45 protein-coding genes, 1 rRNA gene and 2 riboswitches are annotated in these 51941 nt (G+C 38.9%); of the genes, 3 read left to right on the top strand and 43 right to left on the bottom strand.

The features are described from left to right. Window positions 1-321 precede the first annotated feature (321 nt). Window positions 322-2016 (top strand): methyl-accepting chemotaxis protein, encoded by a 1695-nt coding sequence (locus tag AC07YC_RS21760; protein WP_494920417.1) that lies wholly within the window; start codon window positions 322-324, stop codon window positions 2014-2016. A gap of 61 nt (window positions 2017-2077) precedes the next feature. Here the strand turns inward: AC07YC_RS21760 and AC07YC_RS21755 are convergent, their stop codons facing one another. The 6 genes from AC07YC_RS21755 to AC07YC_RS21730 all read right to left on the bottom strand — a co-directional run bounded on the left by AC07YC_RS21755 (window position 2078) and on the right by AC07YC_RS21730 (window position 8111). Beyond that, complete coding sequence (locus tag AC07YC_RS21755) at window positions 2078-2758, bottom strand: hypothetical protein (protein WP_494920416.1); 681 nt, start codon at window positions 2756-2758, stop codon at window positions 2078-2080. A gap of 143 nt (window positions 2759-2901) precedes the next feature. Beyond that, window positions 2902-4392 carry a sodium:solute symporter family protein gene (locus AC07YC_RS21750; protein WP_494920415.1) on the bottom strand — a complete coding sequence of 497 codons (1491 nt, stop codon included), beginning with the start codon at window positions 4390-4392 and terminating at the stop codon, window positions 2902-2904. Between the two features lie 21 nt (window positions 4393-4413). After that, window positions 4414-5166: an SDR family NAD(P)-dependent oxidoreductase gene (locus tag AC07YC_RS21745; protein ID WP_336637034.1), complete on the bottom strand. Its 753-nt coding sequence runs from the start codon at window positions 5164-5166 to the stop codon at window positions 4414-4416. After that, window positions 5156-6907, bottom strand: coding sequence for a methyl-accepting chemotaxis protein (locus tag AC07YC_RS21740; RefSeq protein WP_494920414.1), 1752 nt, complete (start codon window positions 6905-6907; stop codon window positions 5156-5158). Before AC07YC_RS21740 ends, AC07YC_RS21745 begins: the two co-directional genes overlap by 11 nt. 106 nt (window positions 6908-7013) lie before the next feature. Next, window positions 7014-7099: riboswitch (cyclic di-GMP riboswitch) on the bottom strand. A 175-nt stretch (window positions 7100-7274) separates the two neighbouring features. Beyond that, window positions 7275-7469 (bottom strand): hypothetical protein, encoded by a 195-nt coding sequence (locus AC07YC_RS21735; RefSeq protein WP_036120651.1) that lies wholly within the window; start codon window positions 7467-7469, stop codon window positions 7275-7277. A gap of 147 nt (window positions 7470-7616) precedes the next feature. Beyond that, window positions 7617-8111, bottom strand: coding sequence for a YehS family protein (locus AC07YC_RS21730; protein ID WP_494920413.1), 495 nt, complete (start codon window positions 8109-8111; stop codon window positions 7617-7619). Between the two features lie 187 nt (window positions 8112-8298). Here AC07YC_RS21730 and AC07YC_RS21725 point away from each other — a divergent pair, with 187 nt between their 5' ends. Next, window positions 8299-8502: an alpha/beta-type small acid-soluble spore protein gene (locus tag AC07YC_RS21725; RefSeq protein ID WP_008173624.1), complete on the top strand. Its 204-nt coding sequence runs from the start codon at window positions 8299-8301 to the stop codon at window positions 8500-8502. Between the two features lie 74 nt (window positions 8503-8576). Here the strand turns inward: AC07YC_RS21725 and AC07YC_RS21720 are convergent, their stop codons facing one another. From AC07YC_RS21720 to AC07YC_RS21610, 23 genes are all read right to left on the bottom strand, one after another. Beyond that, on the bottom strand, window positions 8577-9773 hold the full coding sequence (locus AC07YC_RS21720) for an MFS transporter (RefSeq protein ID WP_494920412.1): 1197 nt from the start codon (window positions 9771-9773) through the stop codon (window positions 8577-8579). 313 nt (window positions 9774-10086) lie between these two features. Beyond that, window positions 10087-11448: a trypsin-like peptidase domain-containing protein gene (locus AC07YC_RS21715; RefSeq protein ID WP_494920411.1), complete on the bottom strand. Its 1362-nt coding sequence runs from the start codon at window positions 11446-11448 to the stop codon at window positions 10087-10089. 395 nt (window positions 11449-11843) lie between these two features. Continuing rightward, a complete protein-coding gene (gene glpK / locus AC07YC_RS21710) occupies window positions 11844-13340 on the bottom strand; it encodes a glycerol kinase GlpK (RefSeq protein WP_336637029.1) in 1497 nt (498 codons plus the stop codon). Between the two features lie 19 nt (window positions 13341-13359). Continuing rightward, window positions 13360-14163 carry an MIP/aquaporin family protein gene (locus AC07YC_RS21705; protein ID WP_494920410.1) on the bottom strand — a complete coding sequence of 268 codons (804 nt, stop codon included), beginning with the start codon at window positions 14161-14163 and terminating at the stop codon, window positions 13360-13362. Between the two features lie 162 nt (window positions 14164-14325). Further along, window positions 14326-14883, bottom strand: coding sequence for a glycerol-3-phosphate responsive antiterminator (locus AC07YC_RS21700; RefSeq protein WP_016992235.1), 558 nt, complete (start codon window positions 14881-14883; stop codon window positions 14326-14328). A 71-nt stretch (window positions 14884-14954) separates the two neighbouring features. Beyond that, a complete protein-coding gene (locus tag AC07YC_RS21695; RefSeq protein ID WP_494920409.1) occupies window positions 14955-16598 on the bottom strand; it encodes a glycerol-3-phosphate dehydrogenase/oxidase in 1644 nt (547 codons plus the stop codon). Between the two features lie 201 nt (window positions 16599-16799). After that, the gene (locus tag AC07YC_RS21690; RefSeq protein WP_494920419.1) at window positions 16800-17768 is read right to left on the bottom strand and encodes a tRNA dihydrouridine synthase; all 969 of its coding nucleotides are present in this window, start codon (window positions 17766-17768) and stop codon (window positions 16800-16802) included. Window positions 17769-17883: 115 nt separating this feature from the next. Beyond that, window positions 17884-19248, bottom strand: coding sequence for a 23S rRNA (uracil(1939)-C(5))-methyltransferase RlmD (gene rlmD / locus AC07YC_RS21685; protein ID WP_494920418.1), 1365 nt, complete (start codon window positions 19246-19248; stop codon window positions 17884-17886). A 109-nt stretch (window positions 19249-19357) separates the two neighbouring features. Further along, window positions 19358-19480 (bottom strand): cytochrome bd oxidase small subunit CydS family protein, encoded by a 123-nt coding sequence (gene cydS / locus AC07YC_RS21680; RefSeq protein WP_012292033.1) that lies wholly within the window; start codon window positions 19478-19480, stop codon window positions 19358-19360. A gap of 14 nt (window positions 19481-19494) precedes the next feature. After that, window positions 19495-20520 carry a cytochrome d ubiquinol oxidase subunit II gene (locus tag AC07YC_RS21675; RefSeq protein WP_494920408.1) on the bottom strand — a complete coding sequence of 342 codons (1026 nt, stop codon included), beginning with the start codon at window positions 20518-20520 and terminating at the stop codon, window positions 19495-19497. Next, on the bottom strand, window positions 20517-21863 hold the full coding sequence (locus AC07YC_RS21670) for a cytochrome ubiquinol oxidase subunit I (protein WP_494920407.1): 1347 nt from the start codon (window positions 21861-21863) through the stop codon (window positions 20517-20519). Before AC07YC_RS21670 ends, AC07YC_RS21675 begins: the two co-directional genes overlap by 4 nt. A gap of 447 nt (window positions 21864-22310) precedes the next feature. Then, complete coding sequence (locus AC07YC_RS21665) at window positions 22311-23225, bottom strand: diacylglycerol kinase (RefSeq protein WP_336637025.1); 915 nt, start codon at window positions 23223-23225, stop codon at window positions 22311-22313. A 63-nt stretch (window positions 23226-23288) separates the two neighbouring features. Then, on the bottom strand, window positions 23289-23852 hold the full coding sequence (locus AC07YC_RS21660) for a thioredoxin family protein (protein ID WP_494920406.1): 564 nt from the start codon (window positions 23850-23852) through the stop codon (window positions 23289-23291). Between the two features lie 160 nt (window positions 23853-24012). Next, window positions 24013-25440, bottom strand: a complete 1428-nt coding sequence (gene gatB / locus AC07YC_RS21655) for an Asp-tRNA(Asn)/Glu-tRNA(Gln) amidotransferase subunit GatB (protein ID WP_402796776.1) — start codon at window positions 25438-25440, stop codon at window positions 24013-24015. 1 nt (window position 25441) lies between these two features. After that, on the bottom strand, window positions 25442-26905 hold the full coding sequence (gatA, locus tag AC07YC_RS21650; protein WP_036120678.1) for an Asp-tRNA(Asn)/Glu-tRNA(Gln) amidotransferase subunit GatA: 1464 nt from the start codon (window positions 26903-26905) through the stop codon (window positions 25442-25444). A 24-nt stretch (window positions 26906-26929) separates the two neighbouring features. Continuing rightward, window positions 26930-27217 (bottom strand): Asp-tRNA(Asn)/Glu-tRNA(Gln) amidotransferase subunit GatC, encoded by a 288-nt coding sequence (gene gatC, locus AC07YC_RS21645; protein WP_008173651.1) that lies wholly within the window; start codon window positions 27215-27217, stop codon window positions 26930-26932. Window positions 27218-27451: 234 nt separating this feature from the next. After that, window positions 27452-28591: a CamS family sex pheromone protein gene (locus AC07YC_RS21640; protein ID WP_336637022.1), complete on the bottom strand. Its 1140-nt coding sequence runs from the start codon at window positions 28589-28591 to the stop codon at window positions 27452-27454. 106 nt (window positions 28592-28697) lie between these two features. After that, the gene (gene ligA / locus AC07YC_RS21635) at window positions 28698-30701 is read right to left on the bottom strand and encodes an NAD-dependent DNA ligase LigA (protein ID WP_494920405.1); all 2004 of its coding nucleotides are present in this window, start codon (window positions 30699-30701) and stop codon (window positions 28698-28700) included. A gap of 14 nt (window positions 30702-30715) precedes the next feature. Further along, window positions 30716-32965, bottom strand: a complete 2250-nt coding sequence (pcrA, locus tag AC07YC_RS21630; RefSeq protein WP_494920404.1) for a DNA helicase PcrA — start codon at window positions 32963-32965, stop codon at window positions 30716-30718. Between the two features lie 32 nt (window positions 32966-32997). Then, window positions 32998-33687 (bottom strand): heptaprenylglyceryl phosphate synthase, encoded by a 690-nt coding sequence (gene pcrB, locus AC07YC_RS21625; RefSeq protein WP_494920403.1) that lies wholly within the window; start codon window positions 33685-33687, stop codon window positions 32998-33000. A 113-nt stretch (window positions 33688-33800) separates the two neighbouring features. After that, on the bottom strand, window positions 33801-34118 hold the full coding sequence (locus AC07YC_RS21620) for a YerC/YecD family TrpR-related protein (protein WP_008173656.1): 318 nt from the start codon (window positions 34116-34118) through the stop codon (window positions 33801-33803). Between the two features lie 15 nt (window positions 34119-34133). Then, on the bottom strand, window positions 34134-35189 hold the full coding sequence (locus AC07YC_RS21615; RefSeq protein WP_036225569.1) for a DUF3048 domain-containing protein: 1056 nt from the start codon (window positions 35187-35189) through the stop codon (window positions 34134-34136). A gap of 58 nt (window positions 35190-35247) precedes the next feature. Next, complete coding sequence (locus AC07YC_RS21610; RefSeq protein WP_336637017.1) at window positions 35248-36969, bottom strand: adenine deaminase C-terminal domain-containing protein; 1722 nt, start codon at window positions 36967-36969, stop codon at window positions 35248-35250. A gap of 199 nt (window positions 36970-37168) precedes the next feature. Here AC07YC_RS21610 and AC07YC_RS21605 point away from each other — a divergent pair, with 199 nt between their 5' ends. Next, the gene (locus AC07YC_RS21605) at window positions 37169-37594 is read left to right on the top strand and encodes a YgaP-like transmembrane domain (protein WP_025115764.1); all 426 of its coding nucleotides are present in this window, start codon (window positions 37169-37171) and stop codon (window positions 37592-37594) included. A gap of 113 nt (window positions 37595-37707) precedes the next feature. On the opposite strand, the gene purD is transcribed toward AC07YC_RS21605, so the two are convergent. The 14 genes from purD to rrf form a co-directional block, all read right to left on the bottom strand. After that, entirely contained in the window at window positions 37708-38964 is a 1257-nt protein-coding gene (purD, locus tag AC07YC_RS21600) for a phosphoribosylamine--glycine ligase (protein WP_494920402.1), read from the bottom strand. A 73-nt stretch (window positions 38965-39037) separates the two neighbouring features. Continuing rightward, window positions 39038-40564, bottom strand: a complete 1527-nt coding sequence (purH, locus tag AC07YC_RS21595; protein ID WP_336637015.1) for a bifunctional phosphoribosylaminoimidazolecarboxamide formyltransferase/IMP cyclohydrolase — start codon at window positions 40562-40564, stop codon at window positions 39038-39040. 107 nt (window positions 40565-40671) lie between these two features. After that, a complete protein-coding gene (gene purN / locus AC07YC_RS21590; protein WP_494920401.1) occupies window positions 40672-41241 on the bottom strand; it encodes a phosphoribosylglycinamide formyltransferase in 570 nt (189 codons plus the stop codon). Continuing rightward, window positions 41241-42296, bottom strand: a complete 1056-nt coding sequence (gene purM, locus AC07YC_RS21585) for a phosphoribosylformylglycinamidine cyclo-ligase (RefSeq protein WP_494920400.1) — start codon at window positions 42294-42296, stop codon at window positions 41241-41243. Before purM ends, purN begins: the two co-directional genes overlap by 1 nt. A 92-nt stretch (window positions 42297-42388) precedes the next feature. Then, entirely contained in the window at window positions 42389-43813 is a 1425-nt protein-coding gene (purF, locus tag AC07YC_RS21580; protein WP_336637012.1) for an amidophosphoribosyltransferase, read from the bottom strand. Further along, window positions 43789-46023 carry a phosphoribosylformylglycinamidine synthase subunit PurL gene (gene purL / locus AC07YC_RS21575; RefSeq protein ID WP_494920399.1) on the bottom strand — a complete coding sequence of 745 codons (2235 nt, stop codon included), beginning with the start codon at window positions 46021-46023 and terminating at the stop codon, window positions 43789-43791. Before purL ends, purF begins: the two co-directional genes overlap by 25 nt. After that, window positions 46010-46693 carry a phosphoribosylformylglycinamidine synthase subunit PurQ gene (purQ, locus tag AC07YC_RS21570; protein WP_336637010.1) on the bottom strand — a complete coding sequence of 228 codons (684 nt, stop codon included), beginning with the start codon at window positions 46691-46693 and terminating at the stop codon, window positions 46010-46012. Before purQ ends, purL begins: the two co-directional genes overlap by 14 nt. A 2-nt stretch (window positions 46694-46695) precedes the next feature. After that, a complete protein-coding gene (purS, locus tag AC07YC_RS21565; protein ID WP_008173668.1) occupies window positions 46696-46944 on the bottom strand; it encodes a phosphoribosylformylglycinamidine synthase subunit PurS in 249 nt (82 codons plus the stop codon). Between the two features lie 2 nt (window positions 46945-46946). Next, window positions 46947-47657 (bottom strand): phosphoribosylaminoimidazolesuccinocarboxamide synthase, encoded by a 711-nt coding sequence (purC, locus tag AC07YC_RS21560; RefSeq protein WP_336637009.1) that lies wholly within the window; start codon window positions 47655-47657, stop codon window positions 46947-46949. Between the two features lie 123 nt (window positions 47658-47780). Continuing rightward, entirely contained in the window at window positions 47781-49076 is a 1296-nt protein-coding gene (gene purB, locus AC07YC_RS21555) for an adenylosuccinate lyase (protein ID WP_008173672.1), read from the bottom strand. 13 nt (window positions 49077-49089) lie between these two features. Next, complete coding sequence (gene purK, locus AC07YC_RS21550) at window positions 49090-50214, bottom strand: 5-(carboxyamino)imidazole ribonucleotide synthase (RefSeq protein WP_494920398.1); 1125 nt, start codon at window positions 50212-50214, stop codon at window positions 49090-49092. Then, window positions 50211-50699: a 5-(carboxyamino)imidazole ribonucleotide mutase gene (purE, locus tag AC07YC_RS21545; protein WP_008173674.1), complete on the bottom strand. Its 489-nt coding sequence runs from the start codon at window positions 50697-50699 to the stop codon at window positions 50211-50213. Before purE ends, purK begins: the two co-directional genes overlap by 4 nt. A gap of 205 nt (window positions 50700-50904) precedes the next feature. Beyond that, a riboswitch (purine riboswitch) is annotated at window positions 50905-51003 on the bottom strand. Between the two features lie 93 nt (window positions 51004-51096). Continuing rightward, the gene (locus AC07YC_RS21540) at window positions 51097-51291 is read right to left on the bottom strand and encodes an NETI motif-containing protein (RefSeq protein ID WP_494920397.1); all 195 of its coding nucleotides are present in this window, start codon (window positions 51289-51291) and stop codon (window positions 51097-51099) included. A gap of 574 nt (window positions 51292-51865) precedes the next feature. Continuing rightward, window positions 51866-51941, bottom strand: a 5S ribosomal RNA gene (rrf, locus tag AC07YC_RS21535); the annotation flags it as partial.

Genomic DNA, 51941 nt, shown 5'->3' with positions numbered 1-51941 from the left:
AATCCCCTTTAAGTAGAATGTTAACTACAGTTTAGTGTAGTTTTTTTTACATTGTCTACTTAAAGGGGATAATATCACTTGAGGCATTTTGCTTCAGGTGTTTTTTCTTCGTAATTAGGAAATTTCACATAATTATTGTAATCAACTATCCATCAGCTATACATATTTTACTATTCATAAAAGAAAAATAATTATACTGTTGAACTAAAAAACTATTTTTAATTATTTTTACCAAATGGCTTATTAATCTATCTAAATAGTTATAAAATAAAAGTTGTTATTCAAAATACTCTATATGGAGTTAGGTAAAGGGATGGGGAAATGAAAGGCATTTATCAGTTTAAAACACTTAAAGCAAAAATTTTAAGTGCATTTATATTTTTGTTAGTTTTAGTCGTTAGCTTTACAGGTTACACTTATACTTCCAATACAGCTATGGAGAAACAAGCAAAGGCTTTAGTAAAGGAAGATTTAGTAGTTCTCAATGCAAGTAACAATTTAGCACTCTCTATGAGTGTCCGGTTGTCAGCAGCCTTAAACTATGTGTTAACCGGCGATGAAAAATATAAGGAAACGTTTAATGAGTATCGTCAAATAGCTGAAGATAATAATGCGCTGCTAGACAAATATGATACATCCGAGGAACGCACTAAAACTGTAGAACTTGCACGTGATTGGAGCCAAATTGTGAAGACAGAAGTATTCGATGTCTATCAAAAGGGCAATAAGGAACTAGCTTTAGAAAATTTAATGGATACACAAAATCTCGTGTCGAACGTACGCAATGGCTATGAACAACTAGCTAATGACCGTGAAGAAGCCATTACAGCTGTTGGTAATGATGTTGTAACAACGAGCTCTACTAATCGTACGATCGGCATTATTTTCAGCTCCATCTTAACGATTATTGGTATTCTAATCGCCATTGTTACTGCTAGTACGATTTCTAAGCCCATTAAGGTAGTAGCAAATCGTATGAAGGAATTAGCAGATGGTAATTTACAGCTTGACCCATTAACTGTAAAAACACGCGATGAAATTGGAACGTTAATGTCTTCAGCAAACGAGATGAATGTTCAATTAAAGCAAACCATTCAATCCATTTATACGGTTTCTGAAACTGTAGCAGCAAGTAGCGAGGAGCTAGCGCAATCTTCCAATGAAGTACAGGCGGGTACTGAACAAATTACAGTGACTATGCAGGAGCTAGCTTCTGGCACAGAAACGCAAGCCTCCACAACGGGTGATTTAGCTGAAACGATGACAGCGTTCAAACGTAGTATTCAAGAAACAACACAAGAAGGTACCGAGCTAAAAGAGCATTCTAGCCAGGTTCAGGCTTTAACGATTAGTGGCAAAAACTTAATGATTCAATCTACACAGCAAATGGCCGCTATTAATGAAATCATGTTAGATTCCGTGAAAAAGGTTGAAAATTTAAATGATCAGTCTGCTGAAATCTCCAAACTGGTTTCTGTGATAGATGATATTTCCAACCAAACCAATTTACTCGCTTTAAATGCAGCTATTGAAGCAGCACGAGCAGGTGAACATGGGAAGGGCTTTGCTGTTGTAGCAGATGAGGTCCGCAAGCTTGCCGAACAAGTGCAATTCTCAGTGACTGATATTTCAACAATCGTCAACCGTATTCAAGGTGAGACAGGTACTGTCACTACTGCCTTACAGACAGGCTATGAGGAAGTCAAAAGAGGAACAGCACAGCTTGATCAAACAAGTGAAACATTTGAACAAATATCGAGTGCTGTAGAGGATATGATTGATAATATTACTACTATCTCCGATAATTTAAATGAACTAGCCGATGGTTCAGAATCGATCAATGCTTCTATTGATGAAATGGCCTCTATTTCACAGGAATCGGCTGCTGGAGTTGAACAAACGACAGCGACTGTGGAGGAAACGGCTGCTACTATGGATGAAATTGCTCGAAGCGCTAATCAGCTCGCTGGATTAGCAGAGGAATTAAATGGCCAATTAAAACAGTTTAAAATTTAAAAGAACGATGTTAAAAGCTATCTCCATTTTTTCTAGATTTGAGATAGCTTTTATCTTTTCATTATTGCCAATGTCTAATTGGCACTCTTTCCAGCTCATGGCGCTTAATAATAACACTTATCTTTTGAAACCATTTCTCACATAATTCCATTGCTTCTTCATATTCTTCCTCATCTCTCGCTATAGGATGTTCCCCTTGATCCATAAATATATACTCTAAAATAGGCTCTGATAAATGATCGACTACAAACTTTAATGATAGTTGTGAAACAGTGTCATCCTCTTCATCTTCCTCTTCTTCTGCTAACTCTTCCTCTTCCCCTAGCAACGAGCCGCTCATTAAGTAATTTTTAGTTCGTAGGACGAACATTTCATCCTCCATCATAGCTACTTCATAGATTTTACTAAACGGAATTTCTATTATTTTAAGTGCTTCCTCTAATTCTTCCCTTTGAGCGAAGATGAACATATTTGTCTGTTCATTTAGCAATAATCCCTTTAAAGCGTCCTCTGATAATAGGCATTGAGTGTGAGGGATCGCCTTCATCTCCTCCTCACTAGCTTCCTTCATTTGCGCATACTTTTGTGATTCCACATAACGCTCTTTTATATACCGAATAATTCCTATACTCACTAAAGCTAAACCGATTAAAAAAAAGAGCTGCTTAATAATGGCTAGTTCAATCGCATTTGCTAGAAAAAGATAGATGATCCCTAATAAAATGAAGAAAATAATTTTCATTCATATCCCGCCTTTATAAAGATAATCGCTAGAGAAATAGTTTAATGTACTAGCAATCTATTCTTGAATCTATCTTTTCATACTTATTTCTCTAACATAAAAAACATGAGATCGATGAATGTACAAGGATCTCATGTTCTCTATTAGCGACCGACTAATTCCTCTTTACTGCTTACGTCGTCTAGCGTTTTATCTTTTTCTATTTTGTGCATCTCAAGAACATGCTGTGATGGTGGCACTAGTAGGCTTACGACGACAATAGTAATCCCCGTAATAACAACGCCCGAAAATACCGGTGCCTGCCATAATTCATTTAATAGGCCGAGGAATCCTTCTGATTGGATGGACAAACTAGGAACAAATGTCAATGAAGTCACAATGTAATAGATGAGGCCAACGGATATACTTGCCCATACAGCAGGTGTACTTACACGTTTCCAAAATGGTCCTAAAACGATTGGCCAGAATATCGTTACAAAAATAACATCCCATGCTAAATACGCTAAATCAATAACCTTTTGAAAGCTGATTGCTAACACTAGCCCTAGTAAAGCACTTGATAGAATGACAGCACGTGAAAATCTTAGCAGCTTTTTAGGATCAGGGTTACGATTAATAAAATCTAAATAAATGTTCTTTGTGACAATCCCTGAAGTCGCTACATAGCATGCAGCTACCGTGGACATCCCCATAGCTGCCATAGCCGTTAAAAAAATGGCTGCCAAAAGCGGTGGGAAATAACCTTGTGCAAAGGTAAGCATTAATGTTTCTGGGTTAGTACTATTAGGATAAATAGATTTGAAAGCCTCACCCAACATTCCTGGAATCCAGCTGATCGCAATAACTATAGTCCCCGCAATGATCATACTGCGCTGAGCTACTCTTGGACTTTTCGCCGCTGCTACCCTTTGACCAAGATCAACTGCTGGAATGTCCCCAAGTGCTAAGACAAGATAAAGCGTCCAAAACTCGGCTCCTGCTTTCTCAAACAATGTATGAATATTCCACCAATCAGGATTAAAGGTCACGTCTGGATAGTAAAATAAAATAAAGATAGTAATTCCTAGAATTCCTGCTACGGCAAGTGCACCCTGTACAATTTCTGTATAAGCGACTGCCCATAAACCGCCTATAACCGAATAGATAGCTGTTAACGATACAAATAGAAGGGCTGCAGGAATGAAGTCAATTTGTAAGAGCTGCTGAATAATATATGTACCACCGACTGTTAATGCTGCCGCATTAAATACACCAAAGGCAATAGCCATGACAACACCTGTATAGGCGCCTAGCTTTTTACTACCATAGCGCAGACCATAGTAATCTGCTAATGTCCAGCCCTTTAAACGACGTAGTGGCTTTGTCCAAATGAGTGCACCAAGAATCATACAAGTTCCTAAGCCACCCATTGTTGCTGAACCTTCAAAGCCACCACTCGTATAGCCTGAGCCAACTGCTGCAAAAAAGAATGGAGCAGCTAATAAAGCCGCGACTAAGCTTCCTGTGACAACAGATAGAGGCATGCTCCATCCAGCAACAATTAAATCCTCTGCTGTGTTGACACGCTTGTACCCTTTATAGCCAATATAATAAATAAATAGTAAGTATAAGCTAAAGATGATTATATTTAACATGCACGTACTCCTTAGTTTCCATTATCCGTTCATTACAACGCCGCCATTAGGTGTTAATATTTGACCTGTATAGAAATTAGCATGCTGAGAGGCTAAAAATAATACACTTTTGGCGATTTCTTCTGGCTGTGCTAAACGTTTTAATGGGTATTTTGCCGATTCTTCCTCCACATAGTTGTCCCCAAACTCTTTTAAAATGTCCGTAAACGTACCGCTTGGAGCTACTGCATTAACAAGTATAGATGGTGCTAATTCTCTAGCTAAAGCTTTTGTAAAGGCATTAATAGCACCTTTAGCGGCAGAATAATGCGTAAATTCTTCACAGCCTAAGCTCCCTATATCAGAAGAAATATTAATGATTTTCCCTGTATCACGTTCTTTCATTCTTTTAGCAGCTTCACGGCAATTATAGAAGCATCCATATAAATGAACCTTAATCATTTTGTCCCATTGTTCATCCGTCAAATCAGTAATGCTGGATGCCTGTGCAAACCCTGCATTATTCACAAGAATATCAATTTCTCCTAAATGCTTGTCCATGTATTGATACATGTCCTGCACTTCCTGAGATTTAGAAACATCTGCATGGAAGGTCAACGCTTTAACACCAAACTTTTCAGCCTCCATTCGAACTGTCTCTGCCTCGTGCTCATCCCCAATATAATTGATTAAAATATTAGCCCCATGTTGGGCAAAGCCTAATGCAATGGCTTTGCCGATCCCTTTACTAGAGCCAGTAATTAAAACATTTTTGCCTGTAAAATTAATGTTCATCTTGATCATTCTCCAATTTGAATTTTGTCACAAGTGCTTGAAGCTCTTCTGCTGTTTGCCCAAGAGCTGAGGAAGCATCTTTCACTTCCAGCATTGTCGTTAACTGCTCTTGTGTAGATTTGGAAACATTAGAAGAAAAATCAGCCGATAATTCTGCAGATTGTTTAATGTTATTAACAGATGCAGCCACTTCCTCCGAGGAGGCAGAGATTTGCTGAGAGGCTGCCGAAATTTCACGTATTTGATTTGCCACTTCTTCTGAGGAAGTAAGAATTTCCTTAAAGATTTCTCCCACCTCATTAGTAAATGTCATACCTACTTTTACATCTTCTTTTCCTTTTTCCATAACAGTAAGAGAGGCATTGGAATCTGACTGAATCGAACTAATTAAATTATATATTTCCGTTGCTGACTGTGAGGATTGCTCAGCCAGTCTTCTCACCTCATCAGCTACAACAGCGAAGCCCTTCCCATGTTCCCCTGCTCGTGCCGCTTCAATGGCTGCGTTCAATGCTAAAAGATTTGTCTGGTCCGCAATAGCCGTAATTAAGCTGACAATGTCACTAATTTTTTTAGTATTAACATGTAAGCCGTTAATCGTAGTGCCAATTTGCTCAACTGAATCATTGATTAATTCCATTTGTGCAATAACTTGATGCACAACCTGATTGCCTCGTTCAGATGCTTGTGATGCCGAAATAGAAGATTCTGCCGCTGTATTTGCTGAGTCAGCAATTTGTTGGATACCAGTTGCAGTCTCCTCCATAGCAGCTGCTGTTTCCTCCGTCATTGTCATAGAAGCTTCTGCATTTTGGGTAATTTGCCTTACATCATTGGCAATATTAGTAGAGCTGTTATAAGTCTCACCAGCATTGACCGTTAATTGAGTCGCTGCAGAAGAAACGTGATTCGAAGTATTTCGGATGTTTAAAATAATATGTTGTAAATTGGCAACCATTGTTTGAATAGATGCTGATAAATTGCCGATTTCATCTTTAGTAATATCTAAATCAACATTTATTAGCTCCCCATTTGCTACTTGGTTTGCTACATTTACCACTTTTTGAAGTGGCTTTAATAAACGATCTATAATTATGTAAACTAATACTAATAAAATTAAAATTCCGATAATTGCAATGACAATTTGCTTAATAACACTTGCTTTAATAATGGTATTGATATAGTCTGCAGAGTAGTCAATTCCTAATAGCGCTATCAATTGTCCATTATCATCGTGAATGGGGCTGAAAACTGTTCTCCAGGAACCAAAAGGATCCTCGAATATATCTGTTACTTCTGTACTATTATTTTGAATAGCTAATTTTGCTGTTTCTACATGCTCATTCGCTAAATCGGTAAAAATTTCTCCTGCTTCATAGACCTCATTCAAATTAGATGTATAGCCAATCGGATTGACCCCACCTTCATCCTGTACATCCCAAATATAACTCCAACTCATAATACCTTGTTGTTCTTGAATCATATCGAGTTGCTTTTGTACCTTCGTAAATTTGGCGTTCTTTTCTCCTTTTTCAGACAATAAATCCTTCACTTCATTACTATCTAAATTCATCGCTGTTAACAAACCAACGCTTTTTAACTCTTGTTCCAAATCAACAGTCATTCGATTGTTTAATTCTTTAATACTTTGAGTAGTGATGACGGCTATAAGCAATAACACAACAATGGAAACCGTCAATAAAAGTTTGTTTTTTAATGAGATGTTTTTCCATAACTTCATGACTTTTTTCCTCCTTATACGTTTTTTTGCAAATAAAAAGCCTATTCCGAAAGAAATAGGCATAAAAAGAACTAAAACTAGAATTTAATGGATACAACTAGCACTCTTTTGCAACCTAGCCATCTAAGTACTTATTCCCTTAGACCTGTAGCTTTGCATCTTTACTTTTTAGTAAATTTGCCTATCTTTTCCCTCCCAAAATTAACACAATGGGAAAAAGTAGTCAATGCTACCAATTTAAAATATACATATTTTATACTACTTCGTTACTAGTTCTTCTAATTTATTGGGCAAAATAAAAACAGCTATAACATGGTTTCATGTCACAGCTGCATATTTTCCACTTACCCCTAAGTGTTTGAATCATCTATACGTTTTGTGTAATCAGTAATACAGATGGTATAAAGGATAGAGCAAACATAGCCACATACCATAATGAAGTACGTCTTAATGAAAAACGAACTTTTTTTCGTTCTGCATAAAAAATATCTAGCATAACCGCAACAATAAAAGGCATTGTAACACATGCAATAGCTACTAATAAGATGTCAAAATAAATCATACAAGCACCCCTTTGTTTGTGAACATTTTTCATCTTTTTTGTGAACATTTTGTGATAATTTGATTGTACACAATTCCGTCACAAATTGTCAACTAATTTAAAAGAAAAAAATGGTACTTTATGATTGATTCTCGCTATATTAGTGTATTATTCTCTATATTTATATGTTAAGCCTCTTAAGAAATTACGAACAAATGAATCGCCACATTCTTTATAATTACGATGACTTGGGTTTCTTAAAATCGCACCTAATTCACCTTTTGTTACTTTAATCCCACCATCATATAATATTTCAAGCATGTCCTCCGTTGTTAAAGCTAAGGCAATTTTCACTTTCTTTAAAAGCATATTATTTGGGCTTTCTTTCCCAGAGACAGGTAATGGACCATCTGGCTGTCCTTCCTTTGGTTTTTGAGGACCTCGTTTAAAAGTAATGAAACCATTCAAAAAGGCTTCTACCATTTTATTATTACATTTGATGTATTCTTCTGGTGCTTCTTCCTCATCATTCACCTTAAGAAGCATGTTTACTATTTCTTCCTTCGTATAATCCATGCCACCTAGCTTAAATATTTCCACCATATCTACATTTTTTATATCTAACGCGTAGCGTAAACGAATGAGAATATCATTATTCGTCATTAATAAATTCCTCCTTTTAATCAACCTTCTTTAGCAAAGAGCCAGGCTTTATTATAACAGACAGTTTGCTCATTTTAGCTTGATTTCCACAAGTTGTTGCTGTTAGCAATTAGCGTGTGCGTTTCCTTCTTTTAAAATGTATGAAAAGTTTGTAGGCAACCATTCTATATGCAAGGAGGTGAGAATAATGGCTAATAATAATCGTAGCTCAAATAAACTTCTAGTACCTGGTGTACAAGAAGCCGTGAATCAAATGAAATATGAAATTGCACAAGAGTTTGGCGTTCAGCTTGGGCCAGAAGCATCTTCTCGCGCTAATGGTTCCGTTGGAGGAGAAATTACAAAACGCCTCGTGGAAATCGCTGAGAAACGTTCAAAAGGTTTATTATAATTAAAAACTAACAAGAAAAGAACGAATCCCTCTCTTTTGAAGAAGTGGAATTCGTTCTTTTGTAATGGATAGCATTAAGCTGTTTGCAAGTCCTCAGTCGAGCCCTTCAGTGTTAGCATGACCATAAAGGAAATGCCATATAACGCTGCTAAGTAAATCATAACGACTGTCATATCATAGCTTTGTAAAATATAGCCGACAAAGATTGGTGAAAATCCTCCTATTGCTCGACCAAAGTTAAAAATTGTATTTGTTGCTGTACTACGAATTTGCACTGGATAGAAGCTACTAATTAATGCACCGTAGCCAGCAAACATCCCATTAGAGAAGAATCCTACAATTGCCCCTCCCAATAAGATAGCTACAGCTCCTGTCGCAAAGGAGTATAGGAATACGGCACATGCAGAAGCCAATAAAAAGATACCAAATGCACGTTTCGCACCAAAACGATCCATAAATCTTCCGAAAGTGAGCATACCGATAATCATGCCGACTGCAGTACTAATTGTCCACAAGGCTGAGCTTGAAACAGATAAGCCTTGCGATTTTTGGAGCATGGATGGTAGCCAGATCATCAGGCCATTATAGCCTGCAATTTGAACAGTTGCCATAACTATTAAGGTTAAGGTCGTCATAGTGACACGAGGTGTTGCAAATAGCTGTGCCAATTTTCCTTTTTTCTCTTTGTTACGTTGATTATTTTGTGACGCCAGCCATTCTGGTGATTCATGAAGATTTTTTCGTACCATAAAGGCAAAGATTACTGGCAATACGCCAACAAAGAATAGTGCTCTCCATCCTAGTGTCGGTAAAATAACGGCGCTTAATAAAGCAGCTAAGATGACCCCATATTGTGCACCTACACTCACATATGAAGAGGCTCTTCCTTGTTTATTTTTTGGCCAAGCCTCGGCGACAAGCGCCATTCCGATACCGTACTCCCCACCAGCACCTAGTCCAGCGATAAATCTATATACATAAACTTGTTCAATACTTGTTGCTATTCCTGTTAAGGCAGTACCGATTGCAAACAATATGATGGTATATGTGAACACTTTTACCCGACCGTACTTATCTGCAAGCACACCAAAAATAATCCCACCTAAAAGCATACCAATATTCGTGATAGATGAAATTAATCCACCCGTTGCCAGATCAATGTTAAATTCTGCAATAATCATAGTCATCGCAAAAGAAATAAACATAATGTCCATTCCTTCTAGCGTTAACCCGGCCACTGAAGCGACCACGGTTTTTTTTCGATAATCCATTCTTTCTAACCTCCAGATTTTTGTTGTCTCTCTCTTTTAGCGTTCGAGTGAATGGATTATTGTTGTTTTGTCCATTCTCTTTTGAAGCCTCACGGGACTTCCTTTAAAAGAGGTGTATTTGAACAAAAATAAAAGCCCTTTAGTCAGAGAAGACAAAAGGGCATGCCAAAGCAAAGATATTATAAGCCTAAAAATATCATGTAGCCCTTTTCAGCCTCTCTGGACCGTATTAAAGGTAATTTATTTCGTTCATTTATACCGTTTTACATTCTATTAGATTACGCATAAAAAAGCAATGGTTGAATAGTGGAAACTAACTAGGTAACTCAATAAAGTTTTGAGCAAATTGATAGATGACATGTGCCGGTACAGCCAAATTAAGGTTCTGACCATCATTAAAGCCAGCTGTAATTAAACCGACCAACCTCCCTTGCATATCCAATAAAGCACCACCTGAACTTCCGTTTGAAATAGCAGCTGTAAATTGAACCATAGACATTTTTTGTATATCTCTAAATCCCGCAACAATTCCATCCGAGACAGAATTAAATAAACCGAGAGGACTGCCAATCGCTACAATTTTTTGTCCTCTGACTAAATGACCATCCATTTTAACAGGTAAAGGTTGGCCTGTTCTGTCCACTTTCAAAATAGCCAGATCATGTATATCATGATATTTCACAAATTGATGCGTAGTATATTCGTTTGGATCATTTTCATATAGCACAGAATAATATTTCCCACCACCTACAACATGTAAGTTCGTCAAAATATAGCCATCGCGATGGAGAACCACTCCAGAGCCAAAACATAACAATTTACCATCCTCGGCAAATGTCTTTATCATGACAACAGACGTCGCTAAAGAAGCCAACTGTTCATAACTACACTCTTCTGAAGTAACCATACTAGAGCTAGGGGTTGGGAGAATCGTCGGTTGTTGTGGTGGTATGCTTTTCATCGAAAGCATTTTAGGGATTATGAATTCTTTTTCATAGCAATCAGGACAACTCTGCAAATTAGATGATGCTGCTATGATAGGATATAAATTAGTGATATCCCCTTTAGGATTCATATAGCATATATCGCAGCCAAGTGTCGATAAAAAGTATAAGAATAATGATTCATGCTGCGTAATGTCACCTATAAAAACAATTTTAGAGGATGCTTGATTTTCCATAGAAAAAATTTGTGGTAAATAATATTCCATCCAATATAAAAATTTAACGGCAAAGTTTTTTAGTAAAGTATCATTCGCATGCGGTTGTTGTTCTTTAAAAAGATGGAGAATATTTCTAAAGCTTAGCTTTTTTGTCCATTCAAGTTGATCATTCGCTAATTTACCGCATAAAGATGTCTCATACAGTAATTGCATACTATCAGCAGCAACCTGCCAATCCTCCCATAGCTCCGACAGTCTATCTGCATCTTTCTTATTATTGATGACCTCAAGCCTATGTAGTCGTAAATAAAATACGCTTTGCTTTGAGAAATACTCATCCATTTTTACAATATCTTCTTTATAAAGATCTACAGAATCAGGTATACCAATATAACGTAGAAAGACTACTTCCTTCGTAAGGGCATTATTGTTAGGACTGATCTGCATAAACTCCTGAAAAGGATTAGCTAACTTTTTATATTTAATTTTTAACGGTCTGGTTGTCACAACCATTTTCATACAACTCCTATAAGCACGTCATTACGTATAATGGTACTTATATACAATTCTCTGACATCTCTCTAAATCCTCTATTCCTAACGACAAAAATGCACAACTCTATAAAGAATTAGACGTTTTCTTCACCTTTCTCAAATAAAAATATCAGAAGTATAAAAGCCGTGCATACAAACAAGAACCCCGCCATCAGCATCTGACTGATTGAAAAGTCAAACTAACTATACGATGAGCTGTTTGAAAAAGAATTCATGCTAGAAGAAAAATTGGACATTAGTTAAGAGCAATCTGGAGACAACATAAAAAATAGAGAAATCCAAATTTGAATGCATTCGAATTCGGATTTCTCATTAATTGAAGCTAGCTATGTCCCAGCCTCTCAAATGATTGGCTTACTTAAATACTTGCGCTGCAGCAACAGCCTTTTTCCATCCTCCATAAATTTTATCTCGATGGTCATTACTCATATTAGGGGTAAATTGACGATCTAAATTCCAATATTTGCCGATTTCCTCTGTCGAATGCCAATAGCCAACTGCTAAGCCAGCTAAATACGCTGCTCCTAAAGCGGTTGTTTCATTAATAATAGGGCGATCCACAGGAACATCCAATAAATCTGCCTGGAATTGCATTAAGAAATCATTAGCCACAGCTCCGCCATCTACACGTAATTTGGCTAGTGGAATATTTGCATCTGCCTCCATCGCTGCTAATACATCCTTTGTTTGATATGCTAATGATTCTAGCGTAGCACGTACAAAATGCTCCTTCGCAGTTCCTCGTGTTAAGCCAAAGATAGCTCCGCGCACATCAGAATCCCAGTACGGTGTTCCTAAGCCAACAAATGCGGGGACAACATAAACACCATCCGTTGACTCTACACGTGTTGCATATTGCTCTGATTCACTTGCATTACGGAACATACGTAAACCGTCACGTAACCATTGAATCGCAGAACCTGCTACAAAAATACTTCCCTCTAAAGCATAGGTTACTTTGCCATCTAAGCCCCAGGCTAATGTAGTCAATAAGCCATTATCTGACTTCACTGCCTTTTCACCAGTATTCATTAACATAAAGCAACCTGTGCCATATGTGTTTTTAACCATACCTTCCTCAAAGCATGCCTGACCAAATAGGGCTGCTTGTTGGTCGCCTGCAGCTCCCGCAATTGGGACAGCAGAGCCAAAGAATAATGCCTCCTCTGTATAGCCATAAACTTCAGAAGAAGGACGTACTTCTGGTAGCATAGAGGCGGGAACTGTTAAAATTTCTAATAGTTCTTCATCCCACTTTAAATCATGGATATTATACATCAATGTACGAGAGGCATTTGAATAGTCTGTTACATGAACTTTTCCACCAGATAGCTTCCAAATTAGCCAAGTATCAATTGTGCCGAATAGCAACTCTCCTGCCTCGGCTTTTTCACGAGCTCCCTCAACATGATCTAAAATCCACTTCACTTTTGTACCTGAGAAATAAGCATCTATTAATAAACCTGTTTTATCACGGAATAAATCATTGTAACCGCTTTCCTTTAATTGCTCACAAATTTCATTCGTTTGACGTGATTGCCAAACAATTGCGTTATATACAGGCTTGCCAGTATGTTTATCCCATACTACGGTTGTTTCACGTTGATTGGTAATCCCAATCCCTGCAATTTGATTTGAACTCACACCTTTTTCTGATAACACTGTTGCAATACAAGATAGAATAGATGACCAAATTTCCTCTGCATGATGCTCTACCCAGCCTGCTTGTGGAAAATGTTGATGGAATTCTTGTTGTGCTGTGTGTACGATTTTACCCGTTTCATCAAAAAGAATAGCTCTTGAGCTTGTAGTTCCTTGGTCTAACGCTAAAATATATTTTTTTTCTGACATAGAAATCCCTCCAAATAAATTAGTCTTCTACTTGAACATTCTTAACCGTTAATTGTGCTCCTATGAAAATAGCAATCACAATTACTGCAACAATCCAAAAAGCAATACTATTTTCCCCTTCAAATATTTGTTGGAAAAACAATGCACCAAATGTACCTCCAATAATTGGACCCACAACTGGTACCCATGCATAGCTCCAGCCAGAATCTCCTTTACCTGCAATCGGTAAAATAAAATGCGCAATACGTGGACCTAAATCACGAGCTGGGTTTATGGCATAACCTGTTGGGCCCCCTAACGCCATCCCAATTACAATAATTAACATACCAACTAAAAATGGATTTAAACCATCTGTAATAGTATTTGTACCTAAAGCTAAAATTCCTAAAACTAAAATAAATGTTCCTATCATTTCTGATAATAGATTTGATAAAGGATGCTTAATAGCTGGCATTGTGGAAAATGGCGCTAATTTTACATCGGCATCTGCTGTTGCCTGCCAATGTGGTAAATACATGAAGTAAACAAGTGTAGCCCCTAAAAATGCACCAATCATTTGTGCAGCAATATAGGCTGGCACGTCTGCCCAAGGAAAGTTTCCAATCGTGGCAAGGGCAATTGTTAATGCCGGATTTAGGTGAGCACCACTGATCCCACCTACTGCATAAGCTGCCATTGCAACCGCAAGCCCCCATGCAAAGGTAATGACGATCCATCCACCACCAAAGCCTTTTGATTTGTTTAGCACGGCACCTGCTACTACGCCGCCACCAAATAAAATAAGAATCATTGTGCCGACCAGCTCAGCTGTAAACGTAGACATAGTTTAATCCCCCTTTGTGATAATAGCCCATAGAAAACAAAAAGGAACCCACATCCAATCAAACTACATTAATACATGTAGATGAACAAATGTGGGTTCCTTTTCCTAACCACGTGCGTATGAACTTATGTCCATTTTAGAGAAAAAAACATACAGAGTCAACTATTTTTTGAAATTTTCCCATAATTGTCTATTAGATGTTGTAACAGCGATAGCACCACCAGCTAATGCTTCTTCAATATTGTCCACTGTACGTACTAAGCCACCTGTAATAACAGGGATTTGAGTACGTTCATGGATTTCCTGAATCATCGACGGAATAATGCCAGGTAATAGCTCAATATAATCAGGCTGCGCTGTTTCAATCATCGAATAACTTTTTTCAAGAGCAATCGTATCAATCAAAAACACACGTTGAATAGCCATAATTCCACGAGCTTTGGCTTTCATTAGCATATTGGAACGCGTTGAAATAATGCCAGCCGGACGAATATCATTACATAAAAAGTCCGCTGCAAAATTATCTGTTTTTAAACCATGAATTAAATCCGCATGAATAATTAATTTCTTTCCATGTCGATGTGCCTCACGCTTTAAAGACATCAATAAGCTAATGTGCACCTCCAATAGCACAATATAATCGAATGGACTTGCTATTATCTCGTCAAATTGCTTGACGGTACGCGCAGCAGGAATCACCTGTTGATTATCAAAATGCATTCCATTCTCTCCTTCCCTTCTAATACAAAGTGAACGCTCACCCTTATATTATGTTGAGAGTAACTACATCATTATAGCGCAGTTGTCGCTCGTTTTATTTCTTTCTTTACATCTTCTTCATATTGTGTCCGTTGCTGTACTGTCCAGTTGAGTTGCTTAGCCATTTCATCTAGAATTGCCTCTTCATATTGTCGAACAATTGCCATTTGGAAGAACATATATCCTGTCCGGCGAACCATAAAATCATTTGGATGAACGACCATTTCATGATGAATACCATACATTAACTGCGCATACAGCCATGATGGTAAGATCGGGTGTCCCTCCTTTACATAATTAAAAACAATTTCTACATTGCTACCATAATGCTGTGTTAAAAATTTGGCCTCTTCCTCAGATAAGCCTATTTTCTTGCCTACTCTTGTATAGTCATATAAGAAGGCATAAAATTTACGTGAACCGCCAATATGGCCACCAGAAATCGGAATGTTTTTTGTTGTACATGGAGAGGATTTAATACCAAATTGTTGCTCTAGCTCCTGTGTAATCGTATTTAATACGGTTTCAGCCATTTTGCGATAGCCGGTTAATTTCCCACCTGCAATTGTTACAAGCCCCGATGGCGAAATCCACACTTCATCCTTACGAGAAATTTCAGATGGATTTTTTCCGTCCTCATGAATCAATGGACGAACGCCTGCCCAACTTGATTCAATATCCGCATCGGTCACCTTCACGCTTGGGAACATATAACGAATAGCGTTCATGATATAATCGCGGTCCTCTTGATAAATATCCATATTGCGAGCATCGCCTTCATAAAATGTATCTGTTGTCCCCACATATGTTTTTCCTTGTCGAGGGATGGCAAATACCATGCGACCATCAGGGGTATCAAAATAAACAGCTTGCTTTAACGGAAATTTGGATTCATCAAAAACAATATGCACACCTTTCGATAAAATTAAATGCTTCCCTGCTTGCTTCCCTTCAATTGTGCGCACATCGTCCACCCATGGACCAGCAGCATTAACGACAGCCTTTGCACGAATTTCGATTGGATGATTGGTTAATAAATCCGTCGCAACAATACCACTTATTTTTTGCTGTTCATTATATAAAAAGTTTTCGGCTTTTATATAATTCAATAATGTTGCCCCTCTTTCAATGGCTGCCTTTGCAACTTCAATGGTTAAACGAGCATCATCAGTACGATACTCTACATACATACCACCGCCAAGTAATCCCTTTGTTTTCACTAATGGCTCCTTTTCAATGGTTTGACCTGTATTTAACATATAACGGCGTTCTGCACGTTTAACTCCTGCTAAAAAATCATAGACACGCAAGCCGAGATTTGTAGAGTATTTTCCAAATGTGCCTCCCTTATGAAAAGGCAATAACATCCAAACCGGTGTTGTCACATGTGGACCATTTTCATAAACAATTGCACGTTCCTTCCCTAACTCTGCTACCTCTTTTATTTCAAATTGCTTTAAATATCGTAAACCGCCATGTACCAATTTTGTGGAACGGCTAGAAGTTCCTGCTGCAAAATCCTGCATTTCCACTAATGCTACAGAAAGACCGCGAGCAATAGCATCCAGTGCAATACCACAACCTGTAATACCGCCACCAATTACTAATAAATCGTACTCCCTATCTTGAAGTTCCTCTATTGTTTGTTGTCGTTGTAACGCAGAAGCTGTACTCATCATTTATTTCCTCCCTCATCATTTTAACGATAAAAAAAGACCATCAAAAGCATATGTACGTTAGGCACATATGTTTTCAATGGTCTCTCAGTTACTCAAACCTGCTATTAACTTACTTTTTATTGTAATATGCACATTCCAAAAAGGCAAGTTTCTGTTTAGTGACAGAATACTGCTTACCTTACCCTAATGAAGTAGAATTCACTCAACGTGATTTGCTTCAAAGCGATCAAGCAATGCACGCACTTCATCTGTTGATTTCGTGTTCATCAATTGGCCTCTTAACTCACCGGCGCCTCGGAATCCTTTGACATATATTTTGAAAAAGCGATGAAGTCCTGTGATAGAGCGTGGGAGTTCTTCCGCATATTGATCTTGAAGATCTAGCTGCAATCTTAACAGGTCAATATACTCTTTACTGCTATGCGCCTTTGGTTCTTTTTCAAAAGCAAAGGGATTTTTAAAAATACCTCGTCCAATCATTACGCCATCAATCCCATATTTTTCGGCAAGCTCTAGCCCAGTTTGTCTGTCAGGGATGTCTCCATTGATCGTTAGTAGCGTATTAGGTGCGATACGATCGCGTAATTTTTTGATTTCCGGAATGAGCTCCCAATGTGCATCAACTTGGCTCATTTCCTTTCTTGTGCGTAAATGAATCGACAGGTTCGCAATATCTTGTTTGAAAATATGCGTTAACCATTCCTCCCATTCCTCTACATCCTTATAGCCAAGTCGTGTTTTCACACTGACAGGCAGTCCACCAGCCTTTGCAGCTTGAATCAATTCTGCCGCCACATCTGGACGTAGAATAAGGCCACTCCCTTTTCCCCTCGATGCCACATTTGGCACAGGACAGCCCATATTAATATCGATACCTTTAAACCCTAGCTCTGCCATGCCAATACTCATTAGACGAAAATACTCAGGATTATCCCCCCAAATATGTGCCACCATCGGCTGCTCATCCTCCGTAAAAATCAAACGGCCACGGACACTTTTCTGTCCCTCTGGATGACAATAGCTATCCGAATTCGTAAACTCTGTGAAAAATACGTCCGGTCTTCCGGCTTCACTGACTACTTGACGGAAAACAACATCTGTAACATCTTCCATCGGTGCCAGTACAAAAAATGGACGCGGCAAATCACGCCAAAAATTATCTATCATGTTCATTCCAAATCCTCTCACTATCTGTATAACTCACTTTAACTCAAAAACAACTGTATGAAACATTATAAAAAGCAGATGGTATAGAAATTTATCTATATCAACTGCTTTTCTATTATACCAACTCTAGCCACGCAACCGCTTCACAATGTGAGGAGTGCGGGAACATATCTACTGGTTGAATTTCTTGTGTTTGGTAGCCGCCATCCTCCAAAATACGAAGGTCGCGTGCTATTGTAGCTGGGTTGCAGGAGACATAGACCACTCGCTTTGGTCGTTGCTCTAAAATGGTTTTTAAAAGTGCTTCATCACAGCCTTTACGTGGTGGATCAACTACCAGTACGTCTGCTTCCTTTCCTTCCTTATACCATCTTGGTATAACTTCCTCAGCTGGGCCGGCCTCAAAATAAGTATTTGTAAAACCATTTAGGACCGCGTTACGTTTGGCATCTTCTATCGCTTGTGGGACAATTTCAACGCCCATGACTGCCTTTGCCTTTTGTGCAAGGAACAAGGAGATTGTTCCAATTCCACAATACGCATCAATTACTCGTTCATCCCCTTGCAAGTTAGCATAATCAAGTGCTTGTTTATAGAGGACCTCCGTTTGTTCTGGGTTGACCTGATAGAAGGAGCGAGCGGAAATTTCAAAGCGGACGTCGCCAATTGTGTCAATAATGACATCCTTCCCCCAAAGGTTCAGTGTGTCATCACCAAAAATCACATTCGTTTTCTCATGATTCACATTTTGCATAATTGAAGTGACGTTCGGAACAAGCTTTTGAATTACTGCAACGGCTGCTTCTTTTTGTGGGAATTTTTTCTTTTTCGTCACGAGGACAACCATGACCTCACCTGTTGCCCGTGCTTTACGAATGACAACATGGCGCAACATGCCTTCGTGGGAATATTCATTGTATGGGCGCATGCCTATCGCTACTAATTCTTTTTTCAAGCCTGCTAAAATTGCATCTGCTTCTCCTGTTTGAATCAAGCAACGCTCCATATCCACAATGCTATGCGTCTTTGTTTTATAGAAACCAGCAATAGCTTGTCCTGCTTCATTTTCAGAGAAAGGAATTTGCGCTTTATTACGGTAATGCCAAGGCTCTTTCATTCCTTTTACAGGCAGAACCGGTGCATCAATTTTACCAATGCGTTGCATCACATTGCGCACCATATTTTCTTTCCATTTGAGCTGGCCCTCATAGGATAAATGCTGTAATTGACAGCCTCCGCATTGCTTAAAGTAATCGCATGGAGCTTCTACTCGATCGGGTGATGGCTTAATAATATCTACAACTTTGGCAAAGCCATAATTTTTTAAAGTTTTCATCACATGGATTTCGGCTGTTTCGTTCGGAAGTGCGCCTTGTATAAATAATGGATAGCCATCTACCTTAGCGACACCATTGCCGTCATGTGTTAAGTCTTCTATATAAACTGAAAGTCGTTCATTCTTTTTCACGGGTGCTGACATTCGTACATCCTCCATTTCAATCTCCTTATTGTAGCATGTGTTGGCGAATGAAAAAAGAACAAGACCTGCCCGTTATACGGTTCTTCTAGCTAACTTGAAAAAAGAGCCGCTATTCGCGACTCTTTCCTTGCTCTTTTGTTATATGATAATCCCTTGGTGCCCACCAAAATGCACACAAGATTCCAAGAATGACGACAATAAAAGGCGCATAAAAAATTAAAAAACTTTGCATATACTCATTTCCTCCTATGCGTGATTGTCTTCTTTTCCGGTCACATAGTTTTTATTGAACAAGAATAATTTCATCAATAAATAAAGTGATGGAAGTAGGAGACACAGTCCTAAAATAAAGGCGATGATTAAAGCAATTGCCATTTGTGTACTTGTGAAGCCATCATAAATCGTTAAATATGGATACAGTAAATATGGATATTGCGCAATACCATAAGCGAAAAATGCTACCGCAAATTGAGCAATCAGAAGCGCAACTGCGAGCCCATATTTTTTACGCATGGCAATGAGGAACACTGTAATCATAAATAATATGGCTGATATTGCAAACATCCACCATAAATTCACCATGTGACTATAACTTTCAGGGTTAATGGACTTCATCTCATACATAATGCCTAATGCGCTGATCATTAAAGGAGCTGCCCATAAAAGTGCATATTTTCTCATTAGCTTCGTTGCTTCCTTGTCATTCGCTTTATGAGCATACCAAGTTAAGAATACTGCGGAAATGTAAAGTACAGCTGCAATACTCAGTACAACAATGCTCCAAGCAAATGGACTCGTATATAAAGTCCAATAGTTTAAAACAGGCTGCCCTTTAACGAGATCCACATACCCTCCACCAGCAATGGCAAAGACAACAGACAACGATGCAGGAATTAATAAACCTGCTACACCATACGTCAGCGTGTAACCAATATGTCCTCTTGTACCATACGATTCAAAGGCATAATAGGAACCTCGAATGGCTAATAGCACAAGGGAAATGCTGACGGGTATAAGTAAAATGGTTCCGTAGTAAAAAGCAGTTTGTGGGAAAAATCCTACGATCCCTACAAAGAAGAATACCAAAAAGACATTGGTTACTTCCCAAACAGGCGATAAATATCGTTTAATAATATTCGTTAAAATATGATTCTTCCCAATCAATAGGCTATAGGCGTTAAAGAAACCGGCACCGAAATCAATCGATGCGACAATGACATAGCCAAATAGAAAAATCCACAATACTGAAATACCTAGAATCTCTAATGTCATAGGATGTCACCGCCTTTTTCAGAGTGGCGATCTTCAATCTCACGCTCAATGGGATTCTTTTTAAACATTCGCACCAAGACGACAACACTTCCTACCGCTAATACTGCATATACACCTGCAAATAACAACAGCATTAAATCCACATGATCACTCGTTGTGGCCCCTTCTAGAGTTCGCATCAAGCCATAAAGAATCCATGGTTGACGTCCAACCTCAGCAAGCCACCAGCCCGCTTCAATAGCAATGATAGAAAGTGGTCCCCCCGCCACAACGATCCATCGATACCAGCGTGAATGAATAAACTGCCAGCCCCGTGCTTTCCCTACAACATACAATAATGAAACTAGCACCATAAACATACCTATGGAGACCATAATATCAAAGAGATAATGAATATAGAGTGGTGGTATATCCTCTTCCTCGAATTGATCTAATCCAATTACCTCTGCATTAGGATTAAAATGTGCAAGAATGCTTAAAGCATACGGAATTTTGATGGCATATTTCACCTCTTCTCCATCTAGCACGCCAAATAAGACAAGAGAAGCCTTTCCTTCCGTTTCAAAATGCCATTCCGCTGCGGCTAATTTTTCTGGTTGATATTCCGCTAAGTATTTTCCTGAGAAATCTCCAATCACAGCTGCTGCAATGGAGAAAATTAAACCAATTTTCATCAGTAACAGTAATGCTTTTTTATGGTATACATGTTTCGATCCTTTAAGCATTCGGTATCCTGCTATAGCGGCTAAAACAAATGCAGATGTCATATACGCTGTTACGAGTACATGCGCCACCTTTGTCGGCATAGCAGGATTAAACATCGCTAAGAAGGGTTGAATATTAACAAGGTTCCCGTCGACAATATCGAAGCCTCTCGGGGCATTCATAAAGGCATTCACGATTGTAATAAATACAGCCGACATCGATGCACCTACTGCAACCGGAATTAACAATAGCATATGCTTTTTCTGACTATCAAAGCGGTCCCAAGTATATAAATAAATGCCCAAAAATATAGCTTCAAAGAAAAATGCAAACGTTTCCAAAAAAAGCGGTAATGCAATGGTTTGACCAGCTAGTTGCATAAAGTTAGGCCATAATAATGATAGTTGTAAGCCAATTGCCGTTCCCGTCACTACACCCACGGCGACCGTAATGACGAAGCCACGTGCCCAACGTCTGGCCATTAAAATATAATGCTCATCATTCTTTTTATACCCAGTCCATTGAGCAATCATGATCATTAACGGGACACCGACCCCTATCGTTGCATAAATGATGTGGAACGATAAAGTTAACTCAGTTAATGCACGACTCCAATAGACTGCTGATTCGTTTATCATCTCATTGCCCCCTAGCTCCCAAATATTCTTCCAAGAATGGAAAGTAGCATAATGATTGCAACACCAAAGCTTAGCCAAATAAGCTTCTTCTCCTGTGACTTATACAAAAGCAACACTTCCTTTCCCTTATCCATACCCCATTTTCCACTATTACAACGAAAAAAACCTTTATAATGGACCGAAATTTCAGCCTATTAATAAGGTTTCAAATTTTGTTCAAGTAATATACGCACATTTGCCAAACATTTTTCTTAATTCATTCACAATCCCTAATTCTAAAGGTTAGACTTACTACATATCCAATTTTTTGCTGTGGGCTATTTGCTTTAGTCTATTATCTTTTTGGTCGTTTGATACGAAAGTTTAAGTGGAGTTCTTCAAGAGTACGCTGAATCCTTTATACAAAAAAGCTCATCCTCGCTAAAACGAAGATGAGCTTTTCATGTATTATATACGGTCCTCTTCGCGAATATCTGCAAGAGGGACAAAAATTTCGATATGACGTTTTAAATTTTCAAAGGTAGCTGGAGCGTCTCCGCCATATTCACCATCTAGATTAAGATGTACTTCGTTTTCAGTAGTGACTTTGACAACACTCGCTTTTTTGTAAATGACACGGTCATCATTTAAATGTTCGCCTCTTAATGCCATAGCCGCTAGTTGAATAAACTCAGGCAGGCTAACCTTCTTTAACACTATTAATGTAAAGTATCCATCATTGATACTTGCATCTGGTGCAAGTTTTTCAAAGCCTCCTACAGAGTTGGTTAAACCACATAAGAACATCATGGCATCCCCGTCAAACACTTCCCCATCATATTCTATACGCATATGGGAGGCTTTGATGGATGGAATCATTTCCACTGCTTTTAAATAATAGGCTAACTGCCCAAGCATTGTTTTCATTTTACTTGGTACTTCATATGTTAGCTCCGTAATCCGTCCGCCAGCAGCAATATTGATGAAGTAGCGTTCGCCATTTAATAAACCGACATCCACTGGCAATGTATCGCCTTGTATAATAATGTCTACCGCTTCATCAATATTTCGCGGAATATGCACGGCACGGGCAAAATCATTTGTAGTGCCCATTGGAATTAGACCAACTTTTGGACGGTTTTCAAATGGACTTACACCTGAAACGACTTCATTTAAAGTGCCATCTCCACCAACTGCGATGATTATATCAAAGCCACGGTCTACTGCATCTTTTGCTGCAAGTGTTGCATCGCCTTCACCGGTTGTTGCGTGACAGGATGTTTCATAGCCTGCTACTTCTAATTTTTCCAACACCTCTGGTAGATGCTTCTTAAACGCTTCGCGTCCAGATGTAGGATTATAAATGATTCTTGCTCGTTTCATAACATACCTTCCTGCTTCATAAGATTCTAATTCATTCAACGATTTACTCGCTAAAATGTTGCTTTACTTTTGTAACGCATTTGTCACCAGTTTTTTAAAGTCTTCATAGACATACGTCCAATATGTTTGGTTCGTTATATTTTCCTCACGAATCTCCGCATAAAGGGCCTTTTGAGCCTCTTCAAATGTTGGGTCTTCTTTATCTGGTAAGCTTGCACGCTTCGTTACAACAAGCTCTTGTAGTTCAGGTGCACGTGGACCCCATTTGCCGATTACGTCACCATTGCTATCTAATAGCAAGTAAATAGGAATAGCACGACCTCCATTTGTTAAATACCGATCAATTAGATCTGTATCTGCATCACGGAACACTGTACGCATGTCCAATCCAGCTGCTTCAGCAACACGACGAACAATTGGATTGTTTAACATAGCATCTCCGCACCAATCTTCCGTAATCGTTAAAATTTTTGGTTGCTTGTCTTTTAATAATTCAATGAAGCCATCGTTTGTTGGCACTGCAAAGTCGTCATAAATGCGGAAGCTCTCTTCTTTAAGAGCCGTCATATTGTCCATATATTGTTGAATCGAAATAGCTTCATTAAAATATTGTTGTTCTGTTTTCATTGGTTCTCGTCCCCCTTATAATTATCTATTCTATATTTTGCTATGAATACTCCTTTTAAACAACTATTAAGTGTTACAAATTTCAATTTTGTTACATTTATGAAAAATAATAGCCGAGAAAGCGATTAAGCTCTCTCGGCTACTATGTTACAACGATTAATTATCGTTTGGCAATTTCTTGTTGCAATAATTTATTGACCATTGGTGGATTCGCTTGACCTTTAGTAGCTTTCATAATTTGACCAACTAAGAAGCCAATAGCACGATCCTTACCATTTTTGAAATCTTCGATAGACTGTGCATTGTTATCTAAAACTTCTGTAACAATGGCTAGTAAAGCACCTTCATCAGAAATTTGAACTAAGCCTTTTGCTTTTACAATTTCTTGTGCAGAACCGCCATTTTCAACTAATTCAGCAAACACTTTTTTACCGATTTTAGAAGAAATAGTACCATCCGTGATTAATTTCACCATTTCAGCAAGGTTTTCAGGTGTTAATGCCGTATCCTTTAAGTCTTTTTGTTCTGCGTTTAAATAAGCAGAAACATCCCCCATCAACCAGTTAGCAGAAAGTTTTGCATCTGCCCCTTTGACGATCATGGACTCGAAGAAGTCTGAAATTTCCTTAGAGATAACAAGAACTCCAGCATCATATGGTGTTAATCCTAGCTCTTCAACATAACGTTTTTTACGAGCATCTGGAAGCTCAGGAATTTCTGATTTTACTCGCTCTAGCCACGCGTCATCAATAGAAAGACGAACTAAGTCTGGCTCTGGGAAGTAACGGTAATCATCTGTTCCTTCCTTCACACGCATTAAAATAGTTTTACCCGTTTTTTCATCGAAACGACGAGTTTCTTGGTCGATAACGCCACCTGATAATAATACATCTGCTTGACGTAATTCCTCATGCTCTAAGCCACGACGAACATAGTTGAAAGAGTTCAGGTTTTTAAGCTCTGTTTTTGTACCAAACTCTTCTTGACCATAAGGACGAATAGAGATGTTGGCATCACAACGAAGTGAACCTTCTTCCATTTTACAGTCAGACACATCTGTATATTGGATAATTGATTTTAATTTTTCTAAGTAAGCATACGCTTCATTTGGCGTACGAATATCTGGCTCAGATACGATTTCTACAAGCGGAGTACCTTGACGGTTAAAGTCCACTAATGAATGATCTCCAGCATGTGAAAGTTTACCCGCATCTTCTTCCATATGAAGACGAGTAATACCGATACGCTTTGTATAGCCATCTACTTCAATGTCAATCCAGCCGTTTTTACCGATTGGCTTATCAAATTGAGAAATTTGATAAGCTTTCGGATTATCAGGGTAGAAGTAGTTTTTACGGTCAAATTTTGTTTCTTGTTCGATTTCCATATTTAATGCAAGAGCTGCACGCATAGCGAAATCTACCACATTTTTATTAAGAACTGGTAGCACACCAGGGTAGCCTAAATCGATTACTGTTGTATTTGTATTTGGTTCAGCACCAAAGTGAGCAGGTGCTGGTGAGAAGATTTTTGAGTTTGTTTTTAACTCAACGTGTACTTCTAAACCAATGACTGTTTCAAAGTTCATGTTATTTTCCCTCCCACATTTGAGGAACTTGTTTATGGAACTCCGTTGCTTGTTCAAAAGCATGAGCTACACGGTAAATAGTTGCTTCATCGAAGTATTTACCAATAATTTGTAAACCAAGTGGTAGTCCGTTGTCCAAACCACATGGAATAGAAATAGCAGGTACGCCTGCTAGGTTCATCGGAATTGTTAAAATATCATTTGCATACATTGTCATCGGATCATCCACATTTTCACCAATTTTGAAAGCTGGTGTTGGTGATGTAGGTCCAATGATGACATCGAAGTCTTCAAATACTTTGTCATAGTCTGCTTTAATCAGTGTACGTGCTTGTTGTGCTTTTTTGTAATACGCATCATACGTACCTGCGCTTAATGAATAAGTTCCTAGCATGATACGACGTTTTACTTCATCCCCAAAACCTTGTGCACGTGTTTCTTTATAAAGGTCCATTAAATTTGTCACGTTGTCTGCACGGAAACCATAACGGATACCATCGAAACGAGATAAGTTAGAAGACGCTTCAGATGAAGAAAGGATGTAGTACGCAGCCAGTGCGTATTTCGAATGAGGAAGTGATACTTCTTCTACAGTTGCACCTAAGCCTTTTAATACCTCTAATGCCTCAAGTACTGATTGACGTGCTGCTTCGCCAACACCTTCACCAAGGAATTCCTTTGGTACAGCGATACGTAAGCCTTTAATATCACCAGTAAGGGCTGCAGCATAGTTTGGCACCTCTACGTCAGCAGAAGTAGAATCATTTGGATCTAAGCCTGCAATAGCCTCAAGTAATAATGCATTATCTTCAACATTGCGTGTAATTGGTCCAATTTGATCTAAAGAAGAGGCGAATGCTACTAGACCAAAACGAGACACACGACCATATGTAGGTTTCATCCCTACAACACCACAGTAAGCTGCTGGTTGACGGATTGAACCACCTGTATCTGAACCAAGAGAGAATGGAACTTCTCCTGCTGCTACAGAAGCTGCAGATGCACCTGAAGATCCTCCTGGCACGTGATTTAAATTCCATGGGTTTTTCGTTGTTTTGTAGTATGAGTTTTCATTAGATGAACCCATTGCAAACTCGTCCATGTTTAGTTTACCGACTGTAATCATACCGGCTTCACGTAGCTTGTTGACAACAGTTGCATCATAAATTGGCATAAAGCCTTCCAAAATTTTTGAGGCACAAGTTGTTTCTAAGCCTTCTGTTACGATATTGTCTTTCACACCGATTGGAAGACCAAATAGCGGTCCACGCTCTTCAAATGGTACTTTATCCATTTCAGCAGCTTGTGCAGTTGCTTTTTCTTCGTTTGAAGCAAGGAATGCTTGTACATCGCCATCAAGCTTTGCAATGCGCTCGTATGCTTCTTTCGTTAAGTCAGCGATAGATAAGTTACCTGCTTTAATTTCCGCTTGTAACTCCTTAGCTGAACGTTCAAATAACGTCATGAGGAATCCTCCTATGTTTTAGTATTACATGATAGCTGGTACTTTTACTTGACCATCTTCTTGTTCCTTTACGTTTAACATCATTACTTCACGGTCTAGACCTTTTACTGCAACATCTTCACGCATTACATTGACTAATGGTAAAACATGCGTTGTAGGTTCAACATTCGCTGTATCTAGTTCGTTTAATTGCTCTGCAAAGTCAGTAATTTTACCAAGCTGTTCTGCAAACTTCTCAGCTTCCTCTTCAGTAATTGCAAGACGTGCTAAATTTGCCACGTGCTTTACTTCTTCTTTTGTTAATTTAGCCATTTTTTACACCTCCGAATACTTGCTCCATTTATTGTTTTTATCGATAACAATAGGGTTGGATAAAGTTTTAACCATGCCAATAATCATAACATTTTTCCTATTAAAAATCACAACTTTCACCAAAAATATAGAAACTTTCACTACTATAACGAAGTGTTGTCAATCAATACCAGTTGTTTTCCTTTAAGTATCTCTATCTACATAAAAAAATAGTCAGCTCAAAGGCTGACTATTTTATTCATAGACATGTACATAAGGGTCCGTATCATTAGCCTTTTTATTGATTAATGCCTCCGGACCATTGACAGAAGTAATACTCACCTCAACATGAATATTATTAAATCGATTGATTAAAATACCTGTCAAATATTGTGTGAATCCAATGATTTCTGCTTTACCGAAAAATTGAATAGGAATTTCGATCGTCAGTTTTTGGATTTCTTTATTACGATAGAAACCTGTACCAATAACACTTGTATAATTCGAGAAATATTTATCAACATCTTGCTTAAAGATTTTGAAGTTTTTACTCACGTCTCGATAAACATCCTGCGAATCATCTGTTGGAAATAATACATAATTCTCATCTATCCCTTCCCAATCAGCAATGTTGTTCTGTCCAGCTTTTGCTACACCATAGCTGAAATAGGCGCCAGGAATAATCTGATTGCGGGCTTGTTGCTTAAACAAGCCAACTACAATTGGTATATCCTTTAGCTCATCGCGTGTACGTAAACGTGAAACGATCTCAGCAGCCATTTTTTTGCCTTGTTCAACAAGCTCTGACTCTGATATTGGTTCCTCGTAATATTCGCCATACTGCTCTTTTTGATAATAATAAATGGAGTTAAGCGCAAGTCCTATTGAAATTCCACCTAATTTCACTTTATTATCTTTAGTTTTTGTTAAGTAATTTTGCTCAATAATATGAGATAAGTAGATAGGCGCCTTTTTTGCTCGTTCTTCGGGGGTCATTGTATCAGTTATCGGTGGATTTAATCCATCTTCTGTCTGAGAGCTTCGAGCCAGCCAAGAGCTCACTGTACTTTCAGCTAAATATTGACCCTCTTGGAAGTAATAGTTTTCAGTGTCAAACTCATGGTGAGAAAGACGCATTAAACCTGCTTCTACTTCCTTCATATCATATTTCGTATAAACATTAGATACAACTAGACCTCTACTGGCACTCTCTTTATAAGGAATAAGTGTCTTATAATAAGATTCATCAATTTGTATGCTGGGGATAATAGTTGTTTCAGTTTTTTCATCTTGTTGTGTTTCCTGCGTAAGCTCTGTTCCTCCTTCATTAGAAGGTACACAGCCGACTAACATTGCAGCTGCTACAAGTGCTGGAATGAGTCGAAAAGACTTCATTTTATTTAGTGCTCCTTTACTCATAATCAATTTGGTTCGACGAATCACTGATAATAATCATTAGCGTAATTCATACCTTTCTTGAGGTATGTCATCAGTGTATTTATTAGATGAGGTTAAGTTGTTCAATTAAGTTTTCTTCATTCCAAACTTCAATACCTAATTGCTCAGCCTTTGCTAGCTTAGAGCCTGCATCCTCGCCTGCGATAACAAGGTCTGTTTTTTTGCTGACACTGCCTGTGACAGTCCCACCTAACTCTTCTATTTTCGCCTTTGCTTCGTTACGTGTCAATTGCTCAAGTTTACCAGTTAAAACAATTGTTTTTCCTGCAAAAGGACTATCGCCTACCACTACTTCGACTTTTTTTCCTTTAAAGGTCATATTCACGCCCACCTCGGCAAGACGTTCAATGACTGCACGTGCGTCATCATTTGAGAAATATTCAACTAAAGAAGATGCCATTTTATCGCCAATCTCATAAATAGCCACAAGTTGTTCCTCTGTTGCTGCCATGACCGCTTCCATCGAACCAAATTGCTCTGATACGATTTTTGCAGCCTTTTCTCCAACATGACGAATTCCTAGACCAATCAATAAACGCTCCATCGAGTTTTCCTTCGAGGCTTGAATCGCATTGACTAAATTGGTGGCGGATTTTTCGCCCATCCGTTCTAGTTCAACTAATTGCTCTATTGTTAAATGATATAAGTCAGAAACATCATGTATTAAGTCTGCACGTAATAACTGCTCAACTACTTTATCTCCAAGGCCATCAATATTCATAGCATTACGAGATACAAAATATTTAATGCTTTCTGCAATTTGAGCAAAGCATGCAGGATTTACACAGCGTAAAGCAACTTCACCCTCAATACGAATCAATTCACTATCACATACCGGACAATTTTGGGGCATCTCAAACGGCACAGAGTTTTCAGGACGCTGCTCGATTAGCACACCGACCACTTGTGGAATAATATCACCAGCTTTTCGAATAATGACCGTATCCCCGAGGCGTATATCTTTCTCCCGAATAAGATCTTCATTGTGTAATGAAGCTCGTTGCACTGTTGTCCCCGCTACTTGAACAGGCGTTAAAATAGCTGTTGGTGTGACAACCCCTGTACGCCCTACTGTTAAATCAATATCTAGTAATGTCGTGACAACTTCCTCTGCTGGGAATTTATAAGCAATAGCCCAGCGTGGACTTTTGGCCGTATAGCCTAGCTCATCCTGCTGAGCATAGCGATCGACTTTTATTACGATCCCATCAATTTCATAGGCTAAATGTGGACGGTTTTCTGTCCAATGCTCAATAAAGGCCATTACTTCTTCGATTGTAGAGCAACGCTGACGCTCTTTATTGGAAGGGAAACCTAGATCCTCTAAATAATCAAGCATTTCTGCATGTCCGTCGATACTATAAACCTCACCATCACCACCAATGGCATAGATGAAAGTTGATAGCTGGCGACTTGCTGCAATTTTAGGGTCTAACTGCCTCAAAGAGCCTGCAGCAGCATTACGTGGATTAGCAAATAGTTCTTCACCATTGTCAGCACGTTGGGCATTTAATTTTTCAAATGATTTTTTTGGCATGTACGCTTCACCGCGTACTTCTATTGTAATCGGCTCTTTTAAACGGAGAGGTATGGCATAAATGGTCTTTAAATTGGCTGTAATTTCTTCCCCAACAACACCATCTCCTCTTGTTGCCCCTTGGACAAACACGCCATTTTCATATTTTAACGAAATGGCAAGACCATCTATTTTCAGCTCACATACATAAGAGAAATGATCCCCAATAGCCTGTCGAACCTTACGATCAAATTCTTGTAAATCTGCTTCGTTAAAAGCGTTTGATAGACTTAGCATCGGGTAATCATGTGTCACCTTTTTAAAGCCTTCTACAACTGTTCCTCCAACACGCTGAGTAGGTGAATCGGGAAAAATAAGTGATGGATTGGCCTCTTCTAAGGCAATCAATTCATGCAATAATTGATCATAAACACTGTCAGCAACGACCGGTTTATCTAGTACATAATAGGCATAACCATATTCATGTAATAATTTATTCAACTCCGCTATTCGCTGTTCTATTTCGTTCATTTACGTTCCTCCGCTTACGCTTTTTCAATCGGTGCAAATTGTGCCAGTAATCGCTTAATACCAATTGGTTGTGGAAATGCAATATCAAGCTCAGTACTATCACCTTCGCCTTTTACACTTACAACCATACCTGTGCCCCACTTTTTATGGACGGCTTTATCTCCAGCCTTCCAGCCAAATTGATCCCCGCCTGTTGATTGTAAGCGAGCTGTGGCAGGCTGAGTTTGTTGAACGGACCCAAGTGTACGTTTTTGATAACCTGTTGAACGATTGCTAGTAGCAAACGGTACATTCGCTTTAGCACCAGCTTTGGAAATAGACTCGGTAATATCTTCAGAAATCTCACTTAAAAATCGGGAAGCATTATTAAAGCTGGAACGGCCAAAAATTGTACGGCTTTGTGCACATGTTAAAAATAAACGTTCCTCTGCACGCGTCACCCCAACATACATAAGGCGGCGTTCCTCTTCCATTTCATCTTGATCATCAAGGGAGCGTGAATGAGGGAAAATGTTTTCTTCCATACCGATAATAAAAACAATAGGAAACTCCAAGCCCTTAGCAGCATGCATCGTCATTAAAATAATATTTCCCTTGGATGCATCCTCTTTATCAAGAGCATCGATATCAGCTATTAATGCTAAATCCGTTAAAAACGCTATGAGACTTTTATCATCACTGCGCTCCTCAAATGCTTTTGTGACAGATAAAAATTCTTCAATATTCTCTAAACGACTTTCAGCCTCTATCGTCTTTTCATTTTGTAGCATTGTACGGTAGCCAGATTTATCAATGACTTGCTCAACTAGTTCAGTGACCGATAAATATTCTTGCATTTCTGTAAAACCTTTAATCATTGCATAAAATTGTTCTGCTGAATTCGCTGCTTTCCCAGACAGACCCATGAAAATGAGATCATTCATAGCATCAAAAATGGAGCGATCCTGCTCAATAGCATAGCGGGCCATTTTCTCAAAAGATGTGGCACCAATACTACGCTTTGGTTCATTAATAATACGTGCAAGTGATAAATCATCGTCATTATTAGCAATTAGGCGCAAATAAGCAAGTAAGTCTTTAATTTCTTTTCGATCATAGAACTTTGTCCCGCCAACAATTTGATAAACCATATTGGATTTAACTAGTACTTCCTCCATCACACGAGACTGAGCATTCGTACGATATAATATGGCAAAATCATCAAATGTACGATTTTCCTTTTCCATCAACTGTTGGATGGTTTGTACAACAAATTGTGCTTCTTCCTGCTCATTATAAGCTTTGTATAACGCAATTTTTTCACCCTCTGCATTTTCTGTGCGCAGTTCTTTTGGATAACGTGTTGTATTATTTTGAATGACGTCATTTGCTGCTTGTAGGATGCGTTTAGATGAACGATAGTTTTGTTCAAGCATAATCACCTTAGCATTCGGATAATCCTTTTCAAAGGAAAGGATATTACCAATATCTGCACCGCGCCAGCGATATATAGATTGGTCAGAATCCCCTACAACACAAATATTTTTAAATTTTTTAGCTAATAATTGCACAAGTAAATATTGGGATTTATTGGTATCCTGATATTCATCTACATGAATATATTGAAATTTATTTTGATAGTATTCCAGCACTTCTGGTACGCGCTTGAACAACGTTATGGTTGTCATAATTAAATCATCAAAATCGAGGGATTGGTTGCGACGTAATCTTTTTTCATAGCCTTTATAAACACGTGCAACGGTTTGTTCATAAGGGTTTTTATCATTCATTTGACCCTCGTAATCATCTGCTGTAATGCACTCGTTTTTGGCTGCACTAATAGCATTTAAAATTGCTCGTGGCTCAAACCGCTTCGGATCAATATTCTCATCCTTCATTACATTTTTAATCACCGAAAGTTGATCCGTAGAATCTAGAATGGAAAAATTACGAGATATGCCTAGTTGATCGATATTGCGACGTAAAATTCTTACACACATGGAGTGGAAAGTTGATACCCACATACTATCGCCAGTCCCATTGCCTAGAATACCGTCAATACGCTCTCGCATTTCTCGAGCAGCTTTATTAGTAAATGTAATGGCTAAAACTTTGGATGGATATACTTCCTTTTCTATGATTAAGTAAGCAATACGATGTGTTAATACTCGTGTTTTTCCTGATCCAGCACCAGCCATGATCAGTAGTGGTCCCTCAGTGGTTTTGACTGCTCTCTCTTGTTCAGGATTCATCCCTGCTAGTAAATTTTTTGTTAACTGTTCCATTTCGCACCGCCTTACAAACATTTGTTCTAAAATTATAACGTATTTTTAACAGCCTTAACAGTCGCAAGTGCCACTTTTAAATCATCATAAATAATATTTCCAACTACAACCGTATCTGCGAACAGGGCCATTTCCTCTGCCTGCTTGGCTGATGTAATTCCCCCACCATAAAATAGCTTAGTATGCTTCAATTCATTTTTCACAGCACGTACTACCTCTGGATTCCCGTAAATTCCACTGTACTCTAAATAAAATACGGGAAGTTTAAAGAAATTTTCCGCCATACGTGCATAGGCTACGATATCGTCAATTGATAAATTAGTTGTAGCACCTGTTACTTGTGCCACTTTACAATCAGGATTTAAAATACAATAACCTTCTGCAACTAATTCATCCCACACCATGATATCTCCAAATTCTTTAATTGCTGCATGATGCAAATTTTTAATCCATTTTGGATCATCGCTATTTAAGACCGTCGGAATGAAGTAATAGTCATAGCCCGGTGTAATCGCATCAATCGTGGAAATTTCTAAAGCTATCGGGACTTCGAACCTTCTAACACGAACAAGTAAATCTAGTACCCCATCCAATGTCACATTATCTGTGCCACCGACTAAAATAACATCAGTTCCAGACTCACAAATTTTTTCTAAGTCTTCATCTGAAATGTCCTTTGCAGGATCTAACTTGAACACATGTCTCCATTCTAAATAATCCATTTATTTTACCACCTATCGTTTTCTATCTATTCGTTTACAAGTATAGCTTATGATGGACGACAAAAAAATGAAAAAGACTGAGTAGAACTTCTACCCAGTCTCATTTTCAACTATTATTTTGGTGCTTGAAACGGTTTTTCATCAGGATACAAACGACCTAGCATTTCATCATATGTATCGTTTCCATAATCAAAGCAACGACGAACACGTGAAATCGTTGCAGTACTTGCACCCGTTTCCTTTTTAATGGATTCATAGGTTTTCTTTAAACGCAATAAATGTGCAACCTCAAAGCGTTGTGCCAACGATTGAATTTCACTAATCGTACATAAATCATCAAAAAACTTATAGCATTCTTCGATGTCTTTCAGCTCTAACACTGCTTTAAATAATTGATCTGTTTGATGCCCTCGAATTTTTTCGATTTGCATGCAATTTTCCTCCCTTTAAGGCTGCGTTTTCACCATTGCTTGTAACCCTGGTGAAGATGGTACAAAATGGACCCAAGACTTTCCTGGTACTAGCTTGACAGGCTCCCCTGATTGCTCCACAGCCGTTGGTATTCCATTCACATTAGCCCATTTGACTTCCCTCAAATAGCCATTTTGAAATACATACGCATTTCCACCAGAAGTTAAATCAATTGTTTGGCGACCAATATCATCCACTATTTGGTGATCCATTTCAAAAAATAGAACATTTGCCAATGATAATGCTTCGCCGGTTAACATATCTTTTGTGTCCACGCCAGCCGATTGTCGTTCATAGTGATTACTTTGATGATCATACACATACGAATTGTGGAAATCTTCATTATTTCCGTAGTAAATGTCAACTTGACTTGTTTCAATGCCTATTTTACCACGTTCATCGGGTTCATAAAAAGCCTGAAGTACTTTTTCACTGTAATTCATTGAAGCGCCTACCATTTCAGCACCCTTTAGTATCTTTTCTGATGTAATATATGAATTGTGTGGTGCAATTCGTTCGCTTGAACGTTTAAAAAGAATACCATCATAAGCCATTCCATTGATATTATCGACTACTCGATTATCGAGCATCGTTTTCGCCTCTGGACTATAGCCATGAGCTACATAAAAGGCATCGAAACCTTTTGCCATATCGATAAAATAGGAGCGTGCACTACGAACAGGTCCTATATTTTCAGGCAGCTCGCTTTGATACACTGCTAAAAAGCGAGTCACATTACCTTCTGCCAGCATCTCATAAATGATATCAGCTGCAGCTAACCCTGATTGCGGGCGTGCGGCTGGATGATTATTAATCGTCACGATAATAGGCCGCTGAGTTATTTCTTCTTGCACTGCTTCACCTGTAAGTGGTGCTACGAATGCTGGTTGCTGCACATGGTCATCAACTACGGTTTCTTCCTGTGCTACAGTCTCATCTTCTTCTTTGACCTTTGGAGTATCCTTCGAGCATCCTCCGATCACTAAAGCGCTAAATGCCATAGCCATTAATAACTTCCTTGATTTGAACACAAGCATTACTCTCCTTTGAACATTTACATATGAAAGTAACTGTTTACACTTTCATACATTAGCGCATAACAGCAGGTAATAATAACTTATTCTTCATTACATCGAAAATCCCTTTTGGTGTGATACGAATATATGGTAAATGAGTGGACTGTAAAAATAATAATGTGTAAATAGCATCCCCTAATTGATACCCACGATCTGCTAAAGCTTGCTTTAAAGCTTTTTCTTTCTCTGTTAGCGTTAATACATCCCCATCATATAAAAGCCCGCCAATGGATAATGGTATATCTGCAATGACTTCCCCTTTTTCTACAAGGACAATGCCACCATTCATGGCCTTCATTTCTTCAAACGCTTTGATCATATCTTCTTTATTTTTTCCGATTAATAAAATATCGCCTGTGTTTGAGTAGGACGAAGCAAAGCCTTGAACACCTGTTGCAAACCCTTTAATCATTGTATTTACATGCCAGTGACCTTGTCGGTTTATTAACATTAAATAGCACTCATCGTGATTAGCCAGTTGCCCTTCTCTAGTAATTAATGAATTATAGGGTTTTGTAATGACATCATTCACAAGCTCAATTCCAAAAGGCATTGAAAACTGGAAATCTTGTGAGTCTAAGGAAAAATCTAAATTGAATGCAGGAATAGCAGAATAATCGATGGCTGCCAGACTATGCACACGTTCTCCATCACGTTTTAGCCAAACACCTTTTGATAGGACACTTTCTGGTACAGGATGATATTCATCTTGTAAAATATTAAGTGAGGCAAAGCGACCTGTCGCGATAAAACCATGTAAATTGGACATATTATAATAGCGTGCTACATTATACGAAGCCATTTGGTAGGCATCAATTGGAGAAACTCCTGCATCTAAGGCTACTTGAATACACTTATCCATCACTCCATCTTCATGGAACGAAGGTGGTGAACCATCTGTTGTCATCATTAAATGATCAAAAATTGGAAGCTCTTTTTCTACGATTCCTTTTAATAGATGCGGTAAATCTGGTCGAATGGATGAATGACGTAATGTAACCGCATAGCCTTGCATGATACGACGTTCCACCTCTTCCACTGTCATCGCTTCATGATCGCCATCTGCACCAAGAAGTTTCATACGAGCTAAAGTTCTCTCGGAGGCTCCAGGGAAATGACCTTCGATTTTTTTACATAGTCCCTTTGCCATTTGCATGCGATACAGCATTTGATCGTCCCCATGTAACAGCTTAGGCCAGCCTGTCAACTCTCCGCCAAGCAAAACATCACTTCGCTCTAACCATTCTAATATAGATGTGTTAGAGAATACCTCTTCCTCCTGCTCCAATTCGGTTTGCGAATCAAAGCGAGTCCACCAATAAAAAGAAAACGGTAACTTTTTCAAATGATCTAAAATTGAAAACGCTTTCTTATTTTCTAAATTTAAAACAAAACTTAAATTATCGGAAATAAAAGTCGTTGTCCCTAGCTGACCACAAAAATCTGCAAAGGATTGTGGATGATACAGCTGAAAAGGATGTACATGTGGCTCAATATAGCCTGGTACAATTGTTTTTCCTGTACAATCCACTACTTCTGTTCCTTCTATTAAAGGAGGCATTCTGTCACCAGCATAGACAATGCGGTCCCCTAAAATCCAAATGTTTCCTACTACCCACTGTTTCAGCATACTATGCAAATACCTTGCATTTTTCAACACAATATCAGGTGCCTTTTTTCCATCAATTACCGCTAATTGCTGACGTATTTTTGTTATTTTCCATACTGGATCCATGCTATTCGCTCCTTCCTAAAATTACGTAATTTTTCATTGTGTAAAACCAATTTGGAATCACATACTACTATTGCATATCGCATACTTTCATAAAATTTATGCTTTATGCAATCATCTTGTTTCAATCGTAACACAGCACTTTCATAAAGCAAAGTGCACCTCGCCTATTTTTTCCACAATGACTAAAGGAGGAAGTATTATGATGCAGCAAGCAAATTTAAGCGAAAAAAATGCATTTTGTCGTTTTGCCATGGGTACAAGTTTGACAGCATTTGGTATCGCTAAAGTTTCAAGAAATCCTAATTGTACAAAAGGTCGATTGATGATTGCATTAGGAGCCATGAAAATGGCAGAAGGACTCTTTAAATATTGTCCAACCAAGGCTCTCATGAGCACTAATATGCAAAATGCCATGAATACCTCTATGCAAAGTATGTTCAGTGGGCAAAATTCTATGTCCTCTGAGCAAATCGATAAGCTCATGAAGGATTTCTCTTCTGCAATAGCTGGCAATTCTTCAGGTTCACAAGCTACTGCTTCAAAGCAATCTGATACCAGCGCTTCAACCCAAAATTCCTCAACAAGGAGCAATTCTACATCGAATAATGCTCAAAACCCTTCTTAGTCAAAGGAGCCGTCCCAATCTAATTTGGAGACGGCTCTTACCTCTTACGTTTGAAACTTTAAGAGGTTTCATCAGAGGAGTAAAAATATTTTAAATTTTAGTGAAAATAATGATTATTTGAATGTACGCCAGCCAATATCTTGGCGGAAGAAAAAGTGCTCCCATGTTTCTTTAGCAATGCCAGCATAGACTTTTTGCTGTGCTTCCTGTAAAGTAGGCGCTTTAGCCCCAACTAACAGGACACGACCACCATTCCCAACAAATTGTCCATCTACTAATTTTGTACCTGCATGGAATACAGCATATGACTTAGATAGTTCCTCTAAATTCGGTAATGCTTTGCCTTTTTCAACATCTCCTGGATATCCTTCAGCTGCAATAACAACACCTAGCATAGCATCTTCCGACCATTGCAAATCAAATCGCTGCTCGTTCATTAACGCCATCATAAATGCACCAAAGTCGGAAACCATTCGAGGTAATACTACTTGTGTTTCTGGATCACCAAAACGTGCATTAAACTCAATAACCTGAGGGCCCTTCTTCGTTAAAATTAAGCCTGCATATAAAATACCTGTAAAGGAAGCGCCATCCGCCTCCATCCCTTTAACAGTTGGCTCAACAATCGTTTGGTAGGCGATATCTACAACTTCTTGTGAGATTTGTGGTACTGGTGAGTAAGCACCCATCCCACCTGTATTTGGTCCTTTATCACCGTCATACGCACGTTTATGGTCCTGTGCAATCACCATAGGATAAATTTGTCCTTTATGCACAAAGGACATAAAGGAGAATTCTTCCCCGTCTAAAAATTCTTCGATGACAACGCGAGAAGAGGATTCACCAAAGCGTTGATTGCCAATCATATCTTGTACAGCTTCAATAGCTTCTTTTTCTGTCATCGCCACAACAACACCCTTACCAGCTGCTAAGCCATCCGCTTTAATAACAATGGGTGCGCCTTGTTCTTTAATATAAGCAATAGCTTGTTCTGCCTCAGTAAATGTTTTATGGGCTGCTGTTGGTATATTGTATTTATTCATCACTTCTTTTGCATACGACTTACTACTTTCTATCTGAGCTGCCGTCTTTGTCGGACCAAAAATACGTAATCCACGAGCTGTGAAGAAATCGACAATGCCTTCAGCTAGTGGTTGTTCTGGGCCGACAAATGTTAAAGCAATATCATTTTCCTTGGCAAATTGGGCAAGTCCTGCAAAATCCATTGTGTCAATATTAACAACCTCTACCTCGCCTCGCATTCCGTCATTTCCAGGTGCTACATATACTTGGTTAACGGATGGAGAAATGCTAAATTGTCTAGCGATTGCATGCTCACGACCACCACTTCCGATTACTAATACATTCATTTTAGAGAATCCTCCTCTTTGTGAGTAAGACCGAGATGAACCCACATCTCGGTCTGTTTTATGTCATTATTAATTAATGTTTAAAATGGCGTACGCCTGTAAATACCATAGTAATACCGTATTTATTCGCTTTATCGATTGAATCTTGATCTTTAATAGATCCACCTGGCTGAATAATAGCTGTAATACCAGCTGCAGCTGCAGCCTCAACAGTATCACTCATTGGGAAGAATGCATCAGATGCCAATGCAGCACCTTTTGCTTTTTCACCAGCTTGCTCAAAGGCAATTTTCGCAGCACCAACGCGGTTCATTTGACCAGCGCCTACACCAAGTGTCATTTGAGAATCCGTTACAACGATCGCGTTTGATTTAACATGCTTAACAACAGACCAACCAAGTTGCAATGCTTCCCATTCCTGTTTTGTTGGTTCACGATCTGTTACTACCTTTATATCTGCATTGGCAAAACCAAAGCGATCTGGTTCCTGTACAAGAAGACCACCCTCTACAGATACTACATTAAATTGATCTTGCTTCGCTTGCTCGAACGGAATTGTTAATAAGCGAATATTTTTCTTTTTCGTTAAAATATCGAGTGCTTCTTGTGAGAAAGCAGGAGCAATAATAATTTCTAGGAAAATATGACTTAGTTTCTCAGCAGTTGCTGCATCCACTTCCATATTAAGAGCAATAATTCCACCAAAAATAGATGTTGGATCTGCTTCATACGCTTTATCAAATGCTTCCTCTAGTGTGACACCAGTTCCAACTCCACAAGGATTCATATGCTTTACAGCCACTGCAGCTGGCATTTCAAACTCTTTCACGATTTGCAAAGCTGCATTCCCATCTTGAATATTGTTATAGGATAACTCTTTACCATGTAGCTGTGTTGCATAAGCTAATGAGAAATCAGAGCCTAGACGTTTTTGGTAAAATGCCGCCTTTTGGTGCGGATTTTCACCATAGCGTAAGTTCTGCTTTAATTCATACGTCATTGTTAAGCTCTCTGGGAACTCTTCTTCTGTCAAATAGTTCGAGATATACGAATCATAGGCGGCTGTGTGACGGAAAACTTTTGCAGCCAATTTACGACGTGTCTCAATTGTTGTAGCACCACCAGCTTTTAGTTCCTCTAATACTGTTGCATAGTCATTGCTGTCTACGATGACTGTTACATATTGATGGTTTTTTGCAGCGGATCGTAACATTGTAGGGCCACCGATATCAATGTTTTCAATTGCATCATCCCATGTTACATTAGGCTTTGAAATTGTTTCAACGAAAGGATAAAGATTGACACAAACAATTTCTATTGGCTCAATTCCGTGCTCATTCATTTGTGCCTGATGAGAATCATCATCAAATTTCCCTAATAAACCACCGTGAATCATTGGATTTAATGTTTTAACACGGCCATCTAAAATTTCAGGAAACTTCGTTACTTCATCTACTGCTGTTACAGCTACTGCATTGTCCTGTAGCATTTTTTTAGTACCGCCAGTTGATAAAATTTCATAACCTAATGCTACTAATTCCTTTGCAAATTCTAAAATACCATCTTTATTGGAAACACTGATTAATGCACGTTTTGTCACGACAATATCCTCCTAATTTTTATCGTGCTCTTGCACGAACTGACTTGCTGTCAAAGATTCATAGAGTTAGGTGTTGAGTAAGGTTCTCGACCTAACTCCTCCTTCAGCTATTGTAATAATTGCTGTAAAGCCTTTGTATATAATAAATGCTCTTGCTTATGAATAGCCGCTTCTGTTGCCTCTCGATTTCCTTCTATAACAGGTACAGCAGCCTGTGCGATAATTGGACCAGTATCCATTCCTTCATCAACAAAATGCACCGTTACACCCGTTATTTTCACCCCATGATTCAATGCTTGTCCGATAGCATCCTTCCCAGGAAAGGCTGGTAATAAGGAAGGATGAATATTAACAATTCTTTGTGGAAAGGCCGCTAATAATACATCACTGATTAAACGCATATATCCTGCAAGCACAATCCATTTCACATCGCACTCATGTAGAGCATCGACAATGGCTGTCTCATAAGCGGCTTTCGAGGCAAAATCTTTCGGGTTCAAGGCTAACACTGGAATTTCAAAGTGTTCAGCACGTGTCACTACATATGCACCGGGCTTATCTGTCACTACTAGCTCAACCTTTGCATGCAGTTCTCCATGTTCAATAGCCTCTTGAATGGCTTGAAAATTACTACCGCTTCCTGATGCGAACACGGCAATTTTTGTTGGTGCAGTCATTACACTAAACTCCCATCATGTGTTCCATTAAACACTACTCCGTTGCCTTTAATGACACGACCGATTGTATAAGCCTTTTCACCATTTGCTTCTACTGCTGCCATAACATTATCAGCTTCTGCTGCTGGAACAGCTATAACAAAGCCGATCCCCATATTAAACACATTATATAAATCCTTATCCTCTAACTGACCTTTATCCTTTAGGAATTCAAAGATACGTAATACAGGCCATGAACCTAAGTCAATTTCTGTAGCTAATCCTTCAGGCATCATACGTGGTAAATTTTCATAGAAACCTCCACCAGTAACGTGGGCACAACCGTGAACATCTGCTGCTTTTAATGCCGCTAATACAGGCTTAGCATAGAGCTTTGTTGGCACTAATAGCGCCTCGCCAATTGGTCCTAAATCTTCATAGTTATCTACAATGGCATCCACCGCATATTGATGATCTGCAAAGACAATTTTACGCACTAAAGAATAACCGTTAGAATGCACACCACTCGAAGCAATACCAATAAGTACATCGCCCTCGACAATTTTTTCTCCTGTCACAATGGCAGACTTTTCACAAGCCCCCACTGCAAAGCCAGCTAAATCATATTCATCTTCTTCATATAGACCTGGCATTTCTGCTGTTTCGCCACCAATTAGAGCTGCACCTGATTGCACACAGCCATCCGCAACCCCTTTAACAATTTGCTCAATTTTTGCAGGCTCTGCTTTTCCAAGTGCTACGTAATCTAAAAAGTATAACGGCTCCGCTCCTTGTGCAACGATATCATTCACACACATTGCTACACAATCCACACCAATAGTATCGTGCTTGTCTACCATGAATGCTAGCTTTAGCTTTGTCCCTACACCATCAGTTCCTGAAATTAGAACAGGTTCTTTTAGATTTAGTTCTGACAAGTCAAACATTCCACCAAAGCCACCAAACGTTCCCATGACACCTAGTCGGTTCGTACGTTCAACATGAGATTTCATTCGTTTTACAGCTTCATAGCCCGCTTCAATATTTACACCTGCTTGTTCATATGCCTTTGACACGCAGAGTTCCTCCTTATCATCTAAATCGCCTACGAGTATCCTAGAACTTTTTATAATCTTCTAGAAGACACTAATTCATTGCGATGTATTTCTTAACGTAATAGTTCCTTTTCATGTGGTAAGATGGTATCCGGGAAAATCTCTGTTGGATATTTACCTGTAAAGCATGCAAGGCATAGCCCACGGTTTTCATCTTCATATGGACGTGCAATGGTCTCAACCATACCTTCAACAGAAAGGAAAGTCAGAGAATCTGCACCAATTACTTCACGAATTTCATCCACTTTATGACTAGATGCAATAAGTTCCTCATGTGTTGACGTATCAATGCCATAATAACAAGGATTTGTCATAGGTGGGGATGAAATGACCACGTGAACCTCTGCTGCACCAGCGTCTTTTAACATTTTGACAATTCGACGTGAGGTTGTTCCACGTACAATAGAATCGTCCACCATCACTACGCGTTTACCTTTAACAACTTGAACAACTGGTGAAAGCTTCATTTTCACACCACGTTCGCGTAATTCCTGTGTCGGTTGAATAAAAGTACGCCCTACATAACGGTTTTTAATCAGACCAAGTTCATAAGGAATACCACTTTCTTCTGCAAAACCGATGGCAGCTGAAATACTAGAATCTGGTACCCCAGTTACAACATCAGCCTCGATATGTGCACATTCACGAGCAAGCTGTTTCCCCATACGTTTACGTGCCATATGGACATTAATACCATCAATATCCGAATCAGGACGTGCTAGATAAACATATTCCATCGCACACATAGAACGCTTTTCCATATTAGCAAAGCGGTCTGACTTAACGCCCTCATCGTTAATAATCAATAATTCACCTGGTTCTACAGAACGAACGAATTCTGCTCCTATTAAATCAAATGCACAAGTTTCAGAAGCTACTACCCAGCCTTCTCCTAACTTTCCAAGAGAGAGCGGGCGTAAACCATGTGGATCACGTGCAACAAGCATTTCATCCTTTGTCATAATTAAGCAAGAATACGCACCCTTTAATAATGAAAGGGCATTTTTCACCTTAGCGCGAAATGGTGAATGCGAACTTTTCTTAATAAGATGCGCCAGCACTTCTGTATCAGAGCTAGAATGAAAAATACTACCTTGTCGCTCTAAATACTGTTTCAGATGTGTCGCATTGACTAAGTTACCGTTATGGGCAATGGAAAGGCTACCAGTTGAGGAATGGAATAATAATGGCTGAACATTTTCAATACCGCCACCACCAGCAGTTGTATAACGAACATGGGCAATTGCTGCTTTGCCGTTCACTGCCTTTAATTTATCTTCGTTGAAAACATCATTAACTAGTCCTTCGCCTTTCACCGCGCGGAGGTGCTGACCATCAGAAACGACGATACCTGCGCCTTCTTGACCACGGTGTTGAAGAGCATGAAGCCCGTAATAACTAAGGTGTGCTGGATTTGGGTTACCCCAAATGCCAAACACCCCACATTCTTCGTTTAAGCCTCTGAGTTCAGCAAGCATGGGATTGCTCCTTTCCAATTAGAACGGAATTCCTCCACTGTACCTTCTATAAGCACACCTTTGTCCCCGTTGATTTTAACAAGTGCATCGTTTGTTACGACACCAATTTTATGAGCATCTTTGATGATTTCGACAAATGCAGCTGCATGTTCTTCTTTAACTGTGACAACAAAACGTGATTGACTTTCACTGAATAACGCAGTTGTAGCAGACCCCGTTAATGCAACGTCAACACCAAGTCCATTTGCACTGAATGTTTTTTCTGCAATAGCCACTGCAAGTCCACCTTCAGCTACATCATGTGCAGACTGCACAAGACCAGCTTTTATGGCTTTTAATAAAGCCTGCTGACGTGCTGCTTCCATCTCTAGATCGATAGCAGGTGCTTTCCCAGATATAACGCCATTATTTAATAATTTTTGAAGCTCTGAACCACCGAACTCAGTCGTTGTTTCACCAATGACAAATACGATATCTCCTGCGGCTTTTACTTCCTGTGTTGTAACATGTGCTAAGTCTTCAATTAGACCTACCATACCAATTGTTGGTGTTGGATAAACGGCTTCACCTGAACGCTCATTATAAAGCGATACGTTACCACCAATTACTGGTGCATTCAATGCTGTACATGCAGCCGAAATACCATCAGCAGATTTTTCAATTTGCCAGAAGATTTCTGGCTTCTCTGGATTACCAAAGTTTAAGCAGTCTGTAATTGCAAGTGGTGTACCACCAGAAGCAACAATATTACGAGCTGCTTCAGCCACTGCAATAGCGCCGCCTACCTCAGGATCTAAATAAATATAGCGAGAGTTACAGTCTGTTGTCATGGCTAAACCTTTATTTGTACCACGTACACGAATAACAGCAGCATCTGATCCTGGTTTAACAACAGTTGACGTACGAACCTGATAATCGTACTGATCGTAAACCCATTCTTTCGAAGCAATTGTCGGTGCTTTTAATAATGCATTTAATGTTTCTTTATAATCCGTAACAACTGGCTCTTTATTTTCAATTGCTTGGAACTGAGCATAGTAAGCAGGTTCAGCAGATGGTTTATGGTAAACTGGTGCATCCTCAGCTAACGCATCAGCAGGTACTTCTGCCACTACTTGTCCATTGTGTAAAAGACGAAGCATTTTATCATCTGTTACACGGCCAATTGCTACCGCATCTAAATCATATTTATCAAAAATCGCCTTAATTTCATCTTCGCGACCCTTTTTCACGACTAACAGCATACGTTCTTGAGATTCAGATAGCATCATTTCGTATGCTGTCATACCTGTCTCACGTTGAGGTACTAAATCTAAATTCATTTCTACACCAGAACCAGCCTTTGAAGCCATTTCTGCTGAAGAAGAAGTAAGTCCCGCTGCGCCCATATCTTGAATCCCAACTAAAGCATCAGATTTTACAACTTCTAAACATGCTTCAAGTAAAAGTTTCTCCATGAATGGGTCCCCTACTTGTACTGCTGGACGTTGATTTTCTGATTCCTCTGTTAATTCTTCTGAGGCAAATGTCGCACCATGAATTCCATCTCGTCCTGTTTTCGCACCCACGTACATAACTGTATTTCCAACGCCTGCTGCAATACCACGTTGAATATCTTTATGATCAATTAAGCCTACACACATCGCATTAACAAGTGGATTACCTTCATAGCAAGGATCAAATTGAATTTCGCCACCTACTGTAGGGATACCAATACAGTTACCATATCCAGCGATTCCAGCGACAACTTCTTCAAATAGATATTTACCGCGTGCTGATTTTAATTCACCAAAGCGTAATGAGTTCAGCATGGCGATAGGACGTGCCCCCATAGAGAAAACATCACGGATAATACCGCCCACACCAGTGGCAGCCCCTTGATATGGCTCAATTGCAGATGGGTGGTTATGAGACTCCATTTTAAACACTACGGCTTGCTCGTCCCCGATATCAACAATACCTGCACCTTCACCAGGTCCTTGTAAAACTTGTGGCCCCTTTGTAGGGAATTTACGTAATACCGGCTTTGAATTTTTGTATGAGCAGTGCTCAGACCACATTACTGAGAAAAGACCTGTCTCTGTCCAATTAGGTAGACGTTCTAAAATACCTTCTACCAATGCAAATTCTTCGTCTGACATCCCCATACCAGCGTATAGCTTTTCATCTTTAATTTGCTGTGCTGTTGGCTCAAACTTAGTTGTTGACATGATTTTCCCTCCACTGCTTCACAATTGATTTAAATACTGCTAAACCGTCTGCGCCACCCACCAGTGCATCAACAGCTCGTTCTGGGTGAGGCATCATCCCTAATACATTGCCGCGCTCGTTTATAATCCCTGCGATATCTTCTAAAGAACCGTTTGGATTGTCGCCTGAGTATGTGAATACGATTTGATTATTATCTTTTAGTGATTGTAAAGTCTCCTCATCACAGTAGTAATTCCCTTCACCATGTGCGATTGGGATATGAATAATTTGACCTTGCTCGTATTGGTTTGTGAATAATGTATTGTTGTTCTCCACTTTTAGCTGTACTGTACGGCACATAAACTTCAAGTTTTTATTGCGTAATAAAGCACCTGGCAACAGCCCTGCTTCTGTTAGAATTTGGAATCCATTGCATATACCTAGTACAGGTTTACCAGCGTCTGCTGCTTTCTTAACTTCTGCCATAATGTTTGATTGATTAGCCATTGCCCCACAACGAAGGTAATCTCCATATGAAAATCCTCCAGGTACTAATACGCCATCAAAGCCACTTAGATCTGTTGCTGTATGCCATACATATTCTACTTCTTCACCTAGCTCGTCTTTAATCGCATGATACATATCGATATCACAGTTTGACCCAGGGAATACGAGTACTGCGAATTTCATGATTAGTTAGCCTCCTCGACTTCATAACGGTAGTCCTCAATTACAACGTTCGTTAAAACCTTTTCACACATTTCTTTTACTAGAGTATCAATGTCACGCTCTGAATCTTTAATTGATAGTTCAAGATATTTACCGATACGTAAATCCTCTACTTCACCGTAGCCCATTTTAGCTAAAGAACCTTGTACTGCAGAGCCTTGTGGATCAAGAATGCTCTCACGTAATGTTACATAGATTTTTACTTTTTTCATTGTTATTTGCCTCCGAGTCTAGAAAGTATAATAGTATAAACTTCAGTTAAATTACCAAGGTCTCTACGAAAAACATCTTTGTCTAACTTTTGCTTCGTTGTTGCATCCCAAAGTCGACATGTATCTGGTGAAATTTCATCTGCCAATAATACATGGCCATCTGCATCACGGCCAAACTCTAATTTAAAATCAATTAGTGTCACATTGACATCAGCAAAGATTGGCTGTAGAACTTTGTTAATAGCTAGTGCCTTTTCGTAAATAGCCGATACTTCAGCAGACGTTGCCAGCTCCAGAACATCTATATGCTCAGTTGTGATGAATGGATCACCTAACTCATCGTCTTTATAGTAAAACTCAACGATTGGTCGTTTTAAAGGTGTGCCCTCTTCAAGACCAATACGTTTTGCTAAACTTCCTGCAACTATATTACGAACGACTACTTCAATCGGAATAATCTCTACTTTTCTTACAAGTTGTTGCGTATCAGATAATTGTTTTACGAAATGTGACGCAATTCCGTTTCCTTGTAATTTTTCGAAAATTAATGAAGTAATGCGATTATTTAAAATGCCCTTACCTTCTATTTCCTCTTTCTTTTCACCATTGAATGCAGTCGCACTATCTTTGTACTCAACAAGCAGCACATTCGGCTCCTCCGTTGTATACAATTTTTTTGCTTTACCTTCATACAAAAGTTGACCTTTAGTCATTCGTTTTTCCCCCTGATATTATGAGATACGCTTTTATGAATGATCAGAATCGAACCGTGTTCTCCACGGTTCAATTCTGAAGCATTTACTGGTGGCTCTAACATTTATTTGGCGAAATAAATATTAGTTAAGTCCTAGACGTTCAAAAATCATATCCACATGCTGTAAGTGGTAGTTGTAATCAAAGCACTCATCCAGCTCTTCTTTTGTTAAATAAGAAGTGATTTTCTCACTTGCATCGACTAATGTGCGGAACTGTACCTGCTCGTCCCATGCTTGCATAGCTAAGGGCTGTACAGTATCATACGCTTCCTCACGTACTAATCCTTTATCAATTAATGCTAACAAAATGCGCTGAGAGTAAATAAGACCATATGTGCGAGTCATATTACGTTTCATGTTTTCAGGGAATACTGTTAAGTTTTTCACTATATTACCGAAGCGACTTAACATATAGTTAAGAGTAATTGTTGCATCCGGTAAAATAACGCGTTCTGCAGAAGAATGAGAAATATCACGTTCATGCCATAAAGCGACATTTTCATAAGCTGTCACCATGTATCCACGCATTAAACGAGACATTCCAACCATGTTTTCAGAACCGATTGGATTACGTTTATGTGGCATTGCTGATGATCCCTTTTGACCTTTTGCAAAAGCTTCTTCCACTTCACGCGTTTCAGATTTCTGTAAACCGCGAATTTCTGTTGCAAATTTTTCAATGGAAGTAGCAATTAAAGCTAATGCTCCTAAATATTGCGCATGACGATCACGCTGTAAAGTTTGTGTTGAAATTGGTGATGCAGCCAGACCTAGCTGATCACAAACATATTGCTCAACGCGAGGATCGATATTGGCATATGTTCCAACAGCGCCAGACATTTTCCCTGTTTCAATTACTTTAGCGGCTGCTTCAAAACGTTCCAGGTTACGCTTCATTTCCTCATACCATAAACCAAGCTTTAAACCGAAAGTTGTTGGCTCTGCATGGACACCATGTGTGCGGCCCATCATCACTGTATGTTTATGTTCTTTTGCCTTAGCAGCAATAATATCAATGAAATTCACGATATCTTTACGTAAAATATCATTTGCTTGTTTGATTAAATAAGAAAGTGCTGTGTCAACTACGTCTGTAGAAGTTAGTCCATAATGTACCCATTTACGTTCCTCACCAAGTGTTTCCGAAACGGCACGTGTAAAGGCTACTACGTCATGACGAGTTTCTTGTTCAATTTCTAAAATACGGTTCACATCAAATGAAGCATTTTCACGAATTTTAGCAACATCCTCTTTCGGAATATCACCTATCTCTGCCCAAGCCTCACAAGCTAGGATTTCTACTTCTAGCCAAGCTTGATATTTATTTTGTTCTGTCCATATTGCGCCCATTTCGGGTCTTGTGTAACGTTCAATCATTGCGTATCTCCTTCTATTCTGACCAAATGCCAGAACTCTCGATTTGTTGTAATGTTTCTTCTAAGTTTTTTGTCATAATCGTTACATGGCCCATCTTACGGTTGACCTTAGCTTCAGCTTTCCCATAAAGATGGATAGACCATTCAGGATATTTAGCAATGGAGTTACTCAATGGCACGACATGCTGCCCTAATACATTGATCATAATGGATGGTGCCCAAAGTTCTGGCTTACGTAATGGCCAACCACAAACAGCTCGTATGTGCTGATGGAATTGTGAAACATTACACGCCTCTATTGAATAGTGACCTGAATTATGAGGTCTTGGTGCTAATTCATTAATAACAATGCCACCATCTTCTAGCACGAACATTTCTACCGCTAACGTTCCTACTAAATGTAAGTAATCAGAAATTTTTAAAGCTTCTCGTTCCGCAGCCTGAGCTGTGCTTTCTGTTATGCGAGCAGGCACAATTGTTTCATGCAGAATATGATGAACATGAATGTTCTCTCCAACTGGCTGACAATACGACTCACCACTACCATTTCTTTGAACAATGACCGATACCTCTTTTACGAAGGGTACGAATCCTTCTGCAATACATGAAGAATGCGTGAAGAGTTCTTTCGCTAATGGAAGATCTTCAGTTGATTTTAATAGCTGCTGTCCCTTGCCATCATAACCACCTCTTGCTGTTTTGACTATACAAGGATAACCAATCGAATCAATATTGGCTACTAATTCTTCATAAGTTTTTGCAACAATATATGGTGCTACTGGGCAACCAGCTTTCACAATAGCTTCTTTTTCGGTTATACGGTTTTGTGTAATGCGTACCAACTCGGCCCCCTGAGGAACATAAGCCATTTGTGATAAACGTTTTAAGCCTTCATAATCAATATTTTCAAATTCATATGTGATAACATCACTGACTTCTGCAAGTTCTTCTAAAGCAGATTCATCATCATATGGAGCTACAATACGAACATCTGCTACTTGCCCACAAGGTGAGTCCATTGCTGGTTCAAGTACAGCAATTTTAAAACCAGACTCCTTTGCAGCAAGAGCCATCATTCGACCAAGCTGTCCCCCACCTATAATACCTATCGTTTGTCCAGGATAAATAATTTTTATCACACTAAGTCACCTGTGCTTTCTAATACTTGCTGCTTTGTAGCTTCACGTCGAGCATCTAATGCTTCAGCAAGTTCTGCATCTGTCGTTGACAAAATTTGAGCAGCTAGTAAACCAGCGTTTGTTGCTCCCGCTTTCCCAATAGCTACAGTTGCTACAGGTACACCACCAGGCATTTGAACGATGGATAACAGTGAATCAAGCCCATTCAGCGCACGTGATTGAACTGGTACACCGATTACAGGTAAAGTTGTTTTAGCTGCTACCATTCCAGGTAAATGTGCAGCTCCACCTGCCCCAGCTATAATTACTTGTATTCCCCGTTTGCGTGCTGTTTCGGCATATTCAAACATTAAATCTGGTGTTCGATGTGCAGATACAACCTTCTTTTCGTACGGCACTTGTAATTCATCTAAAATATCACATGCATGTTTCATTGTTTCCCAGTCACTTGAACTACCCATAATGACACCGATTTTCGGATTCATAAATTGTCGCTCCTTTTAAACGATAGAAAAATGATCAATTATTGTGCAAGCCTCTACATAAATAGCTCTGCAATTTTTACCTTTTTACAAAGAAAATCCTCAAATAAACTACTCTCTACCGTTACGCGTGAAAGCAGCTTACTTGAGGACTTATTAGGGCAAGAATTTGTCAATGTACAAACCGTACATTGACCTTCTCATAAAAGCCAAAAGTGCTTTCCCGCATAGTCCAGCATTTACGGTGCCGGGTAGAGACACTAGAGCCAATCCTCTAGCATATATGTGGGATTTATTTGTTTTTCCTTATCACATTTTAACAAGGGATCGTATTATCGTCAATGCAAAAATGCGAACATTTTTTATAAGCTCAAAAAAAATGTTCGGTTTTTAGTCAAATTCACTCCATATCTTGAGTAGGTATAGCTTTAAATTGAATTTTTTGACGTAATAACGAGGGTTCACCATCGACTAAGTGAAAAAGGGGCTCTTCTTTTCGACCAATAGCCATGTACCCATCGTGTCGCATTCTTTCTAAACATTCTTCTATGGACTCGTTTTCTTGTACTTCATACCAAATTTGCTTCTTTCCCAACTGTTTCTCCCTTTCAATACATAATTTATTTCCTAGCACTTGTTCCTTCATTATACCTTGAGATGCCTTAGGAAGTATGTAAGAACAAATTAATTGTTTAGTAAATATAAAAAACTGCGGATCGATATCCGCAGTTTGGATTACTGTTCAGCTAAATCCCATACAAGACTTTTACATAGATGCCTAGAAATAGTAGCGATAAAAATGAATGTAGGACAAGAATGAAACGATACTCTCCTTTAATACCTAAAAGGGCACTAACAATACCTATTCCATCTATTATAAATAGCATTAACATGCTGACATCATTAAGGAATTTAAAAAACGCCCATACCATTTCGTAGAATCATAACCAAACAGTAAGAGTGTGAGGAGTAGGCAAAAAATCGAAAGAGACAAAAAAATAGTATGCCTCATTTTCATTCCTCCGTTATTCTGTTCAAGTATAAGTAGGATAGAAATGCTATCTATGTTAGGTATCTTTTCATCTGTATAAATTTAATAGGCAGTGTACCACGATTTTTTTAGTTGATAAAATAAAAAAGCCATGGAAGATATCCATGACTTCATAAGTGCCTAGCGACGTCCTACTCTCACAGGGGGAAGCCCCCAACTACCATCGGCGCTAAAGAGCTTAACTTCCGTGTTCG

The organism is Lysinibacillus sp. GW247-5R2A (genome assembly GCF_059424475.1).
Note: the sequence above shows the minus strand (reverse complement) of the source record. Positions and strands in the feature narration are given on the sequence as shown.

Bases quoted from the DNA above. Each gene is read 5' to 3' on its own strand.
- rlmD (WP_494920418.1), bottom strand. From the start codon at position 19,248: ATGTCAGCACCCGTGAAAAAGAATGAACGACTTTCAGTTTATATAGAA.
- AC07YC_RS21715 (WP_494920411.1), bottom strand. From the start codon at position 11,448: ATGGTTGTGACAACCAGACCGTTAAAAATTAAATATAAAAAGTTAGCT.
- AC07YC_RS21735 (WP_036120651.1), bottom strand. From the start codon at position 7,469: ATGATTTATTTTGACATCTTATTAGTAGCTATTGCATGTGTTACAATG.
- purS (WP_008173668.1), bottom strand. From the start codon at position 46,944: ATGAAAAAAGTAAAAATCTATGTAACATTACGTGAGAGCATTCTTGAT.
- AC07YC_RS21620 (WP_008173656.1), bottom strand. From the start codon at position 34,118: ATGCAAATCGAAAAAATTCGAGGGCATCAAACAGATCAATTATTTAAA.
- AC07YC_RS21690 (WP_494920419.1), bottom strand. From the start codon at position 17,768: ATGATAGATAATTTTTGGCGTGATTTGCCGCGTCCATTTTTTGTACTG.
- AC07YC_RS21750 (WP_494920415.1), bottom strand. From the start codon at position 4,392: ATGTTAAATATAATCATCTTTAGCTTATACTTACTATTTATTTATTAT.
- AC07YC_RS21740 (WP_494920414.1), bottom strand. From the start codon at position 6,907: ATGAAGTTATGGAAAAACATCTCATTAAAAAACAAACTTTTATTGACG.
- pcrA (WP_494920404.1), bottom strand. From the start codon at position 32,965: ATGGAACAGTTAACAAAAAATTTACTAGCAGGGATGAATCCTGAACAA.
- gatC (WP_008173651.1), bottom strand. From the start codon at position 27,217: ATGGCTAAATTAACAAAAGAAGAAGTAAAGCACGTGGCAAATTTAGCA.
- purC (WP_336637009.1), bottom strand. From the start codon at position 47,657: ATGACTAAAGGTCAACTTTTGTATGAAGGTAAAGCAAAAAAATTGTAT.
- gatA (WP_036120678.1), bottom strand. From the start codon at position 26,905: ATGACGTTATTTGAACGTTCAGCTAAGGAGTTACAAGCGGAAATTAAA.
- AC07YC_RS21745 (WP_336637034.1), bottom strand. From the start codon at position 5,166: ATGAACATTAATTTTACAGGCAAAAATGTTTTAATTACTGGCTCTAGT.
- purL (WP_494920399.1), bottom strand. From the start codon at position 46,023: ATGTCAACAACTAAGTTTGAGCCAACAGCACAGCAAATTAAAGATGAA.
- pcrB (WP_494920403.1), bottom strand. From the start codon at position 33,687: ATGGATTATTTAGAATGGAGACATGTGTTCAAGTTAGATCCTGCAAAG.
- AC07YC_RS21755 (WP_494920416.1), bottom strand. From the start codon at position 2,758: ATGAAAATTATTTTCTTCATTTTATTAGGGATCATCTATCTTTTTCTA.
- AC07YC_RS21720 (WP_494920412.1), bottom strand. From the start codon at position 9,773: ATGGATTATCGAAAAAAAACCGTGGTCGCTTCAGTGGCCGGGTTAACG.
- purD (WP_494920402.1), bottom strand. From the start codon at position 38,964: ATGAATGTATTAGTAATCGGAAGTGGTGGTCGTGAGCATGCAATCGCT.
- AC07YC_RS21730 (WP_494920413.1), bottom strand. From the start codon at position 8,111: ATGACGAATAATGATATTCTCATTCGTTTACGCTACGCGTTAGATATA.
- AC07YC_RS21610 (WP_336637017.1), bottom strand. From the start codon at position 36,969: ATGGATCCAGTATGGAAAATAACAAAAATACGTCAGCAATTAGCGGTA.
- AC07YC_RS21695 (WP_494920409.1), bottom strand. From the start codon at position 16,598: ATGAGTACAGCTTCTGCGTTACAACGACAACAAACAATAGAGGAACTT.
- AC07YC_RS21665 (WP_336637025.1), bottom strand. From the start codon at position 23,225: ATGAAACGAGCAAGAATCATTTATAATCCTACATCTGGACGCGAAGCG.
- AC07YC_RS21660 (WP_494920406.1), bottom strand. From the start codon at position 23,852: ATGAAAACAGAACAACAATATTTTAATGAAGCTATTTCGATTCAACAA.
- AC07YC_RS21705 (WP_494920410.1), bottom strand. From the start codon at position 14,163: ATGTCTACGTTTACAGCTGAGCTGGTCGGCACAATGATTCTTATTTTA.
- glpK (WP_336637029.1), bottom strand. From the start codon at position 13,340: ATGTCAGAAAAAAAATATATTTTAGCGTTAGACCAAGGAACTACAAGC.
- AC07YC_RS21675 (WP_494920408.1), bottom strand. From the start codon at position 20,520: ATGACATTAGAGATTCTAGGTATTTCAGTATTGTGGATTTTTCTATTT.
- AC07YC_RS21605 (WP_025115764.1), top strand. From the start codon at position 37,169: ATGATGCAGCAAGCAAATTTAAGCGAAAAAAATGCATTTTGTCGTTTT.
- purN (WP_494920401.1), bottom strand. From the start codon at position 41,241: ATGACTGCACCAACAAAAATTGCCGTGTTCGCATCAGGAAGCGGTAGT.
- AC07YC_RS21700 (WP_016992235.1), bottom strand. From the start codon at position 14,883: ATGCATTTTGATAATCAACAGGTGATTCCTGCTGCGCGTACCGTCAAG.
- purB (WP_008173672.1), bottom strand. From the start codon at position 49,076: ATGATTGAACGTTACACAAGACCCGAAATGGGCGCAATATGGACAGAA.
- purE (WP_008173674.1), bottom strand. From the start codon at position 50,699: ATGAATCCGAAAATCGGTGTCATTATGGGTAGTTCAAGTGACTGGGAA.
- AC07YC_RS21670 (WP_494920407.1), bottom strand. From the start codon at position 21,863: ATGATAAACGAATCAGCAGTCTATTGGAGTCGTGCATTAACTGAGTTA.
- cydS (WP_012292033.1), bottom strand. From the start codon at position 19,480: ATGCAAAGTTTTTTAATTTTTTATGCGCCTTTTATTGTCGTCATTCTT.
- AC07YC_RS21640 (WP_336637022.1), bottom strand. From the start codon at position 28,591: ATGAAGTCTTTTCGACTCATTCCAGCACTTGTAGCAGCTGCAATGTTA.
- AC07YC_RS21725 (WP_008173624.1), top strand. From the start codon at position 8,299: ATGGCTAATAATAATCGTAGCTCAAATAAACTTCTAGTACCTGGTGTA.
- AC07YC_RS21760 (WP_494920417.1), top strand. From the start codon at position 322: ATGAAAGGCATTTATCAGTTTAAAACACTTAAAGCAAAAATTTTAAGT.
- purF (WP_336637012.1), bottom strand. From the start codon at position 43,813: ATGCTTGCTGAACTCAGAGGCTTAAACGAAGAATGTGGGGTGTTTGGC.
- ligA (WP_494920405.1), bottom strand. From the start codon at position 30,701: ATGAACGAAATAGAACAGCGAATAGCGGAGTTGAATAAATTATTACAT.
- purQ (WP_336637010.1), bottom strand. From the start codon at position 46,693: ATGAAATTCGCAGTACTCGTATTCCCTGGGTCAAACTGTGATATCGAT.
- gatB (WP_402796776.1), bottom strand. From the start codon at position 25,440: ATGAACTTTGAAACAGTCATTGGTTTAGAAGTACACGTTGAGTTAAAA.